The following is a 56,002-nucleotide window of genomic DNA, read 5'->3' as shown; positions in this document are numbered from 1 at the left end:
AGCGCTGGATGCCCGGGAACGCCGTCGTAGGCAGCTCGCCGCAGTGTTGCTCGCAGCTCTGCGGTGGTGGGGGCGGCTGGCTGGTGGAGGTCGAGGGCGTGCTCGTCGGGGTCGGGGTGCGGCGAGTGTGCGTTGTCGACGTGTCCCGGGGCGTCCAGCACGCGCGCGACGACCTCGGGGGTCAGGTCGGGGAGGTCGACGAGGGTGACGAGCACGGCGTCGACGCAGCCTTCGCCCTCGTGGGTGGAGCGGGTCAGAGCGGTGAGCCCGGCGCGGAGGGAGGCGCCCATGCCCTCGTCCCAGTCGGGACAGGGCACGACGTCGACGTCGCGCCCGAGGGCGGTCACGATGGCGCTGACCTCCTCGGCGGCGGCACCGACGACGACAGTGATGCCGGAGCAGCCTCCCGCGTGCAGGAGGCTCACGGCGCGCTCGACGAGGGTCGGCTCGTCGGGGCTCCGGCGGACAAGCGCCTTCGGGCCGCCCATCCGCCGGCCCGCGCCAGCTGCCAGGACGAGTCCGCGGACGTGGGCGGCCCTGCCGTGCACGGCCGCCGGGTGGGGTGCGGTGTCGCTCTCGGTCACACCCGGACCGTACCCGTCGGGCGGACGTGATCGCGGCTGCGCCGTGTGCTCAGATCGCCTCGTGAGCCGTGTTGGTCAGAAGGACCATCTCGTTGTGAAGGTGGCGCTGCTCGACGGGCTGCGCGCGGGCGTACTGCTCCGCCAGGGTCAGGATCGTGTGCCCGATGTCCGCGATCGGGAACCTGACCGGCGAGGGTGGGATGGGCACGAGGGCGGAGGCTGGATGCGGGGCCGCCAGGACGGCTAGGGCGGCGAGGACCGCCACGACCGCGCCGTGACGGAGGCGCCTCGGGGCGGGCGGCCTGTCCGCTGCTGGGCTCTTGGCTGGGGTCAAAGGCTCTGCCGCACAGGGGCTTGGGGTTCGGGTCGCGGTGGTCATCGGAGTCCACCTCCACTCCTACGAGAACGTCCGATCCCTCACTGTGGGCTGCTGGCGGAGCCATGTCTGTGCGCTTGCCGACACCCGGTGCCAGGACGGGGCAGGGCGGACGGGCACTGGTGGCGTGGACTGCTACGGGCCGGCGCCTGGTGCCGTCGCCGTCACTCGACGTGGAACTCGATCCGGTAGACGAGCGTGTCGCCGTGGATCGGCCCGGAGTGGGCCGCCCGGTCACGCAGTCCCTCGAGGTCGGTCTCGCCAGAGGCGCGCACGTCGTCATCGGACACGGCAGAGAAGGGCACGACCTCCATCGAGTCGACCTCGATGACGACTCCCGCGGTCCGGTAACGGCCACCGACCTTCACCTGGGGGCGGTCCCACCTGCGGATCGTGACGGTGACCTCGCCGCGAGCGACCGCATCTCGCAGTTCACGGCTGAACATCACGTAGAAACGCTACGACGCCTGGCGGGGCTTTGGCTCAGTCCAGGGGCAGTTCGACTCGGGAGCCGTGGACGAGAAGCACTGCGCGACCGAGGCGCGCCCTGTAGACGCGCAGAGGTGCCGGTTCTTCGACCTGTTCGAGCGACCAGGCGTTAGCGCCTGCTGTGACAGACGCATCCGAGAACACGGCACAGCCGCTGAGAGCCCGTCGGCCGGCACCCGCTCGGCGCGAGCCGCGAACTGCAGCCCCACGCCGGTGTCGGCCGGCTGGCCGCTGTCGAAGACGCTGATGGCCGCCTCTGGCCGCTGAAGAAAGTTGGTGGAGTGCTGCGACTCGGGCCTGGAGAGCCAGATCAACTCGACGTCGAACCGGTCCGGGGGCCAGTCCATCTACGGCTCGATGAGCAACGCAGCGACACCGGCGAGTACGACCTCCAGCCCGGACTCGAACTCCTTGCCGTAGTCGTAGCCCGGCTTGAGGACGTGCTCGACCGTCATCTCGAAGAGGTACGGGAACTCGGAGGCGGGAAACGTCTCCATGATCGCCCCAGTCATGGCGGACAGCTCCGACTCGTCTCGGAAGGGCAGGTTCACCTCCTGCAGGACGAAGCCGTGCACGTAGCTGTCGACCACGGAGATCGCATGGGCAGCCTGCAGGACGGAGAACCCACCCTCGCGGAAGCACCGGATCCCCGTCTCCAGGAGCCCCAGGGTGGCCGGCCCGGGGCTCGTCCTGGACGCCATCAGGCTCACGGCCCAGGGATGGCGGCGTAGGACCGCGCGGGTGCTCACGGCACGCTCACTGATCGCGGTCCGCCAGTCCTGGGAGGGCACGGGGCGCTCGATCTCGGCCGCGACGACCTCGACCAAGCCGTCCAGAATGTGATTCTTGCCGTTGACGTGGTGGTAGAGCGAGGCCGCCTCGACGCCCAGCTCGCGTGCGAGCCGGCGCATCGTGACCGCTTCCAGGCCTTCGTCGTCCGCGACGACCAGCGCCACCTGCAGCGTCCGTTCCGCGTTCAACGGCGCCTTGTCGGCGACCTCGGTCGGCCTGCGGCCCATGGGTCCTGCCTCTCCTGGTGGTCCGGCGTCCGGGCTGCCGTCGCGCGAGCCCTCGACAATCTAACGCCGTTAGAGTAGCGTGCAGAGTCCAATCTAACACCGTTAGAAACGAGTTCTCGGACCGCTCCTGACGCAATCGGAAGGGCACGCCATGACCACCATGAGCACCACCACGGCCCCGAGGTCCAGCACGAGGGGTCCACTGTCCCGGAGGCGAGCGGCGATCGCCGTCGGGATCCTGTTCGTCGTTCAGATGGTCACGGCCATGTTCGGAACGTCCTTGATCCAGGCGTTCGTCGACGGCAACCCTGATCGGGCGCCGATGGCGGTCGGCGTCGCGCTGATGTCCGTGTCTGGCCTGGCTGTCGTCGGGATCGGCCTGCTGATGTACCCGGTGCTGAAGCCGGTCCGCCCGACCCTGGCGCTCGGGTACCCAGTCCTCAGGGTTGTCGAGTGCCTCGTCTCCGCAGCCTGCGGTGTCTACCTTCTGGCCGCGTCGGAGGTCGTCCCGAACCACCTGCTGTGGGTCTACGTCCCGACCGGCATCGGCGGCATCATCCTGTGCTTCCTGCTCTTCGTCGGCCGGCTGGTTCCGCGACCCATCGCCCTGCTCGGTCTCGTGGGCTACGCCGCGCTCACCATCGGAGTCCCTCTCGACCTCCTCGGCGTCCTCGACATGAGCGCGGGAGCCGGCATGCTCCTCGTGGTTCCCGGAGGGCTGTTCGAGCTGGTGTTCTTCCCGATCTGGCTGATCGCAAAGGGATTCAGGCCGCTGCCCGCCTCTGCAGACCTCAGCTCGCCGGCCTTGGTCACGGCTGCCTGACCGTTCGCTCACGGCCGGCTCAACAGCGCGCGGCCCTGACGCATCGAGCAGCGCAGGACGATCGCGCCGGGCGACGCAGGAGGTCTTCCTGCAGAGCACCGGGTCCGACGTCCTTCGCTGCTCGGCGGACGATCCGCCACACCGCCGCCTGCACGGGCACCGTCTCGCCCACGTCAGCACGCCCGACATGCTCGGCCACGCTGGTGGGGATTCAGATCGGCCGTCCGAGGCCGTTGCCGACGTGAGGGGCTCAGCGTTTACTGGCAGGGACGAAGCCTCCGCACACTGCACGGCTTCGCGAGCCCGGGAGGCGAGAATGTCCGATGACGAGGTGAGGGCTGCCGCACGTCGCTTCTTCGAGGAAGTGTGGAACGAGGGCAACGTCGGCGAGGCCGAGGCGTTCCTCGCGCCGGGGTTCGTCAGCCACAACACCCTCGACGTGCGGATCGTCGGCCCCAGCGAGTATGGCGAGGCCGTCACCGCCTACCGGGCGGCCTTCCCGGACTTCCACACCACGCTCGAGGACGTGCTGCTCGACGGTGACCGGGTGGTGGTCCGCGGCACTGATCGGGGCACCCATCGGGGGGACTTCATGGGGTTCCCCGCCACAGGTCGCGAGGTCACGACCACGTGGATCGAGATCTTCCGCATGGAGGACGGCAAGGCCGCGGAGGGCTGGCTCGAGTCGGACTCCGCGACACTACGCAGCCAGCTCATCGCCGAGCCGGGCTGACGGTGCGACCGGCCCGGTTCTCCGAAGGGTCAGAGCCGGACCGGTCCCTCGACGAACCCGCGGCCGGCACGCGGTCGGGCGTTGACGTGTCTCGTCGCCGCGACGGGGGCGTCCGCCGACCGCTGACCGGTCCCGCGCCCTTTGGTCTCGCGTCCCCGATGCGTGCAAGGACGTTGGGTCATCTTCACGTGGTCGATGGCGCTGTCGTCGGCGCGCCGGCGCGCCAGTTCCTCGCGCCGTAACGCCGTCGAAGTGGTCAGCACGGTGGTCTCGCCGACGAGTTCCACCGAGCGGACGAACCCCTCCGCCTGCAGGTGCTTGACCTGGTTGCCGACCACGGCGACCACCTCCTCCGCCGGGGCCATCTGGATGGCTGCGTCATCAAGGGTGATGGTGAGCGGAACTGAGTACCACTGCAGGAGCTCTACGACATCGCGCTCACCGCGCGGGGCCGTGCTCCGCCGGAGCGCGATGAGCAGCTGTATCGCTCTACGTGCTGTCCAGCTGCTACGGCCACGGCGTCGGTCCAGCTCTCCTTGACCAGGCTCTCGACGAGCGGCCCGCAGAACTGTGGGTGGCCAAGCCAGGAGGCGCATCATCCGCCGTCGAGCAGGACGGGAACGGCTGGAAGACCGTAGATGAAGGAGAGCTGCTCGCCGGTGACCAGGCTCGGCTCAGCCGCGCGCAACCGGGGAAAGCGCACAGCCAACCGGGGCAACACCGCTCGCAGCTCGACGCGCGCCAGCTCGGCACCGATGCACCGATGCAGCCCATGACCGAACGCCAGATGACTCCGAGGCGCCCGATCCGGCATGAAGTGGGCGGCCGAGTCACCGAACCTGGCGTCACGGTTGGCTGCGCTGAGCGAGCAGACGACGAGGTCACCGGCGAGGATCTGCTCGCCACCGAGTTCCGCCTCGGTCAGGGCCACCCGTGGAAACGCCACCTGCACGACGGAGCTGTAGCGCAGGAGCTCCTCGACCCAGCCGTCCACACCGTCGGGGCCACCCTCTCGAAGGACGCAGGCCGCCGCGGGATCCGTCGCGAGCAGGTGACCGCCGAGGGCGATCGCGCTCGCCGTGGACTCGAGCCCTCCCGTCCACAGGCCGTCGGCCAGGCCCGCGATCTCCGTGTCGGTCAGCTCGGTGCCGTGCTCGCGCACGAGGCGACCGATGAGCCCGGGTCCCGGGTGCTCACGTTGACGGCGCACGATGTCGAGGAAGTGGTCGATCGCGTCGGAGATCGATCCGAAAGGGCCGGATCCGGATCCCATCAGGTCGAACCGTGGGGAGCTGAGTCGATGGAGCACGGCGTGGTCAGCCTCATCCAGACCCAGCATCACCGAGATGGTGCGCGAAGCGACCGGACGAGCCAGGTGTGGCACGAGATCGACCGGATCACCATCTCCCCCCCGCTCGGAGACGTCGTCCAGGGCCTGCTCGACGATCCCCTCGATGAGCGGCTGCAGGTCCACGAGGCGGCGCCCGGTGAACTCAGGGACGAGCAGGCGGCGCAACCGCGTGTGCTCGGGTGGGTCGCAGAAACCCAGTCCTCCCGGTTGGTGCTCCGCCGCGGCAGGTGCCCCGAGCCGGCCGACGAGGTCGTTGCTGTACGTCGCGGAGTCCGCGAGCACCGAGCGCACTTCTGCGTATCCGGTCACCATCAACCCACGGAAGCGGAGCGGCAGACGGAGCCGCGTCACCGCGGATCGGTCGAGCAGTGCCGGCACCGGGTCGAGCCCGTCCCGCCGCACGAGGGTGTAGGCGTCCTCCGGCAGCCGGGACCAAACTCCCGCGTGCCAGCCGCGAGCATGGATCCAGCCGAGCATCCGGACGAGCGCGCGTCCGGCGGCCCTCTGGAGCAGCGCGGTTCGCATGGCACACGGTGGCACGTGGACGCGCGACGGTCCCGCTTTTCGCAACTTTGACAGCATCTCTCCGGATGCACCGCGAGATCGACCCGGCACTGCCACGATGACACGTGAGGGACCGGCTGACGGCCGGGCCAGGGCACCTCGGGGCGATGGGGGTGAGGGTGGTGACGCGTCGTGCCGACCTCAGTGTGTCCGGCCTCACCGTGGACCTGGGGTCCGGCCCGAGCCGGGCTCGGCCACTCGAGAACCTGTCCTTCACGGGCGGCGATGGTCGGCTCGTGGTGGTGTGCGCCCCGAGCGGCAGGGGCAAGACCACCCTGCTCTCGGTGCTCGCCGGCTTGTTGACACCCACTCAGGGCTCCATCAACTTCGCGGGCCGCGAGCTCGCACTCTCGTCACGCAGGGACATGCTGCAGCACCGTCGCGACTGTGTGGGTCTGGTGTTCCAGTCGTTCAACCTGATCGCCAGCCTGGATGCAGTGGAGAACGTCATGGCGCCACTGCTGATGACGGGAGTCAGGCAGTCGGTCGCTCGTCGGCGCGCTGCCGAGCTCCTGTCCGGGATGGGCCTCGACCACCGCCTGCACCACCGACCGGGCAGCCTCTCGGGCGGCGAACAGCAGCGGGTCGCGATCGCGCGCGGCGTCGTGGGGGATCCTCCGCTGTTCCTCGCCGACGAGCCCACGGCCCACCTGGACCAGGCGCAGGTCGGCGCGGTGCTGACACTGCTGCGCTCCCTCGTGCGCCCGGGTCGGCTGGTGCTCGTCGCCACGCACGACGCCCGGGTGGTGCAGGCCGCCGACGACGTCGTGGACCTGACTGCGCCATGCTGACCATCACCTTTCGCGATCTGCAGTGGCGAGCCCGGCGCATCGTCGTGGGCGTCTGCGCGGCCATGCTCGTCTTCGCCGTGACGCTCCTGCTCCAGTCCGTCCACGACAGCTTCCTCAACGAGACCGACCGGACCATCGCCTTCTTCGGCGGTGACAGCTGGGTCGTGACTCGGGGTCTGGCAGGTCCCTTCACCACGAACTCCCCGATGAAGGCAGAGGTGGCGCAACACCTCGCGGACCCGTCCCGAGCAGTCACAGCGACCCCGGTCGCGATCTTCCGACACGTCATCGAGGGGGCCGACGCGCACGGTCTCAGCGACGTCAACGTCATCGCCTACCGCCCGGACGGTGTCGTCGAGCCTCGGCCGACCGCTGGTCGCCCTCCTCGCGCCGACGGCGAGGTCGCGGTGGACGACAGCCTGGGCGTCCCCGTCGGAGCGACCCTGACGCTCGCCGGCGTCCCGCTCACGGTGGTCGGAACCGTTGCGGGGCTGACCTACAACGGGGGCACACCGACCGTGGTCATGACACTGTCTCAAGGCCAGTCCATCGCCTACGACGGCGAGGACATGGCCAGCGCGATCGTCATGCAGGGCAACCCCGCGGCCCTCCCGCCGGATCTGGCTGTCATGACGCCGCACGAGGTGCGCGACGACCTGCGCCGCCCACTGCAGGTCGCGACTCGGACCCTCGGCCTCCTCTCCCTCCTGCTCTGGCTCGTGGCCGGCAGCATCGTGGCTTTCGTCTGCTACCTCTCGGCCCTGGACCGGGTGCGCGACGTGGCCGTTCTCAAGGCCATCGGTGCCCCCTCGTGGCGGCTGTGCGCGACCCCGCTCATCGAGGGCCTCGCCGTGTCCCTTGCTGCCGCGGCCGGTGCGATCGTCCTCGCCTGGGCACTCGTGCCCGCCTTCCCGCTGACCATCAGCCTCGGCCTGTCCGCCTGCCTCGTGCTCGCGCTGGTGGCGGTCGGCCTCGGGATCCTCGCGAGCCTTGCCGGTATCGCGCGAGTGCTCCGGGTCGACCCCGCGCTCGCCTTGGCCGGTGCCTAGGGGACGTCGCCGGGTCCGTGACCCAGCAACACGACCGCACAGCACCGAGCGGTCGGGGCCCCGCCGCCCCTCGACTCAGCGAGGCGCCAGCATCCGCAGCTGGACCATCGCGGCGAACCGCTGCTCCGGATCGTCGATGTCGAGTCCGCTGACCTCCTCGAGCCGCCGCAGCCGGTAGCGCAGCGTGTTGGGGTGGACGAACAGTGCTGCGGCGGCGGCGCGGACGTCGCCGAGCGCGTCCAGCCACGCCCCAAGGGTCCCGGTCAGGTCCGAGTCGTTGTCCTCGTCGTACGCCACCAGGCGCGCGACGGGACCCACCGGCCGCTCACCGCGCGCCGCGGCAAGGTCGCGCAGCTCGAGCAGCAGGGACTGGGCGTGGACGTCGGCGAGGCGAGCGACCCGCTGGGCGCCGTGCCCCTCGCGGAGAACCCGCAGCACCCGGGTCGCCGTCTCGCGCGAGTCAGTCACGCCGCGGACGTCTTCGCCGACGCCGCCGATGCCGACCACGACCGGCAGGCGACTGCCGACCCGCTCGCAGAACTCCTCTGCCAGGCGGGCGGCTCGTTCCTCGGGCTCGCTGCCGGCCACGACGCCCAGCAGGCCGTATGCGATACCGCCGACCACAGCGACGGCCGAGCTGGGCGAGGATGCCGACAGGTGCAGGCTGAGCGCATCGGCAACCCGCTCGAGGTCACCGGAGCCACCGCCGGCCACACCCCCGGTCGCACCGCCACGTGCACCGGCCGGCTGGGAGGCGCCGACCGCGCGGCCGTCCGGGTGCTCGGCACGCAAGGTCGCAGCGAGTACGACCACCGGCGCGCCGGCCAGGCCGAGCCGGCTCAGCGCGTCGCGCGCGCCGACACCACCCTCCAGAGCGGTGCTCACGAGGTCGGTGCGCAGCCGGCGTTGCACGTCGGCACCGGCGCGGACACGCAGCATGTGCAGGGCAACCAGCTTCGCGGAGTCCTGCAGCACGGCGCTCCGCTCGGGCGTGACCTCGCCGTCCATCGCTGCCCAGATGGAGCCCAGCACCTCGTCGCCCGCACGCACCGCGATCGCGACCCGCTGCTTGTTGACCGCGTCGGCCCCGAGGTCGGCCGGGTTCACCACGACGGGGCGGTGCTCGCGGTAGAGCTCTCTGAAGACGCCGAGCTCGGTGAGCGTCTTCGCATACTTCTCCGGCACCTGGCGTCCGATGATCGTCTCGACCCGGGACGAGTCCGCCTCGTCCTGCCGACCGGAGAAGGCCAGCACGCGCGAGCTGCGGTCCTCGATCGTGACCGGCGCGTCGAGGAGTGCACCGACAGCGTTGGCCACGGCGAAGAGGTCGCCCGACGGCAGCCCGCCGATCGACTCTTCCCCGGCCGGCCCGATGTCGTCCTGGGCGAGGAGGGAGCGGAGCAGCGCGGTGAGCTGACCCCACGTCGCGCCACGGCGCAGGCCGAGCAGGGCGAGCCCGGCTTCTCGGACCGCCGCGTCGAGCGTGGGGCTCATCACCACGGGCGCACGGACGATCAACCCGATGGCGCCCTGGCGTCCGGCGTCGCGGACCAGGTCCGGGAGAGCGACGGACGGTACGCCGACGCCGAGCACGAGCGCGCCCGGTGGCTGGACCGGCTCGTCGTCCGGGTCGTGGATGACGATGCCGCCGATCTCTCCCTCGTGCTCGGGGTCGCCCGCGACCAGCTCCAGGAAGGAGTCCCCCAGGTCCTCGAGGACCCGTCCCAGGCTCGCACGGGGGCGTTGGCTCACCGACTCAGGATAGGGCTCGCCGGTGAGCCGAAAGGCGAGGCCGCCCTCCGTCGGCCCGACGCCCGTCAGAGAGTGATCCACTCGCTGGACGTGGTGACGGCGTCGAGGAGCTCGGGGATCGGGCTGACCCCGAGACCCGGCCCGGAGGGAACGTCCATGTACCCCTCGGAGATGGTCAGCGGCGCGGTGATGTCGGTCCGGTAGAAGCGGTCCGAGGCCGAGATGTCACCGGGGAGGGTGAAGCCGGGCAGTGCGGCGAGGGCCGCGTTGGCAGCCCGGCCGAGCCCGGTCTCGACCATGCCGCCGCACCACACGGCCAGCCCGTGGGCGGCTGCCACGTCGTGGATGCGCACCGCCTCGAGATACCCCCCGACGCGTCCGGGCTTGATGTTGATGATCGAGCACGCACCGAGCGAGATGGCGGCCGCCGCGGACTGCGCGGAGACGATCGACTCGTCGAGGCAGACCGGCGTCTTGATGAGCCGAGCGAGCTCGGCGTGGCCGAGGATGTCCTCCTCCTCGAGCGGCTGCTCGATGAGGAGCAGGTCGAAGTCGTCGAGCTTGGCCAGGTGACGCGCGTCGCGCAAGGTGTATGCCGTGTTGGCGTCGACCTGCAGGGGCACGTCGTCCCCGAAGCGCTCGCGTACGGCGCGTACCGGTTCGACGTCCCAGCCCGGCTCGATCTTGAGCTTGATCCGGACGTAGCCGGCGTCGAGGTAGCTGCCGACGACGTCGAGCAGCTGCGGGATGCTGTCGAAGATGCCGACCGACACCCCTGAGGGCACGCGTTCGTGGACGGCGCCGAGCTCGCGCGCCCAGGACCGCCCGTCGGCCCGCAGCTCGGCGTCGAGCACGGCCATCTCCAGTGCCGCCTTGGCCATCCGGTGGCCCTTGAACTGGTGGAGCACCGCGTTGACCGCGTGCGCGCCGTGCCGCTGCAGCTCCTCCGTCGAGGCCGCCAGCGTCGGGAGGAAGAAGCGACGCAGTACGTCGGCTATCGCGTCGACGTACTCCGACGAGTAGAGGGGGTCCGACATCGCGACGCACTCGCCCCAGCCCTCACCGTCGGAGGTGACGGCGCGGAGCAGCAGGATGTCGCGCGCGGTCTGGGTGCCGAACGACGTCCGGAACGGCGACACCAGCGGCATCGCGATACGGCGCAGCTCGACGCCTTCGAGCTTCACGCTCACGGCAGATCTCCTTCGTGTGGCAGGACGAGGTAGCCCCGTTCCTTGTCGAAGCCGGCGACGTGTCCGCCGACGTCCAGGGCGCCCACCAGCTGGTCGCGCACCTTGGCGCGCCAGGCCCTCGCCTGCTCGGGGTCGGTGAGCCGAAGGGCCCCGATGTCCCGCGGGACTTGAACCCACGAGGCAGCGGCACCGGGGGGCACGGTCGCCCGCACGGGCGACCCCGCACACGCCTGCGCCACCTCGGGCGAGGTCAGCGACCAGTGCACGAGGATCCGGTCGCTGTCGTTCCCCCGGTTGATCGCATCGCTCATGGAGCCGTAGAAGTCGGGGAGGTACTCGGCGACACGGGCGCCGAGCTTCGCCAGGTTGAAGTAGGCGTTGCGGGAGACGAGCGGGTCATAGGTCCACTCGGTCAGGTCGATGCCGCGATCCAGGCACCAGGCCCGCTGGTGCAGCTTGAGCGCGAACCCGGCGTGGCGGCCGGCGACCGCATCCGTGACCCCGGCGATGTGGCTGTGCATCGCGCGGGCGGCGGGCGTCGAGTGGAAGCCGACGCAGACGCCGACCATGCCCGCCTCGGGGCGCTTGGCGTCGAAGGCCCCGGCGACGTAGCTCTCCGCCTTGCCCATGGCGCGCAGCAGCTCGGCGCTCATCGGCGGGTTGTCGGGAGTGCCCCAGATCCGGCCGAGGACGGCGGCCGCATCCTGGAGCTCCTCGAGGGTGAGGAGCTCGCGCACGACGACGCGGGACGCGGCGGCGGCGGCGTCATAGGACGCCCACGGCTCAGTGGTCATGATGTGGCTCCTGGTTCGGTGGCGACGGTGCGAGCAGCTCCTCGATGAGTACCCGCAGCAGCAGGGTCCGGTCACCCAGTCGGTCGACGAGCACGTGCTCGTCCTCGGCGTGCGCTCCTCCGCCGACTGCTCCGAGCCCGTCGAGGGTCGGCACCCCGAGCCCGGCCGTGAAGTTGCCGTCCGAGGCGCCACCGACGGCCGCCCGGGTCAGCTCGGGCAACCCGATTCGTGCGGCGATCGTCTGCGCCCGCTCGAAGAGCGGCAGCGACGCCGCCGCCTCCAGGGGGGGCCGGTTGATGCCTCCGTCGACCTGCACCTCGGCACCGGGCAGCACCGGCCGGAGCCCACGCAACGCAGCGTCGACGCGCTCCTGCTCCGACGCCGTCCACGCCCGTACGTCGACCGAGAACCGGGCGGAGGCCGGCACGGTGTTGACGGTGGTTCCGGACGTCGCCGCCGTGGGCGTCACCGTGGTGCCGGCACCGGGGTCGGCCAGCGCCGCGACCTCGTGCACCAGGTGGGCCAGCTCGAGGGTCGCGTTGACTCCCTTGTGCGGCTCCAGCCCGGCATGAGCGGCCCGGCCGGCGATGCAGATCTCGTAGAGCGACGTGCCCTTGCGGGCGGTCTTGAGCGCACCCCCGTCGGCCGAGGCCTCGAGCACGAGGACGGCCTCGGCACGGCGAGCCTCGTCCTCGATCAGCGCACGGGAGCTCGCGGAGCCGACCTCCTCGTCACCGGTCACCAACAGCGTCACGCCGTCGCGCTCGCCCAGGTCCGCGATGGCGTGCAGGGCCATCACCAGACCGGCGATCATGTCGAAGCACCCCGGCCCGCGCAGCACCCCGTCAGCGATCGTGAACGGTGACCGCGCCAGCGTGCCGATCGGCCACACCGTGTCGTGGTGCGCCAGCACCAGGACACGGTGTGGCGCCGTCGGCGCACCGAAGCGCCAGCGCAGGTGGTGTATGCCGTCGACGACGAGGCGCTCCGGCGCGACGCCGAGGCGTTCCGAGCCGATGCGAGCGACCAGGTCCGCCGAGCGTTCGACGGCGCCGAGGTCGTCGGACGGCGACTCGCACTCGACCAGCTCGCGCAGGTCCGCGAGCAGCTCGTCGAGAGCCGGCCCAGCCGGACGAGTGTCGCCGAGCGTCGTCATGCACGCCTCTTCGGAGTGGCGCGCGCGCCGAAGTGGATGTACTCCTCGCCGGTGGGCAGAGCGTAGAAGCGGACCGGGTAGTACGCCTCGCTCTTGTCCGGCTTGACCGCGAAGAGGGCGTCGCCGACCGGGATCAGCTCGTGCACCTCGGGCTCCGCGGCGCCGGACGCCTCGGCGACCGGCCCCGAGACGGTGGTCCGCATCCAGGTCTTGCCGTCCTCGAGGTAGACCTCCTCGACGACGGACTCGCGGGCGTACGTGCCGAGGTACGGCGTCGCGTCGACCTCGACCGGCTCGGCGGGCAACTCGAACCGCGCGGGGAGTCGCACGTCGGCGAGCGCCGAGAAGATCTCCTCGTAGAGGTCCTGGTAGAGCGTGATCGCGCTGCCGAGGTTGGTGTTGAGCGAGACGGCGATGCCCGCCTCCGGCAGCAGCCTGAGGAACGCGGCCTGGCCGATCGTGTTGCCGTCGTGGCCGATGGCTCGGTGACCGTTCCAGTCGCAGCGGAACCAGCCCAGGCCCCACGAGTCGCCGAGCAGGATCTTCTCGGGGCACTCGGTCTGGTAGTCGGCCATGGCAGCGACGCTCTCCTCCGAGAGGACCCGCGTGCCGTCCGCCGCCAGGCCACCGGTCAGGTGCATCCGCGCGAAGGCCAGCACGTCGGCAGGAGAGGAGGTGATGAGGCCGGCCGGTGCGATCGAGCGGGGCAGGCCCCAGACCGGTGCGGTCTCCGGCTCGTCGCCGCCCTTGAGGTGGCCCATCGCGTGGGCGAAGACCATGGCCTCCTCGGGCAGGGTCGTCGTGTGCGTCAGGCCGAGCGGGGCGAAGAGCCGCTCCCTCATCGCCTCGTCCCACGTCTTCCCGGTGACGACCTCGATGATCCGGCCGAGCACGGAGAAGCCCGAGTTGCAGTAGGACCACGTGGCACCGATGGGGTGGTTCTGCGCTGCATCACCGAGCTGGGCGACGTACTTCTCGAGCGCGTCGTCACCGCGGCCGGTGTCGGTGAAGACGTCACCGTCGACACCGCTGGTGTGGGTCAGCAGGTGCCAGACCGTGACCTTCTTGGTGACCTCCGTGTCGCGCAGCGCGAGCTCGGGGAGGATCTCGACCACCGGGGTGTCGAGCGCGAAGCGTCCCTCGTCCACGAGCTGCATGACGACGGTCGCCGTCCACACCTTGGAGACCGAGCCGATCTGGAAGACCGAGTCGGGCGTGGCGGGCTGCCCGGTGCCGGCGTGCAGGACACCGGTCGCGGTCGTGAAGACCTCGTCGTCGGCGCCGTCGGCACCGAGGCGCAGGATGCCGAGCTGGGCGCCGGGGACGCCGTGCTTCTTCACGAGCTCGGCGAACCGGGCTTCCCAGTGGGCGGTGTCGAGGTCGGGTCGGTTCGTGGTCATGGGGTGGTCTCCTTCGTGGGGATGTCGTGGCCGCCGGGGATGGCGGCCAGGAGCTGGCGGGTGTAGTCGTGTTGCGGGCGTCCGAGCACCTCGGCCGTGGGGCCGTGCTCGACGATCCGGCCGCCCTCCATGACGGCCACCTGGCTGGCGACGTAACGGACGACCGCGAGGTTGTGCGAGATGAAGAGCATCGAGAGGCCCAGCTCGCGCTGCATCTCCCGGACGAGGTTGAGCACCGCGCCCTGCACGGAGACGTCCAGCGCCGAGGTGATCTCGTCGGCGATGACGAGCCGGGGCCGGCCGGCGAGGGCCCTCGCGAGCGCGACGCGCTGCCGCTGGCCACCCGACAGCTCACCGGGAAGGTGCCCGGACCGGCCGGGGTCGAGGTGGACCAGCTCGAGGAGCCGGGCGATCTCGGCACGACGGCCGGCACGTGAGAGGCGTCCCGACTCGGGCCGGTAGAGCGCCTCGGCGATGCTCTCCCCGATGGTCATCCTCGGGTCGAGGGAGGAGAACGGGTCCTGGAAGACCATCTGGACGGGCCGGTGCCGACCCCGAAGACGGATCGGTTCACCGTCGAGCAGGATCCGTCCACCGTGGACCGGCGCGAGCCCGACGGCCGCCTTGGCCAGCGTGGACTTGCCCGACCCCGACTCCCCGACCAGGCCGACGATCCCGCCGTCCGGAACGGTCAGGCTCACCTCGTCGAGGACGGTGCTCGCGTCGTAGCGGACTGTCACGTGGTCGAACTCGAGCGTGCTCATGCGAGCGCCTCCTCAGCCGTCACGACGTCGGCCGGCTCGTCGGCGTGCCAGCACGCGACGCGGCTCCCGCCCGGGCCCGCCGTCAGGGTCGGGTCCTGCTCGCGGCAGCGGACGGTGGCGAGCGGGCAACGCGCGGCGTACGCGCAACCCACCGGGACCTGCGCCGGCTCGACCGGGTGGCCGGGGATCGTGGCGAGGGGGGTGTCGATGTCGGTGGTCATCGCCGGCACGGCGGCGACGAGCGCGCGGGTGTACGGGTGTCGTGCCCTGGTGCGCAGGTCGGCGGTCGGCAGGTCCTCGACGATCCGGCCGGCATACATGACGAGCACGCGGTCGCAGACGTCGGCGACGACCGAGACGTCGTGGCTGATGAGCAGGAGAGCGGCCCCCTCCTCGCGGCGTACGTCCTGGAGCAGCGCGAGCACCTGGCTCTGCACGGTGACGTCGAGTGCGGTCGTCGGCTCGTCGGCGATGATGAGCCGGGGGCTGCCCATCAGCCCCATCCCGATCATGGCGCGCTGACGCATGCCACCCGAGAACTCGAAGGGGTACTGGCGGGCCCGGCGCTCGGGGTCGCGGACGCGGACGGCGCGGAGACGGTCGACGGCACGGGCCGACGCCTTCTTGCGATCGAGTCCCTGGTGGTGACGGCCGACCTCGGCCAGCTGGGCGCCGATCCGCATCGTGGGGTTGAACGAGGTCATCGGGTCCTGGAACACGACGGCGAGCGAGGTGCCCAGCAGTGTGTCGCGGGTCTGACCGGACGCCGGCTCCTCGAGCAGGTCGGTCCCGCAGAAGGTGAGGTGCCGGGCGTCGATGCTCGCCGGCTCCTCGACGAGGCCGGCGATCGACAGCGCCGTCAGTGACTTGCCGGACCCCGACTCGCCCACGACGCCCACGGCCTCGCCTGCGGCGATGCCGAACGAGACGCCGCGGACCGGCCGGACCGGACCGTTCGCCCCCGGGAAGGTGACCGAGAGGTCGCGGACGTCGAGCACCAGGTCGCCGTCGGCGGCGTGGTCGTGGGGGATGTCGGTCACCGGCGTCTCGTCGGTCGGCACCCGCAGCGTGCCGGTGCCCGTCGGCGTGGAGATCCCGAAGACCCCGGCGATCGCCTCACCGGTGAGGTTGAAGGCCAGCCCGGCGAGGACCACCATGATGCCGGGGCCGAGTGCCGCGAGCGGGTGCACGAAGATGCCGCTCAGGCCGTCCTGCATCAGCCGGCCCCAGTCGTACTCCGGCGCCTGGACGCCGAGCCCGAGGAACGACAGCCCGGCGAAGCTCAGCAGGATGGCGCCGGCGGTGATGGTCACGTTGACGATGAGTGGCTCGGCCACGTTGGGCAGCACGTGCCGGGCCATGATCCGGAAGCGGTTGACGCCCGTGATCCGCGCCGCGGCGACGTACTCGAGCCCGGTGACTCCGGCGACGAGCGTCTGGCAGAGGCGGGCGAGCCCCGGGGCGACCGCGAGGCCGATCGCCAGGACCGCGCCCCTCGCCCCGACGCCGAAGATGACGGCGAAGACGAGGACGAGGAGCAGCCCGGGGAAAGCCACGAAGACGTTGACGAGGGCCGTGACGAGCCGGCCGAGCCGGCCGCCGAGCAGCTCCGGGGCGGTGCCGAGCACGAGGCCGATCACCGTTCCGAGCGCGGTGGCCACGAGCGTCAGCGTCAGCGAGAGTCGGGTGGCGACCAGGACCCGGAAGAACAGGTCGCGGCCCAGGTTGTCGGTGCCGAACCAGTGCTGCGCCGACGGACCGGCGAGGAGGTTCTCGGTGTCGACGACACTGGCCTTGTCGCCCCAGAGGATCGGGGCGAAGACGGCCAGGAGCACGATGAGCGAGAGCAGGCTCAGCCCGACGAGGCCGACGGGCGTCTTGACGATGCGAATCCAGCGCTGGGACATGACTAGAGCTCACCGATCGTGGAACGGGGGTCGAGCACGGCGAGCGCGACGTCGACCAGGGTGTTGATGACGAGCACACCGAGCCCGTAGACGAGGACCGTGCCCTGCACGACCGGGTAGTCCTTGGTGACGATCGACTGGACGATCGTGCTGCCCAGCCCGGGCCAGGAGAAGACGTTCTCGACGAGGACCGTGCCGGCGACCATCGAGGCCAACAACATGCCGCCGAGGGTGAGCGTCGCCGTGACCGCGTTCGGAAGCGCGTGCCTGAGGTAGATGCGTCGGGCGGGCAGTCTCTTCGCCCGAGCCGTGCGGACGTAGTCGGTCTCCAGCACCGCGAGCATCTCGACGCGGACGATGCGCGCCAGAACGGCCGCCGGACCGATGGCCAGGGCCAGCACCGGCAGGACGTACGACGAGGCGTCGGTTCGGCCTGCGACGGGGAACCACCCGAGGCCGACCGCGAACACGGCGACGAGGGCGACGCCGACGAGGAAGTCGGGGATCGCGCCGAGCACGACGCTGCCACCGGCGAACGCCAGTTCCGTGCGGCGGCGCCGGCCGCGCCTGGTCGCGACCGCGACGGTCACGCCCAGCGGGACGGCGACCGCGATGGCGACGAGGAACGCCAGGACAGCCAGGGAGGCCGTGGCGGGAAGCCGCTGGCTGATCGTCTCCGAGACGGGTAGCTGGGTCGTGATCGACTCGCCCAGGTCGCCGTGGAGCAGGTTGCCGAGGTAGTGCACGTACTGCGTCAGCAGTGGGTCGTTGAGGCCGAGCGCCTGTCGCTTGGCCTCGACCAGCTCGGTCGGGGCCGTCATCCCGAGGGCCGCTCGGACCGGGTCGCCCGGGACCAGGTGGATCATCAGGAACGACACGGTGACGAGCACCCACAGCGACACCAGCAGCCGCCCCGTACGACGGAGCGCGAAGCGTGTCCACCTCCCACCCAGCCGGCCCTGTGGTTTCGGGACGGACCGGGGCGGAGCGGCTGCCGGTGTCAGTGTTGTCATCTCGCGGTCACTTCCCGATCAGCCGAGCATCCGGATGCTGGTGGGCACGATGCTGCCGAGGACGTCCATCTCGGCGCCCTTGCTGAAGAACGGCAACAGGCTGTTGGCGAACAGGACCACGTCGTTGGCCTTGAACAGCGCGGCCTCGGCAGCCAGCCAGTCAGGACAGCTGTCGGCGCCGACCTTGCCCATCGCCTTCTGGACGCTCGCGGAGTAGTCCGCGTTGGTGATGCCCGACATGTTGTTGCCGCCATCCGTCACGGCGGGCCCGGAGAAGAAGGGCACACCCTGCTCAGGCGTGTTGAGGTTCAGCGGCTCCCAGGCGAGGTCCCAGTCGCCGGTGCCGAACATCGCGTTGACCATGCCGGTCTCGTCGAGCTGCTTGGCCTTGACGGCGACGCCGAGCTTCTTCCACGCGTCCACGGCGAGCTCGGACGCGGCGCTGCCGCCGGAGCCGAGCGAGGCGTCGTAGAGGAAGGAGAGCGACAGCGGCTTCCCGGCCTTGGCGCGCATGCCGTCGGCGCCCTTGACCCAGCCGGCGGCGTCGAGCGCCGCCCCGGCGGCGGCCACGTCCGAGCCGAGGACGTTGCCCTCGACCGACGAGCCGGTGCAGGCGGCCGGCGCGACGACGGCGAGCTGGGTCGCCGGGCCGCCACGGTCGGAGGTGATGACCTTCTGCAGCTGGGCCAGGTCCAGCGCCTGGGTCAGGGCCTGCCGAACGGCCGGGTCAGAGGTGGCGTGGGCCTTGTCGTGGTTGTACCACTGCTCGCCGACGATGGCTTGGGCGTCGTCGTGGTCGAGCTTGGCCGCCTCGAGACGGGCGGCGTCCGGCCCGTGGATCGCTGCCGCGTTGAGCGCGCCGGAGAGGAGCTGGTTGGCGGCCGTCGTCTCGTTGGGCACGACCTTGACCTGGATCGTGGCAGGCATGCCCGTCGTGGCGGTCGTCGCGCCGGCCGGGCCCCACGTGTAGCCGGTGCGGATCGCGTAGGTGTAGTGGTCCCCGGGCACGGCCTCCTTGAGCGTGTAGGGACCGGTGCCGGCCGTGCCGGCCTTGAGCGAGGCGCGGTCCTTCATGCCGGAGTCACAGACCATGGGCAGGTTGGCGAACGAGTCCAGCACGAAGGGCGACGCGGAGGCGAGGGTGACCGTGAGGGTGCTGCCACTGGCCTTGGCCGTCGCACCTGCCGGCACGAACACCCCGAGGAACGGGCTCTTGTTCTTCGGGTCCTCGACGTAGCTGATGTTGTCGGCCGCGGTCTGCGCCGTGAACGCCGCACCATCTGCGCACGTGACCTTGGGTGCGATGTCGAACGTCACCGTCTTGCCGTTGACCGACCACTTCGACGCGAGGCCGGAGGTGACCTGGCCCTTGGCATCCACGGAGACGAGGCTGTCGTAGGCGAACTTGCTGACCTGGAAGAGCGGGCTCGACGCGCTGCCCTGGGGGTCGAGCGCCCCGGGGTCTGCGGAGAGCGCCATCGTGAAGGTCTTGCCGGCGGCATACGTGCTGGCGCTCGAGCCGCCGTCGGACCCACCGCAGGCGGTGAGGCCGACAGTGGCCACGGAGAGGGAGAGCGCCAGGATGGCGCTCGAGCGGACCGGCCTCATGGGCGTTCCTCTTTCTTCGGGCTGCTTCGGGTGGGGCTGTGACATGCGGATGGGTTCAGCTGGTTCGACCGGTGCCGCGTCACTCGACGCGGGCGACCACACGGCCGTAGTGGACGTACTTCGCCTGGTCGGCGCCCGACGCGCTCGTCACCGAGCCGATGAAGGCGAAGACGACGTGGATGCCGCGGTAGTCCTCGACGGTGATGAGGCTGTCGTCGACGAGGTGCACGAGCTCGAAGCGGATCGGCTTCTCACCGATCTCGGCGTGGATGTCCTTGGGCTGCCGGTCGAGCCAGACCCGGCCGTCCTGGTCCTGGCTGACGGTGATGTCGTAGATGGTGTCGGCGTAGTGGCCCAGGTAGCGGCTGACGTCCACCTGCTGCGGGTCTGCCGGTGGGGTCGGGCGGGCCGGCAGCTCCACGCCGGTGAGCCGGGTGAGGAGCGTGGCGACCACGTCGTTGAAGAGACCGAACACGTCGCCGCCGTTGGTGAGCATCGCGATGGCGACGCCCGCCTCGGGGACGACTCGCAGGAAGGCCGCCTGGCCGATGGTGCCGCCGTCGTGGGCGACGACGGCACCCTGGGGCGCGTCGAACAGCTCCCAGCCGAGGCCCCAGGCGTCGCCCATGCCAGCGAGGCGGGGGAGGTCGATCTCGCGGGTCTGCATCGCCTGCACCGACTCGGCGCTGAGCACACGGGTGCCGTCGGGCGCGACGCCGCGGTCGAGGTGCATCCGCACGAAGCCGAGCAGGTCGGTGGGGGTCATCGCCAGCATCGACCCCGCGGGAGCGTTCGAGCGCGCCAGCGCCCAGGAGGTTGCGGGCGCCAGCTCCCCGTCCTCACCGGCGACGTGACCGGTGGCGGCACGGTGCCGGATCGCCTCGTACGGGCTCGGGCTGACGCGGTCGAGACCGAGGGGCGCCGCGATGCGCTCGAGGAGGACCTCGTCGTACGGCTTCGCCCGGAGGACCTCGATGAGGCGGCCGAGCACGACGAACCCGGTGTTGTTGTAGGAGAAGGTCTCCCCCGGCGCAAAGAGCTGGGGGAGGTCGGTGAGGGTGGCGACGTACTTCTCGATGGCGTCCTCGCCGCGGCCGGTGTCGGTGAAGATGTCGCCCTCGAAGCCGGCGGTGTGCGTCAGCAGGTGGCGCGTGGTGAGGGCCTTGGCGGCCTCCATGTCACCGATGACCAGCTCGGGCAGGTAGTCGAGCAGCGGCTGGTCGAGGTCGAGCAGCCCGTCGTCGACGAGCTGCAGGACGAGTGTCGTGGTCCAGATCTTCGTGATGGAGCCGATCTGGAAGACGGTCTCGGAGTCGACCGGCACCTGGGTGGCGAGGCTCGTGACGCCGCCGGCGGCGGTCGCGACCTCCCCTCCCGCCAGCACGGCGATCGTCGCTCCGGGGACCCCGTGCTCCGTGACGAGGTCCGCGAAGTTCTCAGCGAGCCAGGTGGCGGCAGCCTGCGGCGCGTCGGTGCCCAGTGGGCTGTCCTGTGTTGACATAACGGCACCGTAAGCGGTTCGCCGACGCGAGTGTTCGTTCGATCGGACAGCAACCGCTACGCGAGTTTGTGCGATTCGCCAGTGAGGCTGCGACGGGGACGGTGTTTGCTGAGGAGGTGCTGATTCTCCGCGGCGGGCGCGTGATCGACCCGCGCTCCGGGACCGAACGAGTAGCCGACGTGGCGGTGGACGGACGCTCGGTGGTTGCCGTCGCTCCGTCCCTCGCGACGGAGGGGGCCACCGTCGTCGACGTGACCGGACTCGTGGTCGGTCCAGGCTTCGTGGACCTGCACAGCCACGTCCACTCCATCGCGGGCCAGCGGCTGCAGGCGCTCGACGGGGTCACGACGACCCTCGACCTCGAGGCGGGGCTCATGCCGGTCAGGAGGGCCTACGCACGTGCGGCCGCCGACGGACGCCTTCTGCACTACGGCTTCTCGGCCTCCTGGGGCGACGCCCGCGCCGCGGTGCACCTGGGAGCGACGCCGGCGGCCGATCTCCACGCGTCGCTCAAGAGGCTGGGCGACCCGGCGTGGCAGCGATCGTCCTCGCCGTCCGAACGCGCCGCCTGGCTGCGGCTGCTCGAGTCCGAGCTCGAGGCCGGAGCGCTCGGCATCGGGGTCCTGATGGGCTACGCCCCGCGGACCGACCCCGACGAGTTCCTGGACGTCGCCCGCCTCGCGGCGCGGACCGGCACCGCGACCTTCACCCATGTGCGCGAGATCATCGAGGCCGACCCGACCACGCCGATCGATGGTTCGTTCGAGATCGTCCGGGCTGCGGCCGAGACCGGTGCGTCGATGCACCACTGCCACGTCAACAGCACCTCCCGCCGTCACGTCGACCGGGTGCTGGGCCTGCTCGACACGGCGCGGAGCAACGGATCCCGGGTGACCGTCGAGGCCTACCCGTACGGCGCCGGCAGCACCGCGATCGGCGCCTACTTCCTCGCCCCGGAACGGCTCGACGCCTGGGGTCTGCAGCCGGCGTCGCTCAGGCTCGTCGCGACCGGCGAGCAGATCGCCTCGGTCGCCCGGCTGGCCGAGCTGCGTGCGACCGATCCCGGCGCCGTCTGCGTCGTCTCCTTCCTCGACGAGGACAGGCCCGAGGACGCCGCGCTGCTCCAGCGAGCGCTCGCCTTCCCGGACTCGATCGTCGCCAGCGATGCCATGCACGTGGAGTGGCCGGACGGTTCGACCGACAGCCGCGAGTGGCCGCTCCCCGAGGGCGGGCAGACGCACCCGCGCACCGCCGGGACGTTCTCCCGCTCGCTTCGGCGGATGGTCGTCGAGACCGAGGCGTGGTCGTGGGCGGAGGCCTTCCGACGCTGCTCCTACCTGCCCGCGCAGGTGGTCGCCGGTTTCGCGCCCGCCGCACGGACGAAGGGCTGGCTCGACGTCGGCGCGGATGCCGACCTGGTGGTCATCGACCCAGCCACCATCAGCGACCGCGCCACCTACGTCGACCCGACGCGGCCCTCCGTGGGAGTGCGACACCTGCTGGTCGACGGGACCTTCGTGGTGCGCGACGGCGCCATGGACGTCGGCGCCTTCCCCGGCCGTCCCATCGTTGCCGCTCTCGCCTGAACGCTCCGACGCAGCGGAGCCGTGCCGTGGGCGGACATCGCGGTACACGTGGCCGGGGCGAGGCGAGCCTCGGCGAGTACACGGGAAGCGCGAGGTGCGTCTTGGCGCCCTGAAGGGCTCCCGCCCGTCAGCCGACCGTCACCGACGTCATGACCGGGGACACCTGGTCCCGAGCGGATCCACTGCGGATGTGGAGCGACCGAACCGCCGCGCGGATCGCCACCGGCTCGTGCGAGAGGGTCGTTCGACCGTCCACACCACCGACGACCGTCGCCGTCATCCCTTGCGCAGATCTTGCGCGAACCCATACGCGGAGGCTATGTCGCAACAGGCGCCTGCGCTCGTAGTGTCTTTCTTGGGCCTGAGGGCCTGAATGGCCGGGGCCGGTGGGACGGTCCGGGTCGGTTCGGTGGTCATGGGAGGCGCCGGGCCGGGGGAGGGATGGTTGTCATGAGTGCTGTCGCAACGGTGGATCTGTGGGTGGACGAGTGGGCCAGGGAGGCCAGCTGTGCCAGCCAGGACCCTGAGGCGTTGTTCGTCCGGGGCAAGGCCCAGCATGACGCGAAGGCGGTCTGCAAGACGTGTCCGGTCCTCGCGCAGTGCCTGGCAGAGGCCCTGGACAGCAGGACCGAGTTCGGTGTGTGGGGAGGCATGACCGAGCGGGAGCGCCGAGCGCTGCTCCGAAAGCGCCCGGACATCGCGTCGTGGAAGTCTGCTCTGCGCTCGGGAATGGCCTCGCAGACCCGGTAGGCACGGCGCGTGGTCGACGGCGCTCAGCGTGTGATGCCCAGCGTGGCGATCAGGTCTTCGTGCAGCTCGAACCAGACCCGGTGACAGGAGTCGAGCTCGGTGGCGGTGAGCCACCTGGGATCATCGTCGGCCCTGAAGAGCGCAACGTTGAACCGTCGGTGGTATCCGGCGAACCGGGTCAGGCGGGCGGTGAGGTCGGCCTCGAGCGCCATGAGTGCTGGCGTGACATCGGTCAGCTGCTCTCTGACGCGTTCGTAGGTCACCGACGACGGGCTGAGCTGGGCCGCCGAACACGCCGCGGTCACCGTCGCGTTGTACGGGAGGAACGCGTCGTGCACGTGAGCGAGCTCCTCTCGGCTGCCGACGCCGTCGAGCTCATGGGCGAGCTGGTCCTCGTTGACGCGGCGGCCGGCCTCGGTGAGGGACCAGCCCGACAGGTCACCGAAGGACGATGACGTGACCCAGCCCTTGGCCGCGTAGTCCTGCAACACCTCCTGGGTGGCCCCGGCGTCGAGGCCGAACCGGTCTGCGAGGACGACGGTTTCGGCAAAACCCTTGAGCCGCAAGGCATGCAGGGTCAACAAGTCCGGTGACGAAGTGTGCGCCATGGTTGCTCTCTTCTCGGTCACGAATGCACTGACGACGCTGAACAAGGGCGTCCAGGCGGGGTCGGTCGTGCGGCACACGAGGACGTCACCGGGCCGCACCCGCGTGAACTCGTCGAGGCCGTGCACGACACGGGCGACGCCGTTCACCCGGCCCGGACTGCACCCGACGCCGCTGACGAGGACGATGCTGGCCGGCCGGGCCGCAGGCGACCCGGGTGGTGAAGACGCCGTGGTGATGGGACGGCCCTGGAGGAGCCACAGGGTGTCGCCGGAGATGGCCCACTCGATGTCCAGCGGACAACCCAAGGCGCCGTGCGCCTCCCGAGCGGTCCGGGCGATCTCGCGGATCTGGGCGTCGGTCAGTGCCGCTCGGCGCCGCTCCCGCGGGGGGACGGCGCTGCGGATCAGCTCGCCGTCGCGCCAGTCCAGGCGGGTCGCCTTCGACCCCACGGACCCCTCGACCGCTCCCAGCGCAGAGACGGTGAAGCGGTCCGGCACGACCTGGCCGTCGACCACCGACCCACCCAGACCCCACGCCGCCTCGATCACGACGTCGTCGAGGCCGGTGCGAGGGTCCTGGGTGACCACCACCCCCGCGACCTCAGCGGCCACGAGCCGTTGGACGACGACGGGGACCCGTGGAGGGGTGGCCGCCCCGGCCCGCGCCGCATACGCGCGGACACGGTCGGCGGTACCTGACCGACCACACGCCAGGATCGCCGCAGCAGCCTCGGCGCTGCCCACGACGCCCAGCACGGTCTGAAGCTGTCCGGCGAACGAGGCAGTCGCCGAGTCCTCCAGCAGCCCGGAGGAGCGCACCGCCATGGGCGCATCCAGCCGATCGACGACAGCACCCAGGGCCAGCGCGTCCAGGTCGCCCACGACGACGAACCCGTTCGGGACGTTGAAACCCGAACGGGACAGGAGCCCCAGACCCAGTGCTTTTCCACCGCAGGTCGCGTCCGCCTCGTCCAGCGCGATGATCGGCACGGGACCCACGGTACAAACCGTCGGGTCATCCTGGCTGGCCGACTCCCCCGCAGGTCGGCGCTCTGGCGACGTCCAGCAGAATCCGGAGGGCTGTGACTAGGCGGGCTCGCCGACGAGAAGGTCGCGCACGGCGTCCAGAGTGCGCTCGGGGTCCTCGAGCCAGAAGTCGTGACCCACTCCCGGCAACCGGCGCACCTCCCAGCCGAGGGCGGCCAGACGCTCGCTCGTCGCGTCGGCCAGCACGGTCGGGGCGTCGTCGGACAGCAGGATCGTGGAGGGGACCGCCGGTGCCGCGACGGGAGCCGGATGATGGGCGACATCGCGGAACACGTCGATGGTCATCCGCCGGTCGAACCGGGCGAGGGCCGCATCCCGCAGGCTGGCATCCGACGGCGACAGGGGCGGCCGACGACGGCTGCGACGCTTCTGCGCCAGCGCCGCGACGGTGAGCGTCACCGGAGCGAGGAACCACAACAGTCGCCCGGCGAGCCCGCGCGTGGGGAGCGCCAGACGGAATCCGGGGTCGAGGTAGAGGGCGTGGACCGGGGCGAGCCGGCCCACGGCCCGCTCGAGCACCGAGCCACCGAGGGAGTGGCCGACGACGAGGTCGAGGCCTGTCGGAAGGGTCTCGACCAGGTCGTCGGCGAAGGCGTCGAGGGTGTAGAGGTCGGACCGGTCGCTCAGGCCGTGCCCGCGCAGGTCGACCGTGGTCACCGTGGTGCCCCCTGCCGCGACCAGTCGTTCGGTCAGCCCGCCCCAGAGCCCACCGTCGGCACTGAGGCCGTGGACGAGCGCGACCTGTCGTGGGCCGTCGCCGTGCCGCTGCGTCGCGAGCCTCACCGGGCGTCCGTGGCCTCGTGCGCGGGGGAGGGCACCACGGAGGTGGTGGCGTCGACCTCTCTGAGGAAGTCGAGCAGTGCCTCGTTGAACCGGTCGGGCTGGTCGAAGCTGATGGCGTGCCCAGCATCCTCGATGACCAGGGCGCGCCCGCGCGGAGCGTCGGCGATGGCGGCTGCTGCGTGCTCGCACGGCCAGATCTGGCTCTCCCGCCCGGCGAGCATCAACAGCGGGAGGGGAAAGCGCCGCACGACGTCGCGCCAGTCCTGCCGCGCGTGGTCGGCGAGCAGCGGCAGGGTCTCGGGGGCTGAGGGGTCGCGGAACGCCGGCGGTGCGCCGAGCCGTTCCACGAGGCGGAGCATCTGCGAAGCAGACCGGTCCACGGTGCGACCTCGTCCGGTGTCGGGCACGCCTCCGGCGAAGAGCGTCCCGGCGTTGGCGGGCTCGTAGCCGTAGAAGCCGTGGTGCCATCCGTCGTCGTTGAGCATCTTCGGCGTCTGGTCGACGATGACGGCCGCACTGAGCCGGGCCGGGCCGAACTGGTCGACGTAGGCCCACACGGTGTTGCCGCCCATGGAGGCTCCGACGAGAACCACGTCGTCGAGCTGGAGGTGGTCCAGCAGCTCGCCCAGGTCGCGCCCGTGACGGGCCATCCGCTGGCCGTGCGCGGGCGTCTCGGACTCGCCGTGGGCGCGCCGGTCGAAGGCGATCGTGCGGTAGCCCGCGTCGAGCAGGGCGTCGACGGTGAGCGCCCACGACGTGGCGGGCGCCGTGTAGCCGTGCACGAGGACGACCGGAGGTCCCTCTCCGTCATCGGTGTACGAGAGTGTGACGTCATCGGTGGTGCGGAAGGTCGGCATACCGTCTTGGCTCCTGTCGGGTGCGGTGACCCGACGCTAGCCGGGGAGCAACCCTGCAACCATGGAGATCTCCTCCGTGCCGCACGGTCGAAGGTGGAGATGTGGACCAGGCGGAAGCGACGACGTCAACCCGCAGGGCCGGCCAGGAGGCGGTGCAGGCGCAAGGCGACCTGGAGCTCGAGGGCCTGGTCCGGCTCCTTCCAGCGCGGGCCGAGCACCTCGGTGACACGCTCGAGCCGCTGGTACAGGGTGTTGGGATGGATGTGCAGGGCCGCGCAGGTGCGGGCGTGGTGACGGGCCTGCTCGAGGTAGGTCTCGAGGGTCAGGGCGAGGTCGCGCTGGTGCTCGAGGTCGTAGGCGAGGAGCGGGCCCACCGTGGACTGCACGAACGTCGTGAGCCCCGCTCGCCCTGAGCTGCTGAAGAGCGAGCGGTAGAGCCCGAGCTCGTCGCTGGCGGCGCAGGATCCGGCACGGCCGAGGGCGATGAGCAGGGCCGCGGCCTGCCGCGCCTCCTCGTGGGCCGACCGGACCCCCTGCGGGCCGCCCACTCCGGCGGCGAGGCCCGTCGTGGGGGTCGCGGCGTCCTGACCGGCCAGTCGCGTGGCCGTCTCACGGGCGCGGTCGACGGTGGTGGGGAGGAGGACGACGACCTGGCCGGCATGGGCAGCCGACCATCCACCCAGCTCGGAGGCGAGCCGTGTGGCGAACGCGGTGGCTGCCGCGGAGCCCACGGGCTCCGCGTCCACGACGGCCACGGCGATCACGGCCTGAAGGTCGATGCCGAGGGCCCGGGCCCGGCGCAGCAGGCTCGTCTCGTCGGCGTGGGTGGAGAGCAGGGCGTGGATGAACTCGCCGCGGGTACGCAGCTCGGCCTCGGCCACCGACCGCTCGGAGGCGAGCAGCACCGCCACGGTTGTGGCGCCGATGCGCAGCAGGCGCAGTGCCTCCTCGTCGTCCTCGGCCGTCGGCGCGGCCACGAGGTCGCCGCCGTGGCCGTTCGGCAGGTCGACCGGCACGACGAGGCCGCCGTCGGCAGGGGTGGCACCGGCGAGGGCGCGCCCCTCGGCGTCGCGGACCTGCACGACCAGACCGGCCGACCGCTCGAGCGCCGTGACGACCGCGGCGACCCCTTCTCCCCGGATCACGATGTCGTTGAGGACGTCGCGCAGGTCGCTCGCGCGCTGGCGGCTCTCGCTCACCGCCCTCAGTGTCTCGTTCGTCGACCGCAGCTCGGCCGCGGCGGCGCGCTCCCGGTCGAAGAGGTCGGCGGTGCGCAGGGCGAGGGCGGCGTGGGCCGCCAGTCCGGCGAGGAGCTCCACGTCACGGTCGCCGAACGAGCGTGGTCGACGATCTGCGGCGAGCAGGACCCCGAGGGTGTCGTCACCGACGACGAGCGGAACCCCCAGGATGCCGCCCAGCTGCTCGCTCAGTGCCGCCGCATCGGTGCCCTCGCCGTGGGGGAACCGGGTGTCCTCGAGGTAGCGCTCGCTCGCCACCGGGCGCCCCGTCGCCAGGACCTGACCCCCGAGACCCTGCCCCGACTCGAGCTCGATGCCGCGCATCGCCGCGCCCATCGCACCGTCGACGACCTCGATCCTCAGCAGCTGGGCGCGGAGCAGCATGATGTAGGCCACGTCGACGCCGAGCAGCCGTCGCGCCTGCCGTGCCACCTCGTCGAGCACCTCGCGGGTGTCGTGCAAGGCCGCGAGTCGACGGGCGAGGTCGTTGAGGACGGCGAGCTCGTCGGCGCGACGGCGGAGCTCGGCCACCGACTGCGCGACGTCGTCGTCTCCTCCGCCCACAGGCCCATCCTGACCCATGGCAGGTCGGGGCACCCGTCAGGCGATGACCTTTCCCGGGTTGAGCAGCCCCCGGGGGTCGAGGGCCCGACGGATCGAGCGGTGCATCTCCACGACGACCGGGGACAGCTCGGCCTGGAGCCCATCGCGCTTGAGCAGGCCCACGCCGTGCTCTCCGGTCACCGTGCCGCCGCAGGCCAGGGCCTCGGCGATGATCTCCGCGAACGCGGCCTGCGCCCGCACCTGCGCGGCCTCGTCACCCGGTGTGGTGATGATGAGCGGGTGCAGGTTGCCGTCCCCGGCATGGGCGATGTTGGCGATGAGGACGTCGTGTCGCTCCCCGATCGCCTGCACCCGAGCGAGCATGTCCGGGACCCGCCCCACGGGGACGCAGACGTCCTCGGTGAGGACCGGCCCGAGCCGCTCGAGCGCCGGGTAGGCGAGTCGCCGCGCCGCGAACATCGCGTCGGCCTCGGCGTCGTCCTCCGACCGGGCGGCCCACGTGGCCCCCGAGCCCTCGAAGCAGGCCAGCACCGACTCGGCCTCGGCGATGCCGGCAGCACCGGGACCGTCGACCCGGGCGAGCAGGATGGCCTCGCAGTCGGCCTCGATGCCGAGGTTCTTCCAGTCGTTGACGGCGGTGAGACAGTGACGGTCGAGCAGTTCCAGTGCCGACGGGACCGCACCGGCACGGGCCACGGCGGCGACAGCCTCACCGGCCGCCACGAGCGAGTCGAAGAAGCCGACGATCGTGTGTTCCGGTGGGCGAGCCGGACGCAGCCGCACGGTGACCTCCGTGACCAGCCCCAGCGTGCCTTCGGAGCCGACGAGCAGCGACACGAGGTCATAGCCCGCAACCCCCTTGGCCGTCTCGCGGCCGAGGCGGACCAGCTCGCCGGTGCCGGTGACCACCTCGAGGGCCAGGACGTAGTCGCCGGTGACGCCGTACTTGACGCAGCACACTCCGCCGGCGTTGGTCGCGACGTTGCCGCCGATGGTCGACCAGGGCGAGCTGGCCGGGTCCGGCGGGTACCAGAGGCCGTGCTCGGCACAGGCCGCACGCAGGTCGTCGTTGACGACGCCCGGCTGGACCACCGCGAGGCGTTCGACGGGGTCGATCCGCAGCACCGCCGTCATCCTCTCGAAGCTGACGACGATCCCGCCGGCCACGGCATTGGCGCCGCCGGACAAGCCCGTGCCGGCCCCCCGAGGCACGATGGGGACCTCGTGCACGAGGCACCACCGGACGATCGCGCGCACCTGCTCCGCATCGGCCGGGCGGGCGACCGCCAGGGGGGCCGCCCACGGCGCCCACTCGGCCTCGTCATGGCAGTACCGCTGCACCGACATCGGGTCGGTGATGAGCGTGCCTGCCGGCAGCTGGTGCGCCAGCACACGAAGGTCGGGAGCCCCGGGGGTGCCCGGGTGGCCCGCCACGTCGGGCAGGGACGCGACGGTCATCGCACTGCCTTGATCGGCCGCACGGCCAGCGCCCCGAGCATCACGAACACGATGCCGGCGACGAACAGCACGGGGTAGCCGCCGGTGAGGGTCACCAGGCCCGCGGCGATGGAGGGACTCATCGCCTGCGGGAGTGTCGTGGCCAGGCCCAGGATGGCCAGGTCGCGGCCTGCGCTGCTCGCGCCCTGGAGTCGAGCCGGCAGCACCTCGGTCATGAGGGCGAGGTCGATCGAGACGTAGGCACCGAACCCGAGCCCGAGCAGGAACGCGTAGGCCAGGACGCCCTGCGTCGTCGGCACGAAGAGCGGGATGGCGAGCGCGATCGACATGACGACCGACGACCACACGATGAAGGGCTTGCGTCGTCCCACCCGGTCGGACAGCCAGCCGCTGACGACCGCCGAGAGGAGGACGCCGAAGAGGAGGACGACACCCATCGTCGCGGCGAAGGAGTTGGACTCGGCGTCGCTGAGCCCGATGTAGTCGCGCAGGATGTACAGGCCGTAGGTCTGTGCGCCGTAGAAGCCGATGACCATGAGGAAGCGCGACCCGAACGCCCACGCGAAGTCAGGGTGCTGGCGGGGGTCGACCCAGAACCCACGCAGGAACTCCGTGGCGGTCGTCCGCTGCCGCGGCAGGTCGGTGCTCGACTCCTCGCGGTTCACCAGGACGAAGACCGCGATGATGACGAGGACCAACGCCGAGAGGATCGCGTAGGGAAGCCTCCCGCTGGAAGCGGTGCCGCCGGCGACGACGGCGCCCACGGCGTTGCCGATCGTGATCCCGACTCCGATCATCGCCGAGACACCGCCGCGACGGGAGGCGGGGTAGCGGTCGGGCACGAGAGCCGTCGCCGCGGCCTGGATGGCGTTGACGCCGACCTGGACGGCGAGCCACACGAGGGCCACGCCCAGGACCGACTGCGCCAGAGGAAGACCGATGAGGAAGCCGCTCGTGACCAGCGCGCCACCGACCATCCACGGCGTGCGGCGCCCGAAACGCGACCGGGTCGCGTCGGACAGGGCACCCGCGACGGGCTGGGCGAAGATGTTGGCGATGAAGGCCACCGTGGTGACGATGGCGAGGTTCCCGATCTTGCTCGCCTCGTCGAGCCGCGCCACGATGTTCGGCAGCAGGATGCCGGCGCCCCCCGAGTTCACCGCGAGGATCGCGACGTAGACGAGCAGGAGGCCGAACGACATCCGGCGCAGCTTGGGGGCCGCGGCAGCAGGAGCGTCGGCGGCCGGTGGGGTGTCGGGGGCCTCGGAGAGGACGGGGACAGGGGTCTCGCTCAGCGCCATGGGAAGCTCCTGGCTCGGTGGGCGGCCTCGTCGCCGCTCGATCGAGGCCGACGCTACGCAGCCCGGGGGTGCGCCACGATGGACAGTTCCTCCATCGATGGCGCAGCTGCACAGGTGAAACCTCTAGTACGCAAGCGCGCACCGTGAACGCCGATACCGCCGCGAACGGCGCTCGCATCCTCGGATCGCGCCTTCACACGCCGTTGCTCGAGAGCAGGTCGAGGAAGCGTTCTGCGTCGCCGGTGCGGGGCAGGTTGTTGAACATGACGTACGGCCTCGGGCGGCCGTCGACCAGGTCTCGTAACCGGCGGAGCTCGTCATCGGTATGGACGTGGCGCGAGCCCGTGGTGCCGTGCAGGCGGTAGTACGTGTGCTCCGGTGTCACCGTCTCGGTCTGCATCGGGTCCACCACGTGCACCAGCTCCAGCTCGGCGCAGAGCTCCTTGAGCAGTTCCGTGGGCCACTCACCACGGGGCTCCCACAGCAGCCGACCGGCCGGCCGCTTCACCTGAGAGAGGAAGCTCCGCAGCCGACCGATGTTCTCGACTGTCGGGCGAAAGCTCTTCGGGCACTGGAGCAGCACCGCGGTGGCCCGCAGGAGGCGGGCGCACTCGAGAGTCCGTCCCCAACCCGCCAGGACCTCAGGCGTCGTCCGGAACCCTCCCACCCGTCCGTTGGCACTCTCCGGCAGAGGCTGTTTCAGACGGCGGTAGGTAGGGCTGTTGGACTCATGGGTGACGATCTGCCACGCCTTCATCGTGAACTCGAAGTCGTCGGGCACCTGGGTGCGCCAGCGCGTCAGCACGGCGTCCGCCGGCGGGTCGTAGAAGGTGTTCTGCACCTCGAGGACGTCGAAGCGTCGTACGTACGACGCCTGAGAGACCGTCCAACCGCAGAGCCCAACCCGAACGTCCACGGACCTACCCATACCCGGTGCGTCGGATGTCGAGGCTCATGACGGCCGGTCGAGGCACAGGTGGTGGGGTCGAGTTCCGGGCAGTGACGCGAGGACGACAATGGCAGGCGTCCGTCCATGCTGCATCGAGGAGGTCAGACCGTGCCGTTGAGCGAGTTTCCCCTGAGAGCGTCGGTGGCGGTGTCCGACATCGGCCGTGCGGTCGCGTTCTACGAAGGCAAGCTGGGTCTCGAGCCGCTGGGATCCGGGCCCAGCGCCCAGATCGCCGACGGCGGCCGTGTCTACGGCTCCGGCGGCGCGCTGGCCCTCAACGTCTACCAGTCAGCGACAGCGGGGGCGACCTCGGCGACACTCGCCACCTGGTACGTGGATGACCTCGACGACGTCGTCGACGAGCTGGCCGCGGCCGGTGTCGAGCTCGTCCACTACGACGGATTCGGGCAGGACGTGAGGGGGATCGCCCCGCGAGCCGGTGGCGGTCGCATCGCATGGATCCAGGACCCGGACGGCAACACGTTCGCCCTCGAGAGCGACACCTGACGTCCACCGGCCCCACGACAGAGCCAGGCATTCCGTACGCGGAGACCGCGCCCGCGTGTTCCCGGTCGACCTGCCCGATCGCCCCAGCCCTCCGGGGGCAGCGGCGACATCAGAGACTGATGACGGTCATGCCCGTGGTTCCCGAGGTGTCCATCGCGGCGAGGGCGGCGGCGCCTTCGTCGAGGCCGATGACCTGGCCGACGAGGTCAGCCGGGCGGAGCGTGCCGTCCTCGATCAGGCTGAGCATCGCCGGGTAGTCGCGCGCGGGCATGCCGTGCAATCCGTAGATCTCGAGCTCCTGGGAGATGACGAGGTCCATCGGGAGGGCCGGAGTCGACGACGCACCGAGCAGGAGCCCGGCCTGCACGTGCCGGCCTCGCCGCCTCAGGCTGCGCACCGACGCCACCGCCAGCTCGGGCGACCCGAAGGCGTCAAGGGAGACGTGCGCGCCGCCACCCGTGACCTCGCGGATCGCGGCCGCCGCGTCCGCAACGCTGCCGGCGTCGACCACCACCGCAGCCCCGAGCGACGAAGCCCGTTCCAGCGCAGCCGGATTCACGTCAATGGCGACCACGCGTGCACCGAGCGCCACCGCGATCATCACCGCCGACAACCCGACCCCACCGCACCCGTGCACTGCCAGCCACTCACCAGGACCCAGCCGCCCGTGCGTCGTCAGAGCCCGGAAGGCCGTCGCGAACCGGCACCCCAGCGACGCCGCCGTCACGAAGTCCACCGAGTCCGGCAGCCGCACGAGGTTGGTGTCGGCGCCGTGGATCGCCACGAGCTCGGCGAACGACCCCGGCCCCGTGAACCCCGGCTGCGTCTGGTCCGGACACACCTGCGCCTCCCCGGCCAGACACCACGAGCACCGGCCGCACCCGCACACGAACGGCACCGTCACCCGGTCCCCGACCACCCAGTCATGCACGCCGGCGCCGACCGAGTCCACGACACCGGCCAGCTCGTGACCGGGGGTGTGCGGCAACGACACCGGGTCGTGCCCCTTCCACGCGTGCCAGTCCGAACGGCATACGCCCGTCGCCTTCACGGCGACGACGACCCCGTCAGACGGACACTCAGGCGAGGGCACATCGGCCAGATACGGCAGACGCCCGTAGTCGTCGTAGACGACGGCCTTCACGACGCGTGCGGGTCCGTCAGGACGTCGCGCCACGAGTGCTGCGGCGAGTAGCCGAGCAGGTCGCGCGCCTTGTCGATGGAGTAGAAGGTCTCGTTGCGCCCCATCGGCCGCCGCAGCTCCACCCCGTCGTAGAAGCGCTCGCGCACCTCGTCGGTCGTCGCCGCGACGGACATGTCGGCGTTGGCGACGTTGAAGACCTCGTAGCCCAGCCCGTCGACCTCGAGGCAGCGCGCCACCATCTGGCCCAGGTCGCGGGTGTCGATGTAGGCGAAGATGTTGCGCCGGCGCAGGGCCGGGTCCGTCAGGAACGGCGGGAACATCTCGGCGTACTCGTGCGGCTCGATGACGTTGTTGATCCGCAGCCCGTAGATGTCGAAACCGGTCCGCGCCTGGAAGGAACGCGCCGTCACCTCGTTGGCCACCTTCGACATCGCGTACGAGTCCTCCGGCACCGTCGGGTGCTCCTCGTCGACCGGCACGTACAGCGGCCGCCGCTCACCCTGCGCGAAGCACACACCGTACGTCGTCTCCGACGACGCGAAGATGACCTTGCGCACGCCGAGCCGGGTCGCGGCCTCGAGCACGTTGTACGTGCTGAGCACGTTCGTCGCGTACGTCTTCGCCTCCGACGTGAGCAGGATCGCCGGCACCGCGGCGAAGTGCACGACGGCGTCGTAGACCGGCTTGGCCGGCAGGTCGAGCTCGTCGAAGCGCGCCAGACCCGCGAGCGCCGAGTAGACCTCGCCGGCGTCCGTGAGGTCGACCCTGAGGTCGTGGACGGCCGTATGCCGTAGCGGCACGAGGTCGGCGTTCGTGACCTGGTGCCCCTGCTCGGCGAGGAACGTTGCAACGTGCTTGCCGGCCTTGCCGCTGCCGCCGGTGAAGAAGATGCGCATACCCCGATCCAATCACCGATGCCGGACCACCGTTTGGGCGCGCCGGTCACGCAGCAGGTGGCAGCAGCAAGGGGAGCAGCATCTCGCGGAGCGCTTCCTCGGTCTGCCGGGCGGTGAGCCCGCCGTCGAACCGCAGGATCCGCCACGTCGTGGCGTCACAGACGGCGACGACCTGGGCCAGCCGGCGTCTTCGCGTCGCCCTGTCGTGAATGCCGTCGAGGCGCTCGGCGAAAGCCTCCCGGCACCAGCTCACGTGGTAGCTGCGGCTGCGGGCGGCGAGCTCAGGCACACCGGGCGCCTGCCCCGCCTCGGCGTAGAGCTTGAGGATCAGGGCGCCATGGTTCTCGTAGTAGCGGACCAGCGAGTGCAGCGTGGCTTCGGGACTCTCCCCAACGGCGGCCGCACGGTCGGCGGCAAGGCGAGAGAGCTCGCGCTCGACCGTGGCGGCGAGCAGTCCGTGCTTCGTGCCGAAGCGCCGGATCACCGTCTGCACCGTGACGTCCGCCTCCGACGCGACGTCCTCGAGCCGGATGCGGTCGTACGGGACGTCGGCGTAGAGGCAGAGCATCGCGTCGATGATCCGCTGGCCGGTCCGCTCGGCCGCTTCCGCCCGGGCCGTCATCCGGTACGCACGAGCCGCCCCATCTTTCATGCGAGCAATGCTAACCTCAATATATTCATGTCAGTCTCACTAAAATCAACTCAACCAAGGAGCACTCGATGGACCAGCACACCCCCGCCTCAGGCAGCGAAGGCACGCTCGACGAGAGCACCGCCCTCGTGCCCACCCGGCTCGGCCGGCTTCACGTCCGTCTCGTCGGCGACGGACCCACGACGGTGCTGTGGTCGTCGATGTTCGTCGACAGCCACACCTGGGATCCGGTGCTGCCGCTGCTGCCTCAGGGGCGCCGGTACGCCCTCGTCGACCCGCCCGGACTGGGACTCAGCGAGCCCCTGCGCGAGGCCAGCGACATCGCTGGCGCCGCCGACGCGGCCAGCGACCTGCTCGTCGGACTCGGCGTGGACGGGCCGGTCGACTGGGTCGGCAACGCGTTCGGCGGGCACGTCGGATTCAAGCTCGCCGCGCGACCCGGGCTGCTCCGCAGTCTCGTGGCCGTCAGCTCACCGGCCCAGCCGGTCGACGCCCCACTGCGCCGACAGATCACGCTCCTGCTCCCGATCCTTCGCACCGCAGGACCCGTGGGACCGGTGCGCACGGCAATCCTCCAGGCCATGCTCACCGACGCCTCTCGCGACCGTGCGCCTCTGCGCCAGGTCGTGGAGGAGTCCCTGGCGCGCCCCACCCGCCGCAGCATGGCCCTGGCCGTCCGGTCCTTCATCCTCAACCGGGTCGATGTCACTGCTGAGCTCGCAGACCTCACGGTCCCGAGCCTCTTCGTGGCGTCCGACGACCGCGGCGACTGGAGTCCGCAGGATTCCGAGACTGCCGCCGCCGTGGCACCCGACGCCATGGCAGTGACGGTCGAGCGAGCTCGCACCCTGGTCCCGCTGGAGCAGCCGGCGGCCCTGTCCTGCCACATCCGCGGGTTCTGGGAGCGGCTCGCGTGATCGCACACCGACCGCTGACGGCATGCGAAGCGGCGGCTCGGGTCCGAGGGTCCGGATCCGAGCCGCCGCTGTCGATCACTTGGTGAGGAGCCGGCCTCTCAGCAGAGAGACTTTGCGACTGCGTTCTTGGCCTGGCCCCCGCCGACGGCCTGAACGAGCTGCCCCACGTTCTCGAATCCCGGGACGCCGCCGCTGTTCACCGTCTTGTGCACCTGACCGAAGCAAGCCGAAGTGGACGGTGCTGCGGAGGCGCTGCCGGCGAAGCCGACCATGGCGAGAACGGCGATGGACCCCGTGGCGAGAATGCGCTTCATGAGACATCCCTTTCTGTTGGTGGGTGCGAGTCACCCATCAACCCTTCTTCCGCACGGGGGATGCGTCCGGATGCAGCCCGGGGCGACATTCTTGCAAGCGGCCCACTCGTCCTGCCGCGGCAACGACCGCACGACGACGGCGGTGCGTCGGTGTCCGCCGTCGTCAGTACGCTCAGTCGCAGATCGGAGGCGCAGGCGGACGCCGTCCCGCGCCCCACGTCGACCGAGCCATGAGGAGAGCCGTGCTGGCCCAGTACCCGGGGCGTTGCGCCCAGTGCCAGACGCCCATTCGACCAGGGGATGCGATCGTCAGCGCCGACCGTGACGCCACCGCGTGGACGCACGCCGACTGCGGCGCGGAGCTGGCCCTTCCCGGCTTGGCGCCGACACCGACGCGTACGTCGGCGGCACCTACCCGCGGCACGGTCACCAAGCCTCGAGCTCCCAAGGCGCCCATGACGATCCCGGCCGGGGCCACCTTCGTCTACACCGACGGCGCCTGCTCAGGGAACCCCGGACCCGGTGGCTGGGCGTGGGCGATCGACCGGGAACGGTTCGCGTCGGGATCCGAGAGACCGAGCACGAACCAGCGCATGGAGATCCGTGCCGCACTCGAAGCCGTCACGGCCCTCCCGGGACCGCTGGTCGTGGTGAGCGACTCGACGTATGTCGTCAACTGCTTCCGCGACCAGTGGTGGGCCGGGTGGCTGGAGCGCGGCTGGACCAACTCGCAGAAGAAGCCGGTCGCCAACCGTGACCTGTGGGAGCCACTCGTCGACACGGTCAGACAGCGCGAAGACGTCGCCTTCCAGTGGGTGAAGGGACACTCCCGTCACGAGATGAACGACCTCGTCGACGAGCTCGCCGTCGCCGCCAGCCTCGGCGCCTGACCCACGGGCCCGGTCAGCGCCGCCGCTGAACCTCGTGGAGGTGGCGGCGCACCTCGGTCGGGAAGTCACGCACGCTGATCGGCTTCTCCAGGTAGCCGTCGAACCCGGACGACGTCGGCGACGGTCACCGTGAAGCCGGCGAACTCGAGGACGTCCCGGGCGAGCTTGAGGTTGATCATGGGTCGTCCTCGATGACCACGACGGTCGGTCCGGCACCTGCCAGGTCGTCGGCGGCCCACCGCTCCTCCCGCGCCTCGGCGGTCATCGGCGCCTGCGGGATCCGGAGGCCGAACGTGCTGCCTTCCCCGAGGGTGCTCCGCACCCACATCGCGCCCCCGTGCAGCTCGACGATCTGCTTGCTCAGCGTGAGCCCGAGGCCGGTTCCTTCCGTCGTCGATGCGGACCTGCTGCCCTGCTGGAACGAGTCGAAGATGCGGGCCTGGTCCTCTCGCGCGATACCGATGCCCGTGTCGGTGACGGTCACGACGAGGGCGCCCCCGTCGCGACGGGCGTGAACCGCGACGGAGCCCCCGTCGGGCGTGAACTTGACGGCGTTGCTGAGCAGGTTGAGCAGCACCTGCTTGAGGCGCAGCTCGTCCGCCGTGACGAGCCCGAGGCCCTGCTCCGCCTCGAGCGTGAGCTCGATGCCGTGCACGGTCGCCCGCTCGCGCACGAGCGCGAGGGCCTGACCGATGACGTCGTCCACGAGGAACGTCGTGAGGTCGAGCTCCATCCGCCCCGCCTCGATCTTCGACAGGTCGAGGATGTCGCCGAGCAGCGCGAGCAGGTGGCGGCCGGCGGAGTGGATGTCCTTGAGGTAGTCCTCCTGCCGCTCGTTGAGGTCGCCGAACATCCGCTCGAGGAGCACCTCGGAGAAGCCGATGACGGCGTTGAGCGGGGTGCGCAGCTCGTGCGACATGCTCGCGAGGAACTCCGACTTGTGCCTGCTCGCCTCTGCCAGGTCGGCGCTCTGCAGCTCGAGCTGCTGGTAGAGGCGGGCGTTCGTCAGTGCCACCGCGGACTGGCTCGCGAACGTGTCGAGCAGGTCGCACGTCTCGCCACTGAAGGAACCCGTCCTCTTCCGCCGGACGACGAGGACCCCGACGACCCGGTCGGGGCTGGCGAGCGGGACGGCGACGAGCGACTTCCAGCCGGCCGCGTGCAGGACCGCCAGGTGCTCGTCGAGCTGCGCCTCGTCCAGGTCGGGGATCTGCAGCACCCGGCGGGTGCGAGCAGCCTTGCCGACCCATGTCCGGTCGATGTGGATCTCGGCCGCTCGAAGGGCAGCGACCGTGACGTCACTCGTCCCGTACACCGTTCGCACCTTGAAGAGCCCGGTCGCCTCGTCGTACTCCATCAGCGAACCGCCGTCGGTGCCGGACAGCTCGACGGCGTGCGACACGATCGTGGCGAGCATCTCGTCCGGGACGAGGGTCGAGCTGATCGCGGCACCGACGTCCGCGAGACCCTCCAGCTGCTCGACCTTGCGTGCCAGCTCGGCCGACCGGCTCTCGAGCGCCGCGGACCTGCTCTCGAGAGCAGCGAACAGGTCGACGTGTCGCAGCGCGAGAGCCGCCTGTTCGGCGAACGTCGCGAGCACGCGCTCGTCGACGTCGTCGAAGGGAGCCACCCGGTTCCGCATCACGTTGAGCGCACCGACCACCTCGTCGCCGACGATGAGCGGCGCGCCGATCATCGAGCGGAAGCCGGCCATCCGTTGGAGGTCGGAGCGGCTGTACTCCGGGTCGGCGAGGGCGTCGGTGATGTGGTGGATCTGGCGGTCGATGGTCACGCGGCCGACGAGGGTGCCGCGATCGCGCTTGATCGGGTGCTCCTCGAGGAGTCGACGGTGTTCGTCCGACATGCCGCTCTGGCGCGCGATGACGTAGGTCTCGCCCTTGACGAGGTAGATCTGCGCGACGGCCGAGTTGAGGAGGGTCCGGGCGTTCTCGACGACGGCGTCGAAGACCTTGTCGGGGTCTCCCGACGAGCTCGTCAACACCTTGAGGATGTCGCTCGTCGCCCGGAACTGCTCCTTGACCTGCGCAAGACGCCCGACGAGTGCCTGGCGCGACATCACGGCGATGCTGTCCTCCGCCGCCTCTCCGGACTTGACCATGCGCCGCTCCCCGCCCTGTGCCTCGATGCGCTGCACCCTGCAGTTTCCTCCTGTCGGACAGCGCGCGGTCGAGAAAGTCGCAACCTCACGGAGGGTGAGGAGCCGGACCCGGACGACGCCTCCCGGCGGGCGATCCGCTGACATGATGGCGACCATGCAGGACGACGCGGACCGGCAGACCGAGACCCGCGCCCTGCTGGCCGAGCTCGGCACCGCGATGATCGCCACCGGGCAGCCGGTGCAGGAGATCGAGGAGGAGCTCGCCGAGGTGAGCGTCCGCCTCGGCTACCCCGACGTCCAGACCGCGGTCGGGCCCACCGGCCTCATGGTCAGCCTCACCCCGGGCGGCGCAGCGACCTTCCGCTCGGCGCCACCGGGCCTCCGCCTGCACCAGTCGGCGAGCGTCCGCCTCATCCGCCACCAGCTCGTGCACGGCGAGCTCGGCCCAGCGGCTGCACGCGACGAGCTCGCGGCCACGTCCAAGCGCCCCGTCCAACAGCCGGCCTGGCTCGTCGCCCTCGCCTGGCCCGTCCTCGCCGTCGGCATCGCGCTCATCCTGCAGCCCGGCTGGGCCAACATCGCCGCGGCGGCAGTCGGGGCCCTCATCGTCCTGGCCCTCGTCCAGCTCGCCGAGCGGTACGAGGTCGTCAAGGCCCTGCTGCCCACCCTCGCCGCCTTCACCGTCTCGCTCGTCGTCTTCGGCGCCGCGAACGCCGGACTCCTCGAGGGCCCGCTGCGCACCGTCCTGCCCCCGCTCGCGGTCCTGCTCCCCGGCGCGCTCGTCGTCAACGGCATGTCAGAGCTCGCCTCCGGGCACATGCAGGCCGGCTCGGCCCGCCTCACCTACGGGCTGGCCCAGCTCGGCCTCTTCGCACTCGGGCTGCTCATGGCCACAGCCGTGCTCCGGGTGCCGACGCCGACCCTCGTCAACCTCCGCGTCGACGAGATCGGCTGGGTCGGGGCCGCCGTCGGCCTGATCCTCATCGGGGCGAGCATCTGCCTCATGGAGGGCGTACCGCTGCGCATGCAGGGGTGGGTCCTGCTCGTGCTCAGCCTCGCCTTCGGTGCCCAGCTCGCCGGGCAGGAGCTCGGCGGGGTCGCCCTCGGCGGCTTCCTCGGCGCCATCGCGGCCAGCCTCGGCGCGAGCATCGTCGAGCTGCGCCGCCCGCAGCTGCCGCGCCTCGTGCTCTTCCTCCCGGCCTTCTGGCTGCTCGTCCCGGGCAGCCTCGGCCTCGTCGGGGTGACCGAGCTCGCCGCCGGGCGCGAGTCGGCCACCGACGTCGCCCTCGGCCTGCTCGGCGTCGCCATCGCGATCGCGCTCGGCCTGCTCGTCGGCTCCTCCGTCGGCCGCGCCCTGCGCGGCCGGCTCGCCGCAGACCCCGCCCCCACCCCGCCCCCGCCTCCCGCACCGACCGCCTCGGCGCACCCGGCGCCCGCGGACTAGAGTCGGAGACGCAACACCCTGTCCTCTCGCCAGGACGGGGTGTTGTTCGGTGCCCGCGGGTGCGCGTACCCCCGGCATGGGTACGGAACGTAGGCTCTAGGGTCAACTGGCCCCAGACCAGCACGCCGAGGAGGCACCGTGTCTCAGACCTCATCCCGGATCAGGACGATCCTGCCGACGTCGAGTCGCACCGCATTGGGAGCGACCGTCGCCACCGGTCTGCTGACCGCTCTCGCCTCCGCACCCGAACGGCTGAGCCGGCTGCTCCGCGACCGCTACCCCATGGTCGCCGTGACCGGCATGACCGGCGTGGGCAAGAGCCAGCTCATCGACCGGCTGACCCGCCGCTCCACCGACGACGCCGCCGCCGAGGTCGGCTCCGCCGTCATGGAGCGTCGCACCCGCAAGGGCGCCAAGCTGCACGGCTTCCGCTTCCTCGTCGTCCCGGGCGACAACGCCGCCACCCGCCTCGCGGCCCTCGACGAGGTCTTCCACGACGAGCCGGTCGACGGCCTCATCCACGTCGTCGCCAACGGCTACGCCACCCCGCGCCGCGCGGGCGGCACGAGCGGCATCGCCACCGCGACCCGTGAGGAGCAGCTCGCCGCCGAGCTCGAGGACTGGACCATCACCTCGCACCGCATCGCCTCGCTGGCCGTGCGCCGCACCAAGCCGATCTGGCTCATCATCGCCGTGACGAAGACCGACCTCTACCCCGACACCGTCGACGAGGCCGTCCACCACTACTCCCCCGGCAGCGGCACGCCCTTCGGCGACAAGGTCGACGCCCTGCGCGCCCTCGCCGGCGGCGCCAAGCTCTCGATCGACGTGCTCCCCGTCTCCAGCCAGGGCGGCGACCGCAAGTCACCCCTGCCCGAGAAGCGCGCCGGCGCGATGGTCGACGCCCTCGCCACGCGCCTCGGTCAGCTCAGCGGCCACGCCTGACCCGTCGCCGGCCCCGACCGGCAGCAGGAACGGCCGACGTCAGTACCGGTCGGCCTTCCGCAGCGCCGTCGGCCTGCCGTCCGGGTCGTGGACGAGGTCGAGCGGCACCGCTGCCCACGCGCGCTGGTGGGCCGTGAGATGCGGCATCGGCAGGATGCGCAACCGGCCCGGCGGCCGCTCCCCACCCCTGCCGCCCGCGTGCCAGGCCTCGAGCTCCGCAGCGTGACGCGCATAGGCCTCGTACATCCCTGCCGCGTCCAGGCAGTCGGCCATCGTCGCCTCGAGGCCGTGCTCGCCGACCTCCTCCAGTCGGTCGAGGTGCTCGGCCGCGAGCGTGAGCCGCAGGTCTCGGGCATACGCCTCGTCGAGCACGACGGCCGACAGCTCCGAGTCGTGGGTCCACGAGCGGCGGCTGAAGTTGTCCGAGCCGATACCGGCCCACGTGTCGTCGATGACGCAGACCTTCGCGTGGACGTAGACGGGCACGCCGGCCCGGTTCTCGAGGCCGTATGCCGCCACGCGGCCGGGAGCGACCGCCCTGAGCCGGGCGAGGGCGCGTTCACGACCGAGCAGCTGCGGCACCCGGTTGATCCCGCCGAGGTCGGGCACGAGCGGGATGACGACGACGAGGTGCAGCCCCGGCTGCGTCCGCAGCCGGTCCTCGAAGACGCGTGCCACGTCGTGGCCCCAGAAGTACTGGTCCTCGACGTAGACGAGACGCTCCGCCCGCTGCACAGCCTTGGCATAGCCGCGGGCCACGCTGCGCTCCCCGCCCCGCGCGAAGGGGTAGTCGCGGCCGTGCCGAAGGTCGGGATAGGTCCTGAGGAGCTGCACCGTGTGGTCCCCGGCGGGTGGGGGCGCCGGCCGCTGCTCCGGGAGGGGAGCCGGCGCGGTGGCGAGACCGCGGGCCTTGTCGGCCGCGCGGCGCCACGGAGCGCGCGACAACGGCGTCGGGTCCTCCCACCGCTCCCGGAAGACCGTCTCGACGTCGTGGACCGCCGGCCCCTGGATCGCCGTCTGGACGTCGTGCCACGGCGGGTGCGCGCCGTACTCGTCGGTGAGGCGCTGGGACTGTCGGTCTCCCTCGTGGCTCGCGTCGTCCCGACGGTTGTGCGCGAGGTCGATCCCGCCGACGAACGCCACGTCGCGGGTCGGGTCGTCCCGGTGCCGGATGACGACGAACTTCTGGTGGTGCGAGCCGCCGGTGCGCACCCGCATGTCGAGCAGCACCTTGGCGCCCCGCTTCTCCAGCTGCTCCCCGAGGTGCCGGTTCTCCGTGGCGAAGAAGCCGGTCTGGTCGAGGTGCGATCGCCACACCAGCCCGTAGACGACGACGCCGCGCCGGTCCGCACGGGACAGGACCTCGACCACCTCGCTGCCGGGCTCGCCGGTCAGCCGCTCGTCGCCGTCGCCCTGCCAGTCGGTGAAGAGCACGAGGTCTCCCGGGCCGGTCGCCTCGAGCGCGTCGTGCAGCGCGCGGAAGTACGTCGCGCCGTGGATGAGCGGACGCACGTGGTTGCCTTCGGACCACGCCCGGTCACCGTGGAGCGCGTCGACCCGGGTCGTCGGGTTGCCGCGCTCGACCCGGGTCAGCAACCAGTCAGCAGGCTCGACCATGCGTCGAGCATGCCGCATCCGGGACAGCGGCGAGCGCTTGCGACGGCACACGCGCCCGAGACCGATCGCGTATGCCGTGAGGCGGGTCAGCGGCTGAGCTCGGCCTCCTGCCCCAGCCGCTCGAGCTTGGCCGGGTTGCGCATCGCGTAGACGTGGGTGATCCGGCCGTCCTCGACGGCCACGCTCACGACCGTCGTGCCGAAGTCGGGCAGGTCGATCCGCACCGCCCGGCCGCCGTTGAGCGACAGGTGCGCGATCTGCGCCCCGTCACTGACGCGCGGGAAGTTCGACAGGAAGGCGGCGACCCGCCTCGCCCCCGCGACGGGACGGCGCGCAGCCTGCGCCAGCCCGCCACCGTCGGCGACGAGGACGACGTCCGGGGCGAGCACGTCCATCAGCCCCTGCACGTCGCCCGTCGTGACCGCTGCCATGAAGCGCTCGAGCACCTGCTCCTGCTCGGACCGGTCGACCGCCACCCGGGGACGACGGGCCGCCACGTGCTCGCGGGCGCGGTGGGCCACCTGGCGCACCGTCGCCGTCCCCTTCCCCACGGCCTCGGCGATCTCGTCGTAGGGCACGTCGAAGACCTCGCGCAGCACGAAGACCGCCCGCTCGGTCGGGGTCAGGGTCTCGAGCACCGTGAGCATCGCGATCGACACGCTCTCGGCGAGCTCGACGTCCTCGGCGACGTCCGGGCTCGTGAGGAGCGGCTCCGGCAGCCACTCGCCGACGTAGTCCTCGCGGCGGCGGGCGAGGGTCCGCAGCCGGTTGAGCGCCTGCCGGGTGACGATCCGCACGAGGTAGGCCCGGGGGTCGCGCACGTCGGCGCGCGCGTCGTCACCGAGGTCGGCCCACCGCAGCCACGTCTCCTGCACGACGTCCTCGCCGTCAGCGGCCGAGCCGAGCATCTCGTAGGCGACCGTGAAGAGCAGGCTGCGGTGGTCGAGGAACGGGTCCCGGCTCATGCCGTCGAGCGTACGGCGGAGCGCTCCGCCATCGGCCGCAGACCGCACGCCGCCGCGAAGCCCTCCGACTCGATCCCGAGCGCGACGTTCGAGCGCGTCGTGAGGTTGGCGTAGCCGATGACCGTCGTCAGCTCGACGAGCGCGGCCTCACCGAGCTGGCCCGCGAGGCTCTCGACCATCTCGTCGGTGACGGTGGGCGGCGTCTGGCTCATCGCCTCGGCGTACGCCATGACCTCTCGCTCGAGCGGGAGGAAGACGTCGGACTCGCGCCACCTCGGGATCTCGCGTGCCCGCTCCACGTCGAGCCCGTGGTTCTTGGCCATGAAGTAGTTGAAGTCGAGGCACCACGTGCAGCCGATGAGCGAGGCCACGGCCATGTGCGCGAAGGACTTGAGGCCCTCGTCGCACGCGTCCCACTTCTGCAGCTGCTGGCCGAAGCGCATGCCGGCCTTGAGCGCCGGGACGTGGTGCCACATGACGCCGAGGGACTCCGGCACCTGGCCGAACATCCTGCGGCTGAAGACTTTCACGACAGCGCCGTACGCGCCGGTGATCGGCTTCGGCTGGATCCTGGTGGTCATGGTTCCTCCTCGGGAGAACGTCTGGGTTGCGTCGACATGAAGACACCGGCCGCCGCCTGGATGTGACACCCCGTCGCGACAAAGTTCGAGAACGGAGGGCCGCACCGGCTGCCGCCGGCTCGCCTCCGTGGAAAACTGCGAAGGATGCAGACCGGTGACTTCGAGCTGACGACGGACGACCTGCGAGCCGTGGTGGCGTATGCCGTGTCGTGCGCCGAGCCCTCCCTCGTCCTCTTCGGGCGGGCTGAGCCCGACGACCCGCGCCCGGCGGCCGCGCTCGACGCAGCGCGAGTCTTCGCCGAGGGTGCTCCGCGCTCGCGCCTCCAGAGGACGGCCGCCGCCGACGCCCACCGTGCCGCGAAGGAGGCGTCGACCGAGCCCGCCCGGTACGCGGCGACCGCTGCCGGCGATGCGGCCGCGGCTGCATACCTCCACCCGCTCGCCAAGGCGACGCAGGTGCGCCACATCCTCGGGGCGGCGGCCCACGCCGCCCGAGCGGCCGAGCTCGCCCGGGGCGATGACCCCGTCGTCGCGGAGTACGTCGTCACGGCTGCCGCGAAGCGGGCCACGCCAGAGCTGCTCGACGTGCTCGGTCGCTACCCGCGAGCGCCGCGCGGGCGCACCCGGGTCGCGGCCCTCATGACCCGGCTCGACAGCCTGCTCCGCGACCCGCCGCCCACGCCCCGCGTCGTCGACGACCCGGGCCCCTTCTTCCACGGGACGCGGGCCGACGTCGCCGTCGGCGAGCTGCTCACCCCGGGGTGGCGCTCCAACTACGGCTCGGGCCGGCAGTCGAAGCACATCTACCTCACGGCCAGCCGCGAGGGGGCACCTCTGGCCGCGGAGCTCGCCCGCGGCGACGGGCCGCCGCGGGTCTACCGGGTCGAGCCGGTCGGCACGATCGAGGACGACCCGAACGTCACCGACAAGCGCTTCCCCGGCAATCCGACCCGCTCCTACCGCACGACCGAGCCGCTGCGTGTCGTCGAGGAGGTCGTCGGCTGGGAACCGCCGCCGGCGGCGATGGTCGAGCACATCCGCTCCCGGATGGGCGAGCTCGCCGAGCTCGGCATCGAGGCCATGGACGACTAGGGACCGACCGAGGAGGGGACGATGACGGACTACGAGGTCAAGGCGCTGACACCCGAGACGTGGGACGCGTACGCCGCGATGATCGAGCGGCACGGTGGCGTCTTCGGTGGCTGCTGGTGCACGTGGTTCCACACGATGAGCTGGGAGAAGGAGCGCGAGTACGAGGCCAACCGGGACCTCAAGAAGCGCCTCGTCGAGGAGGGCCGGGCGCACGCCGCGCTCGCCTTCGACGCAGACGAGGCCGTGGCCTGGGCTCAGTTCGGCTCTCCCGCGGAGCTGCCCAACATCTACCACCGCAAGCAGTACGAGGAGGAGCTCGACCTCCTGCCCGACTACCGGATCACGTGCATCTTCGTCGACAAGTGCCACCGCCGGCAGCACGTGTCGGACCTCGTGCTGCAGGGCGTCCTCGACCTCGTGGCCGCGTCCGGTGGCGGGGTCGTCGAGGGCTATCCGCACGACAACGACGGCAAGAAGAAGTCGGTCCTCTACGACGGGACCCGCGCCCTCTACGAGCGGGCCGGCTTCGCCTACGTCCGGGCCAAGGGCCAGGGCAACTGCGTCATGCGCCGGACCGTGCCGTGACGGCGATCTTGCCGCGGACCCGGCCGGCCTCGAGGTGCCTCATCGCGTCCACGGTCTCGGCCATGGGGTAGGCCCGCTCAAGACTGGGCACGACCTTTCCCGACTCGAGGAGCGCGGCCAGCCGCACGTAGTCGGCGCCCCGCTCCTGTGCGATGACGCTCGTCAGGCGCTGCCCGCTGAAGACCGACGACAGCCGCGCCCGGAGCTGTCGGCCCATCGTGCCGCCCGTCCAGTCGCCGCCGCCCTCGCCACCGACGAGCACGAGGGTGCCCCTCGGCGTGAGCGCGCGCCGCAGCCGGGAGAGCTCGGACAGGCCTGCGATGTCGATGATGAGGTCGTAGTGGCGCGTCCCGTCCGCGGCGTCGTCGACGGCGTAGTCGAGCACGTGGTCGGCACCCAGGGCACGGACGAGGTCGGCCTTGGCCGCGCTGGCCACCCCGGTGACCTCGGCGCCGGCCGCCTGTGCGAGCTGGACGGCATACGACCCGACTCCGCCGGAGGCGCCGGTGACGAGCACCTTCTGCCCCTCGGCCACCCGGCCCGCGTCGACGACGGCCTGCAGGGCGGTGCCCCCGGAGACGGGGACGACCGCGGCCTGCTCCCACGTCACGGTGGCCGGACGGTGGGCGAGCTTGTCCTCGCGGGCGACGGCGTACTCGGCGACCGAGCCCGGGGCGACGCCGAAGACCTCGTCCCCGACGGCGAACGCCGTCACCTCGGAGCCGACCTCGGCGACGACGCCGGCGACGTCGCGGCCGATGACGGGCTGCTTCGGCGCCCGGAGGCCGAAGACGAGGCGCAGCAGCCGCGGCTTGCCCTGCATGAGGTGCCACGTGCCGCGGTCGAGACCGGCGGCGCGGACCTCGACGAGCACCTCGCGCGGCCCGATGACGGGACGGGCGACCTCGGCGACGCGCAGGACGTCTGACGTGCCATAGCCGTCCTGGACGACGGCCTGCATCGTGCTCGCGACCCGGTGCGACTGACCTGACGCGCTCCCACCGATGACGGTGGGCGGTTGGTCCTTCATGACTGCTTCTCCATCGTCAGCGGCGCGTCGGTCGCGTCGTACTTAGTACGATAACGATAGCGTACTTAGTACGACGCTGGCTAGGACCAGCGAGACGAGCGACGAGAGGCACGACGTGGCGACGAGCAAAGGCGGCAGCCCCGCGCCCACGACCCGCGCGGCGCTGAGCCGGGACCGGGTGCTCGACGGGGCCATGCGCGTCGCCGACGAGGGCGGGCTCGGCGCGCTGACGATCCGTGCCGTCGCCGAGCAGCTCGGCACCAAGCCGATGTCGATATACCACTACGTCGGGGGCAAGGACGAGATCATCGACGGCATCGTCGACCGCGTCTTCGGCGAGATGGACCTGCCTGCAGCAGAAGGGGATTGGCGTGCGGATATGCACGGCCGCTGCGCGTCCGCGCGCACGGTCCTGCGCCGCCACTCGTGGGCCATCCCGCTGCTGCAGTCACGCACGAGCCCGGGCCCGGCGACCCTGCGTCACCTCGACGCCGTCATCGGCTGCCTCCGCGGCGCCGGCTTCTCGCTCGAGCTGACGGCACACGCGTACGCCCTCATCGACTCCTACGTCTACGGCTTCGCCATGTCCGAGGCCTCGTTGCCGATCAACGGCCCGGAGACGGTCGGCGAGGTGGCCGAGTCGATGATGCTGGAGTACCTCGCCGCCGACTACCCCAACCTGCTCGAGTTCACGACCGGCCACGTCCTGCAGCCGGGCTACGCCTTCGGCCTGGAGTTCGACTACGGCCTCGACCTCGTCCTCGACGCGCTCGAGGCCCGAGTGACCCGCCCGAAGGCTTCCCGACCGACCACGCGACCGACCTCGCGCCCGACCTCCCGCACCAGGTCTTCCGAGACGCACTGAGTCGGCCGACCACCACACCGTTCCGTGCTCTACTGGCCTGAGGATCGCCGCGCGGCGAATGAGGGGCGATGCCGAACCCGCTGGTACTGACCAAGCTGCACATCCCCGAGGTACGCCGGGGGCTCGTCCCCCGGCCACGGCTCGTCGACGGCCGGGCGCGGACGTCACCCCCGCGGCTGACCCTGGTCTCCGCACCTCCCGGCTTCGGCAAGACCACCCTGCTGGCCTCGTGGGCCGACGCAGCCCGGACGGCCGGACGCGCCGTCGCCTGGGTGTCCCTCGAGGGGACCGAACAGCAGCCCACGGCGTTCTGGAGCTACGTCGTGTCCGCCCTGGACGGTGCCGCCCCCGGCGTCGGTGCCGGCGCGCTGGCCCTCCTGCGCAGCGCGAACCCGCCCGTCGAGGCCGTTCTCACGCTCGTGCTCAACGAGCTCAGCGCCCGGCTCGAGGAGGTCGACCTCGTCCTCGACGACTACCACCTGGCCGACGGCCCGGCGATTGCCGACGACGTCGCCTTCCTGTTGCTGCACCTGCCTCCCCACGTGCACCTCGTCATCAGCACCCGAGCCGACCCGGCCCTCCCGCTGGCGCGGCTGCGAGCGCGCGGTGAGCTCGCCGAGGTGCGCGCAGCGGGTCTGCGCTTCACCATCGAGGAGGTCGCGGCATACCTCAACGGCGTCGCCGGCCTGGACCTGACGACCAGCGACATCGCGGCCCTCGAGGCGCGCACGGAGGGCTGGATCGCGGCGCTGCAGCTGGCCGCCCTCTCGCTCACCGACCGCGAGGACGTGGCCGGTTTCATCGGAGGCTTCGCCGGTGACGACCGCTACCTCGTCGACTACCTCGTCGAGGAGGTCATCGGCCGACAGTCCGCCGACGTCCGGCGCTTCCTGCTCGAGACCTCGATCCTCGAAGGGCTCAGCGGCTCCCTCTGCGACGCCGTGACCCAGCAGGACGACGGGCGCGCCATGCTCGAGCACCTGGACCGGTCGAACCTCTTCGTCGTGCCGCTCGACGGCACCCGTCACTGGTACCGCTACCACCACCTCTTCGCCGAGGTCCTGCGCACCCACCTCGCCACCGAGGCTCCCGACCGGGTCGCCGACCTGCACCGCCGGGCCGCCCGGTGGTATGCCGTCGACGCCGAGCCGGTGCTCGCGGTCCGGCACGCCGTCGCCGCCGGTGACGTCGAGCTCGCCGCCGACATCATGGAACGGTCGGCCATCGGCCTGCTGCGCCAGCGGCAGGAGGCGACGGTGCGCGGCTGGGTCGACGTCCTCCCGGCCGATCTGGTGCGCCGCCGACCCGTCCTCGCGGTCGGCTTCATCGGGTCGCTGATGTCGCTGGGCGATCTCCGGACGGTCCCGGGGCGGCTGGACGAGCTCGAGCAGGTGCTGGCCGAGCCACCCGCCGACCTCGTCGTGCTCGAGGAGCACGAGCTGGCCCGCGTGCCCGGGGCGATGGAGACCTACCGCGCAGCCCTCGCGCTCGTCGGCGGCGACGCGGCCGGCACCGTCGCCCACGCCGATCTCGCGATCGCGCGAGCCGCCCCCGGCGACGACCTCACCGTCGCGGCGGCGGCCGCCCTGTCCGGCCTCGCCTCCTGGGCCGGCGGGGACCTCGAGTCGGCGCACCGGGCGTATTCGCTCGCCGTCACCGGCCTCGAGCGCGCCGGCAACATCTCCGACGTGCTCGGCTGCTCCATCACGCTCGGCGACCTGCGCGTCACCCAGGGGCGGCTGGACGACGCGGAGCGCACCTACCGGGAGGCGCTCCGGCTCGCCTCGGTCCACGAGGTCGACGGCCCCCTGCGCGGCGAGGCCGACATGCTCACCGGCCTGAGCCAGGTCGCGCTGGAGCGAGGCGAGATCGCCGCGGCCACGGCCTACCTCGATCAGGTCGCCGCGCTCGGTGAGGGCCTCGGTCTGCCGCAGCACCCCTACCGGTGGCGAGTCGCCCGGGCACGGCTCGCCGAGGCCGACGGGGACCTCTCCGGCGCGGTGACCCTGCTCGAGGAGGCCGAGCGGGTCTACGTCGGCGACTTCTCGCCGGACGTGTGCCCGGTCGCGGCGCAGCGGGCGCGGGTGCTCGTGCGGCAGGGCCGCGTCGACGAGGCCCGTGACTGGGCTCGCGCCCGGCAGCTGACGGCGGACGACGACCTGACCTACGTGCGCGAGTTCGAGCACCTCACGCTCGCCCGGATCCTGTTGCACCAGAAGGACGGCGACGGGACGGCGCGCGCTGCGGCAGTCGGGCTCCTCGACCGGCTGCGGGTCGCAGCCGAGGAGGGTGGGCGCACCGGGACCCTGATCGAGATCCTTGCGGTGCAGGCACTCGCCCTCCACGTCCCCGGGCGGCGCCACCTCCAGCCGGCGCTCGACACCCTCTCGCGCGCGCTGCGGCAGGCCGAGCCGCGAGGCTACGCCCGGGTCTTCGTCGGTGAGGGCGCGCCGATGGCCGACCTGCTCGCCGCCATCGTCGAGCGCGACCCGACGTGGCGCTATCCCCGACGCCTCCTCGACGCGCTCACCGGCGCCGGCCCGGAGCCGCGGCGGGAGGGCCTCGTCGACCGGCTGAGCTCCCGCGAGCTCGACGTGCTCCGGCTGCTGGCCAGCGACCTCAGCGGGCCGGCGATCGCGAGCGAGCTCTACGTCTCGCTCAACACCATGCGCACGCACACGAAGAACGTCTACGCCAAGCTCGGCGTCAACGAGCGGCGGGCGGCGGTGACGAGGGCGCGCGAGCTCGGACTGCTCTGAGCCCCCGTGGTCCGCGCGCTCGCCGACAGGTGCCGGCGGGTCTGGCGAGTCGGGCGGGAGATCACCACGTCGCTCACCACATGAGGTGATCCGCGCTCACCACGTCGGCTCCTAGCGTGCGGGACATGAACACCGCAGCCACCGACCCGGACGGAGCCGGGTGGTACGAGATCCGCCTCCAGGGCCGGCTCGACGAGCGATGGGCCGCCACCTTCGAGGGCATGACCCTGACCACCGGTCACGGCCTCACCCGACTCGTGGGTCCCGTCGTCGACCAGGCAGCCCTGCACGGACTGCTGCTCCGGATGCGCGACATCGGCCTGCCGCTCGTCTCCGTCCGACAGGTCGAGGCCGCCGAGCCGTGCCCACCCCGCCACCCCGACACCACACCCACAGGAGCCTGACATGACCACCACCGCACCCACCCGAGCCATCCACCCGTCCGGGGCCGCCCCGGACCCGACCCGCAAGCACGCCCGAGCGGCAGGCATCTTCTACCTGCTCACCTTCCTCTCCTCGATCCCCGCCCTCATCCTCATCGGGCCGGTGCTCAGCGACGCCGCCTACGTCACCGGCGCCGGCCAGGACACCCGCGTGCTGTGGGGCTGCCTGCTCGACGCCGTCAACGCCCTCACGGCGATCGGCTCGGCGGTGGCGGTCTACTCGGTGGTCAAGCGCCAGAACGGGTCGATGGCCCTCGGCTTCGTGACCTCCCGGCTCGTCGAGGCCGCCGTCGTCATGATCGGCGTCGTCAGCCTGCTCGCCGTCGTCACGATGCGCCAGGACTTCGCCACCTCCGGTGCCGACCCGGCCGCGCTGACCGTCACGGCCAACGCCCTCGTCGAGGTCCGCAACTGGACCTTCCTCTTCGGCCCCGGCCTGATGCCGGTCTTCAACGCCCTGCTCTTCGGCACCCTGCTCTACCGCTCGCGCCTCGTGCCCCGCATCATCCCGACCATCGGCCTCGTCGGTGCGCCCCTGCTGTTCGCCGCGTTCGTCGCGAACCTCTTCGGCATCTTCGACCAGGTCTCGACGGCCTCGTTCCTGCTCACCCTGCCCATCGCGGCCTGGGAGCTCAGCGTCGGCATCTGGATGACGTTCAAGGGCTTCCGCCCCGAGGCGGTCGCGGCGCTCCAGGCTCGGGACGCCGGCTGACCCCCGGTGCACGGCCACGACAGCACGGCACGAAGGTGGCCCCGCTCTTGCAGGGCCACCTTCGTGCTGTGCGAGCTCGCCGCATCAGGCCCGGAGGACCTTCTCCATCGCCCTGCCCTTGGCGAGCTCGTCGACGAGCTTGTCGAGGTAGCGGATCTTCTGCATGAGCGGGTCCTCGACCTCCTCGACGCGGATGCCGCAGACGGCGCCGGTGATCGCGGACGCGTTCGGGTTGAGGTGCGCCTGGTCGAAGAAGTCCTCGAAGGTCGTCTCGGCGGCGAGGTGCTGGTTAAGCTCAGCGTCGTCGAAGCCGGTCAGCCACTCGATCACCTCGTCGAGCTCGGCCTTGCTCCGACCCTTGCGCTCGAGCTTCGTGACATAGAGCGGGTAGACCGACGCGACGGAGGTGGTGAAGATGCGGTGCCCCATGCTCCGAGGGTAGCGAGGTCCGCCGACGCCGGACCGCCACGGGGACGGGAAAGGAGCCACGGCATACGGACGCCTTCCGTCCGGGAGAGGTCGTAGCGTTCTCGCCATGGCCATCGCTCGCTACCCCAGCTTCGTCATCGACTGCCCCGACGCAGAGGCACTCGCCACCTTCTACGGCACCCTGCTCGGCTGGACGGTCAAGGCGTCCGACGGGTGGGGCGAGATCCGCGACACGGAGACGGGACAGTGCATCTGCTTCCAGCAGGTCGAGGACTTCAGCTCGCCCCGGTGGCCCGGCCAGGTCGTGCCGCAGCAGATGCACCTCGACGTCATGGTCGAGGACCTCGACGCGGCCGAGCCGGAGGTGCTCGCGCTCGGTGCGACCAAGCACGAGAACCAGCCGGGCACCTCGTTCCGCGTCTTCCTCGACCCTGCCGGCCACCCCTTCTGTCTCTGCGTCGACTGACGCGTCAGCGCCGGCCCAGGGCCGCGCCCGGGTGCCTCAGCCGACGAGGTGCTCGAGCGCGAGCTGGTTGAGCCGGACGAAGCCGTAGTCGCGCTCGGCGGCCTTCTCCGCGTCGAAGCCGTCGTCCGTCGCGAGGAAGTCCTCGAGCGACTCCCCCGCAGCCAGGGTCGGCTCGGCGAGGCCGAGCACGCCGGCATACGCCCACGCCTCCGCGGTGCGCGGGTCGGCGCGGAAGGCGGCGGCCTTCTCGGCGAGCAGGAGGTACATCGCCATGCACGCGCTGGCCGACTCCCACACGCCGTCCATGTACTCGGTGCGCGACGGTTTGTAGTCGAAGTGCCTCGGCCCCGTGTAGCGCGGCCCGTCGGGCACGCCCGGGAAGCCGTTCTCGATGAGGTCGACCGTGAAGAACGCCGAGACGAGGTCACCGTGCCCGAAGACGAGGTCCTGGTCGTACTTGATGCCGCGCTGGCCGTTGAGGTCGATGTGGAAGAGCTTGTCGCTCCACAACGCCTGGCCGAGCGCGTGCGTGTAGTTGAGGCCCGCCATCTGCTCGTGCCCCGTCTCGGGGTTGAGGCCGACGATGTCGCCGTGGTCGAGCTCGGCGATGAGGGCCAGCGCGTGCCCCACGGTCGGGAGGAAGATGTCGCCTCGCGGCTCGTTCGGCTTGGGCTCCAAGGCGATCCGCAGGTCGTAGCCCTGGGACTTGATGTAGCCGGCAACGGTGTCGAGGCCCTCCTTGTACCGGTCGAAGGCGGCGTGGAGGTCCTTCGACCCGTCGTACTCGCTGCCCTCGCGACCGCCCCACATGACGAAGGTCGAGGCGCCCATCTCGGCGGCCAGGTCGACGGCGCGGAGCACCTTGCGCAGGCCGAAGCGGCGCACGCCGCGGTCGTTGGCCGTGAGACCACCGTCCTTGAAGACGGGGTGGCTGAAGGTGTTCGTCGTGACCATCTCGATGGTGAGGCCGGCGCGGTCGGTCGCGTCCTTGAGCTGGCCGGTGATGCGGGCGCGGGTCGCGTCGTCGGCGTCGAAGGGGAAGACGTCGTTGTCGTGGAAGGTGATGCCCCAGGCGCCGAGCTCGGCGAGCTTGTCGGAGTACTCCCACGGGTCGAGGACGGGACGCGTCGGCCCGCCGAAGGGGTCGGTGCCGGTCCAACCGACGGTCCACAGACCGAAGGAGAACTTGTCGTCGGGGGTGGGCTGGCGCGTCATTGCGACTCCTTGACGAGATTAGTTTTGTCATGCAACTTACGTCGTGGACCGGCTAGGGTCAAGGCATGGCCAACCTGCGCCAGGCGAGCCTGCGCCACGCGAACCTCGCCCTCGTCGCGCGCACCGTCCTCGCCGCCGACACCGCGCCGTCGCGCGCGGCCGTCGCGGCCGCCAGCTCCCTGACCCGCTCGACGGTCTCGCGCCTCGTCGACGAGCTCGTCGCCGGCGGGATCCTCGACGAGGTCGAGTCGGTCGTGGGCGGGCCCGGGCGTCCGGGTCGGCCGGCCACCCCACTGACGGCATCGAGCGGTCGATTCGCCGCGCTCGGCATGCAGGTCGGGGTCGGCCACCTCGCGGTACGCCTCGTCGACCTGACGGGGGCGGTGCTCGCCGAGCGGCTCGTGACCGCCGACCTCGCCGGCTCACGACCCGGGGGCGCCCTCCGCCGTCTGCGGACGATGGCCGCCCGGGTCCTCGGGACGGCTCCCCCGGGCTGCCGCGTCGTCGGCGCCGGCTTGGCGCTGCCCGGCATCGTCGATGGCGAGTCCGGTCGCCTGCTCAGCGCCCCGAACCTCGGCTGGGAGGACGTCGTTCCCGGCGCTGCGCTCGAGGCCGCCCTCGGAGGCCTGCCGCTGCGCATCGGCAACGAGGCCGACCTCGCCGCGCACGCATACGCCCATCCGGCGCCGGGGCGCGCCAGCCGGCCTCAGGACTTCGTCTACCTCAGCGGCGAGGTCGGCATCGGCGGCGCGGTCGTCGTCGACGGCGTGGTCATGAGCGGCCGCCACGGCTGGGCCGGGGAGATCGGCCACGTCTGCGTCGACCCGGACGGACCCCCCTGCCGCTGTGGCTCAACCGGCTGCCTCGAGCAGTATGCCGGCAGGCTCGCCATGCTCTGTGCCGCGGGGCTCGACGCGTCCACCACGCCGTCCGAGCTGGCGGCGCGGACCCGGGCCGGCGACGCGAAGGCGCGGGCGGCCACGCGATCGGCGGCCCGGGCTCTCGGAGTCGCCCTCGCGGGTGTCGTCAACGTCCTCGACATCCCCACCGTCGTCCTCGGCGGACACCTGGCGCAGGTGGGTGACCTGCTCACCCCGGAGGTCGAGGAGATCCTCGGCCGGCGGGTGCTGGCGGGGCGCTGGGTCAGTCCCCGCGTCGTCATCGCCTCGGACGACCCCGCGCCCGGCGCGACGGGCGCGGCCCTGCTCGCCCTCGACGAGCTCGTCCGCGACCCGGCTGGAGTGCTCGGACACTGACAGAGCGCCTTTCCGTCGGGAGAGGCGCTCTGGTGGCGTGAATGGATGCGGACATGCGACAACCCCGCCAGGTGTGCTGGCGGGGTTGTCGTGAATGGTTGTCCGGCTGCGTCCTACTCTCCCACACCGTCACCAGTGCAGTACCATCGGCGCT

Annotated in this window: 53 protein-coding genes (1 of these 53 cut by a window edge); 19 read left to right on the top strand and 34 right to left on the bottom strand. The window is 71.5% G+C overall.

From position 1 onward, the window contains the following. The 4 genes from NR112_RS10045 to NR112_RS10030 all read right to left on the bottom strand — a co-directional run. Nucleotides 1-584, bottom strand: the 5' portion of a protein-coding gene (locus tag NR112_RS10045; protein ID WP_256793977.1) for a nucleotidyltransferase family protein. 160 nt of this gene lie to the left of the window's left edge; the window shows 584 of its 744 coding nt (coding positions 1-584); it begins with the start codon at nt 582-584; the stop codon falls past the left edge of the window. A 49-nt stretch (nt 585-633) separates the two neighbouring features. Beyond that, complete coding sequence (locus NR112_RS10040) at nt 634-792, bottom strand: hypothetical protein (protein WP_256793976.1); 159 nt, start codon at nt 790-792, stop codon at nt 634-636. A gap of 332 nt (nt 793-1,124) precedes the next feature. Then, nucleotides 1,125-1,406 (bottom strand): ASCH domain-containing protein, encoded by a 282-nt coding sequence (locus tag NR112_RS10035; protein WP_256794500.1) that lies wholly within the window; start codon nt 1,404-1,406, stop codon nt 1,125-1,127. Nucleotides 1,407-1,796: 390 nt separating this feature from the next. Next, nucleotides 1,797-2,468, bottom strand: a complete 672-nt coding sequence (locus tag NR112_RS10030) for a TetR/AcrR family transcriptional regulator (RefSeq protein ID WP_256793975.1) — start codon at nt 2,466-2,468, stop codon at nt 1,797-1,799. A 151-nt stretch (nt 2,469-2,619) separates the two neighbouring features. On the opposite strand from NR112_RS10030, the gene NR112_RS10025 reads away from it, so the two are divergent. Next, nucleotides 2,620-3,291, top strand: a complete 672-nt coding sequence (locus NR112_RS10025; protein ID WP_306217035.1) for a DUF4386 domain-containing protein — start codon at nt 2,620-2,622, stop codon at nt 3,289-3,291. A 316-nt stretch (nt 3,292-3,607) separates the two neighbouring features. Continuing rightward, nucleotides 3,608-4,024: an ester cyclase gene (locus NR112_RS10020; RefSeq protein ID WP_256793973.1), complete on the top strand. Its 417-nt coding sequence runs from the start codon at nt 3,608-3,610 to the stop codon at nt 4,022-4,024. A gap of 29 nt (nt 4,025-4,053) precedes the next feature. On the opposite strand, the gene NR112_RS23190 is transcribed toward NR112_RS10020, so the two are convergent. Beyond that, a complete protein-coding gene (locus NR112_RS23190) occupies nt 4,054-4,620 on the bottom strand; it encodes a hypothetical protein (RefSeq protein ID WP_374512230.1) in 567 nt (188 codons plus the stop codon). Further along, entirely contained in the window at nt 4,620-5,900 is a 1,281-nt protein-coding gene (locus tag NR112_RS10010) for a cytochrome P450 (protein WP_256793970.1), read from the bottom strand. Before NR112_RS10010 ends, NR112_RS23190 begins: the two co-directional genes overlap by 1 nt. Before the next feature lie 185 nt (nt 5,901-6,085). Here NR112_RS10010 and NR112_RS10005 point away from each other — a divergent pair, with 185 nt between their 5' ends. Together NR112_RS10005 and NR112_RS10000 are read left to right on the top strand one after the other, a co-directional pair. Then, nucleotides 6,086-6,730 carry an ABC transporter ATP-binding protein gene (locus NR112_RS10005; RefSeq protein WP_256793968.1) on the top strand — a complete coding sequence of 215 codons (645 nt, stop codon included), beginning with the start codon at nt 6,086-6,088 and terminating at the stop codon, nt 6,728-6,730. Further along, a complete protein-coding gene (locus tag NR112_RS10000) occupies nt 6,724-7,779 on the top strand; it encodes an ABC transporter permease (protein WP_256793967.1) in 1,056 nt (351 codons plus the stop codon). The genes NR112_RS10005 and NR112_RS10000 overlap by 7 nt, the downstream gene beginning before the upstream one ends. A gap of 75 nt (nt 7,780-7,854) precedes the next feature. Here the strand turns inward: NR112_RS10000 and NR112_RS22890 are convergent, their stop codons facing one another. The 10 genes from NR112_RS22890 to NR112_RS09950 form a co-directional block, all read right to left on the bottom strand. Beyond that, nucleotides 7,855-9,531: a PucR family transcriptional regulator gene (locus tag NR112_RS22890; RefSeq protein ID WP_256793966.1), complete on the bottom strand. Its 1,677-nt coding sequence runs from the start codon at nt 9,529-9,531 to the stop codon at nt 7,855-7,857. 65 nt (nt 9,532-9,596) lie between these two features. Further along, complete coding sequence (menC, locus tag NR112_RS09990; RefSeq protein ID WP_256794499.1) at nt 9,597-10,715, bottom strand: o-succinylbenzoate synthase; 1,119 nt, start codon at nt 10,713-10,715, stop codon at nt 9,597-9,599. Nucleotides 10,716-10,717: 2 nt separating this feature from the next. Beyond that, the gene (locus tag NR112_RS09985; RefSeq protein ID WP_256793965.1) at nt 10,718-11,515 is read right to left on the bottom strand and encodes a GNAT family N-acetyltransferase; all 798 of its coding nucleotides are present in this window, start codon (nt 11,513-11,515) and stop codon (nt 10,718-10,720) included. Further along, nucleotides 11,505-12,671: a M20 family metallopeptidase gene (locus tag NR112_RS09980; RefSeq protein WP_256793964.1), complete on the bottom strand. Its 1,167-nt coding sequence runs from the start codon at nt 12,669-12,671 to the stop codon at nt 11,505-11,507. The genes NR112_RS09985 and NR112_RS09980 overlap by 11 nt, the downstream gene beginning before the upstream one ends. Then, nucleotides 12,668-14,071: a serine hydrolase gene (locus NR112_RS09975; RefSeq protein ID WP_256793962.1), complete on the bottom strand. Its 1,404-nt coding sequence runs from the start codon at nt 14,069-14,071 to the stop codon at nt 12,668-12,670. The genes NR112_RS09980 and NR112_RS09975 overlap by 4 nt, the downstream gene beginning before the upstream one ends. Then, the gene (locus NR112_RS09970) at nt 14,068-14,835 is read right to left on the bottom strand and encodes an ABC transporter ATP-binding protein (RefSeq protein WP_256793961.1); all 768 of its coding nucleotides are present in this window, start codon (nt 14,833-14,835) and stop codon (nt 14,068-14,070) included. Before NR112_RS09970 ends, NR112_RS09975 begins: the two co-directional genes overlap by 4 nt. Next, complete coding sequence (locus NR112_RS09965; RefSeq protein ID WP_256793960.1) at nt 14,832-16,742, bottom strand: dipeptide/oligopeptide/nickel ABC transporter permease/ATP-binding protein; 1,911 nt, start codon at nt 16,740-16,742, stop codon at nt 14,832-14,834. The genes NR112_RS09970 and NR112_RS09965 overlap by 4 nt, the downstream gene beginning before the upstream one ends. 2 nt (nt 16,743-16,744) lie before the next feature. After that, on the bottom strand, nt 16,745-17,755 hold the full coding sequence (locus tag NR112_RS09960) for an ABC transporter permease (protein ID WP_256793958.1): 1,011 nt from the start codon (nt 17,753-17,755) through the stop codon (nt 16,745-16,747). Nucleotides 17,756-17,773: 18 nt separating this feature from the next. Beyond that, a complete protein-coding gene (locus tag NR112_RS09955) occupies nt 17,774-19,363 on the bottom strand; it encodes an ABC transporter substrate-binding protein (protein WP_256793957.1) in 1,590 nt (529 codons plus the stop codon). A 79-nt stretch (nt 19,364-19,442) separates the two neighbouring features. Further along, nucleotides 19,443-20,864 (bottom strand): serine hydrolase, encoded by a 1,422-nt coding sequence (locus tag NR112_RS09950; RefSeq protein WP_256793954.1) that lies wholly within the window; start codon nt 20,862-20,864, stop codon nt 19,443-19,445. A 68-nt stretch (nt 20,865-20,932) separates the two neighbouring features. Here NR112_RS09950 and NR112_RS09945 point away from each other — a divergent pair, with 68 nt between their 5' ends. Together NR112_RS09945 and NR112_RS09940 are read left to right on the top strand one after the other, a co-directional pair. Then, nucleotides 20,933-22,450, top strand: coding sequence for an amidohydrolase family protein (locus NR112_RS09945; RefSeq protein WP_308336779.1), 1,518 nt, complete (start codon nt 20,933-20,935; stop codon nt 22,448-22,450). 450 nt (nt 22,451-22,900) lie between these two features. Beyond that, nucleotides 22,901-23,200 carry a WhiB family transcriptional regulator gene (locus NR112_RS09940; protein ID WP_256793949.1) on the top strand — a complete coding sequence of 100 codons (300 nt, stop codon included), beginning with the start codon at nt 22,901-22,903 and terminating at the stop codon, nt 23,198-23,200. A gap of 23 nt (nt 23,201-23,223) precedes the next feature. Here NR112_RS09940 and NR112_RS09935 read toward each other — a convergent pair whose 3' ends face one another. From NR112_RS09935 to NR112_RS09905, 7 genes are all read right to left on the bottom strand, one after another. Then, entirely contained in the window at nt 23,224-24,798 is a 1,575-nt protein-coding gene (locus tag NR112_RS09935; protein WP_256793947.1) for a PEP/pyruvate-binding domain-containing protein, read from the bottom strand. Between the two features lie 96 nt (nt 24,799-24,894). Next, the gene (locus tag NR112_RS09930; protein ID WP_256793945.1) at nt 24,895-25,638 is read right to left on the bottom strand and encodes an alpha/beta fold hydrolase; all 744 of its coding nucleotides are present in this window, start codon (nt 25,636-25,638) and stop codon (nt 24,895-24,897) included. Beyond that, nucleotides 25,635-26,495, bottom strand: a complete 861-nt coding sequence (locus NR112_RS09925; RefSeq protein ID WP_256793943.1) for an alpha/beta fold hydrolase — start codon at nt 26,493-26,495, stop codon at nt 25,635-25,637. The genes NR112_RS09930 and NR112_RS09925 overlap by 4 nt, the downstream gene beginning before the upstream one ends. Before the next feature lie 125 nt (nt 26,496-26,620). Continuing rightward, entirely contained in the window at nt 26,621-28,297 is a 1,677-nt protein-coding gene (locus NR112_RS09920) for a GAF domain-containing protein (protein ID WP_256793941.1), read from the bottom strand. Between the two features lie 36 nt (nt 28,298-28,333). After that, entirely contained in the window at nt 28,334-29,755 is a 1,422-nt protein-coding gene (locus NR112_RS09915; RefSeq protein ID WP_256793939.1) for an FAD-binding oxidoreductase, read from the bottom strand. After that, nucleotides 29,752-31,056, bottom strand: a complete 1,305-nt coding sequence (locus tag NR112_RS09910; RefSeq protein WP_256793937.1) for an MFS transporter — start codon at nt 31,054-31,056, stop codon at nt 29,752-29,754. The genes NR112_RS09915 and NR112_RS09910 overlap by 4 nt, the downstream gene beginning before the upstream one ends. A 193-nt stretch (nt 31,057-31,249) precedes the next feature. Beyond that, nucleotides 31,250-31,972, bottom strand: coding sequence for a DUF72 domain-containing protein (locus NR112_RS09905; protein ID WP_256793936.1), 723 nt, complete (start codon nt 31,970-31,972; stop codon nt 31,250-31,252). Between the two features lie 147 nt (nt 31,973-32,119). Here NR112_RS09905 and NR112_RS09900 point away from each other — a divergent pair, with 147 nt between their 5' ends. Further along, a complete protein-coding gene (locus tag NR112_RS09900; protein WP_256793935.1) occupies nt 32,120-32,512 on the top strand; it encodes a VOC family protein in 393 nt (130 codons plus the stop codon). A 109-nt stretch (nt 32,513-32,621) separates the two neighbouring features. Here NR112_RS09900 and NR112_RS09895 read toward each other — a convergent pair whose 3' ends face one another. From NR112_RS09895 to NR112_RS09885, 3 genes are read right to left on the bottom strand one after another with little or no spacing between them, the layout of a single operon-like run. Further along, nucleotides 32,622-33,656, bottom strand: coding sequence for a zinc-dependent alcohol dehydrogenase family protein (locus NR112_RS09895; RefSeq protein WP_256793933.1), 1,035 nt, complete (start codon nt 33,654-33,656; stop codon nt 32,622-32,624). Then, entirely contained in the window at nt 33,653-34,552 is a 900-nt protein-coding gene (locus tag NR112_RS09890; protein WP_256793931.1) for an NAD(P)-dependent oxidoreductase, read from the bottom strand. The genes NR112_RS09895 and NR112_RS09890 overlap by 4 nt, the downstream gene beginning before the upstream one ends. A 46-nt stretch (nt 34,553-34,598) precedes the next feature. After that, a complete protein-coding gene (locus tag NR112_RS09885; protein ID WP_256793930.1) occupies nt 34,599-35,204 on the bottom strand; it encodes a TetR/AcrR family transcriptional regulator in 606 nt (201 codons plus the stop codon). Between the two features lie 68 nt (nt 35,205-35,272). Between NR112_RS09885 and NR112_RS09880 the strand changes: the two genes are divergently transcribed. Then, nucleotides 35,273-36,121 (top strand): alpha/beta fold hydrolase, encoded by an 849-nt coding sequence (locus tag NR112_RS09880; RefSeq protein ID WP_256793929.1) that lies wholly within the window; start codon nt 35,273-35,275, stop codon nt 36,119-36,121. Between the two features lie 98 nt (nt 36,122-36,219). Here NR112_RS09880 and NR112_RS09875 read toward each other — a convergent pair whose 3' ends face one another. After that, complete coding sequence (locus NR112_RS09875) at nt 36,220-36,435, bottom strand: hypothetical protein (protein WP_256793928.1); 216 nt, start codon at nt 36,433-36,435, stop codon at nt 36,220-36,222. Nucleotides 36,436-36,890: 455 nt separating this feature from the next. On the opposite strand from NR112_RS09875, the gene NR112_RS09870 reads away from it, so the two are divergent. Beyond that, on the top strand, nt 36,891-37,325 hold the full coding sequence (locus tag NR112_RS09870; protein ID WP_256793927.1) for a ribonuclease H: 435 nt from the start codon (nt 36,891-36,893) through the stop codon (nt 37,323-37,325). Nucleotides 37,326-37,500: 175 nt separating this feature from the next. Here the strand turns inward: NR112_RS09870 and NR112_RS09865 are convergent, their stop codons facing one another. After that, nucleotides 37,501-39,480 (bottom strand): GAF domain-containing protein, encoded by a 1,980-nt coding sequence (locus NR112_RS09865; RefSeq protein ID WP_256793925.1) that lies wholly within the window; start codon nt 39,478-39,480, stop codon nt 37,501-37,503. 118 nt (nt 39,481-39,598) lie between these two features. On the opposite strand from NR112_RS09865, the gene NR112_RS09860 reads away from it, so the two are divergent. Beyond that, nucleotides 39,599-40,888 (top strand): threonine/serine exporter ThrE family protein, encoded by a 1,290-nt coding sequence (locus NR112_RS09860; protein WP_256793923.1) that lies wholly within the window; start codon nt 39,599-39,601, stop codon nt 40,886-40,888. A 138-nt stretch (nt 40,889-41,026) separates the two neighbouring features. Continuing rightward, nucleotides 41,027-41,833 (top strand): GTPase, encoded by an 807-nt coding sequence (locus NR112_RS09855; RefSeq protein WP_256793922.1) that lies wholly within the window; start codon nt 41,027-41,029, stop codon nt 41,831-41,833. A gap of 39 nt (nt 41,834-41,872) precedes the next feature. On the opposite strand, the gene NR112_RS09850 is transcribed toward NR112_RS09855, so the two are convergent. The 3 genes from NR112_RS09850 to NR112_RS09840 all read right to left on the bottom strand — a co-directional run bounded on the left by NR112_RS09850 (nt 41,873) and on the right by NR112_RS09840 (nt 44,996). Further along, nucleotides 41,873-43,450, bottom strand: a complete 1,578-nt coding sequence (locus tag NR112_RS09850) for a phosphatidylserine/phosphatidylglycerophosphate/cardiolipin synthase family protein (protein WP_256793921.1) — start codon at nt 43,448-43,450, stop codon at nt 41,873-41,875. A gap of 86 nt (nt 43,451-43,536) precedes the next feature. Then, nucleotides 43,537-44,415, bottom strand: a complete 879-nt coding sequence (locus NR112_RS09845; RefSeq protein ID WP_256793920.1) for an RNA polymerase sigma-70 factor — start codon at nt 44,413-44,415, stop codon at nt 43,537-43,539. Next, nucleotides 44,412-44,996 carry a carboxymuconolactone decarboxylase family protein gene (locus NR112_RS09840; protein ID WP_256793919.1) on the bottom strand — a complete coding sequence of 195 codons (585 nt, stop codon included), beginning with the start codon at nt 44,994-44,996 and terminating at the stop codon, nt 44,412-44,414. The genes NR112_RS09845 and NR112_RS09840 overlap by 4 nt, the downstream gene beginning before the upstream one ends. 144 nt (nt 44,997-45,140) lie before the next feature. Here NR112_RS09840 and arr point away from each other — a divergent pair, with 144 nt between their 5' ends. Next, nucleotides 45,141-46,088, top strand: coding sequence for an NAD(+)--rifampin ADP-ribosyltransferase (arr, locus tag NR112_RS22495; protein ID WP_306217032.1), 948 nt, complete (start codon nt 45,141-45,143; stop codon nt 46,086-46,088). 21 nt (nt 46,089-46,109) lie between these two features. Beyond that, nucleotides 46,110-46,673 carry a GNAT family N-acetyltransferase gene (locus tag NR112_RS09830; RefSeq protein WP_256793918.1) on the top strand — a complete coding sequence of 188 codons (564 nt, stop codon included), beginning with the start codon at nt 46,110-46,112 and terminating at the stop codon, nt 46,671-46,673. Here NR112_RS09830 and NR112_RS09825 read toward each other — a convergent pair. Then, nucleotides 46,651-47,703 carry an NAD(P)-dependent alcohol dehydrogenase gene (locus tag NR112_RS09825; RefSeq protein ID WP_256793916.1) on the bottom strand — a complete coding sequence of 351 codons (1,053 nt, stop codon included), beginning with the start codon at nt 47,701-47,703 and terminating at the stop codon, nt 46,651-46,653. The genes NR112_RS09830 and NR112_RS09825 overlap by 23 nt on opposite strands. 115 nt (nt 47,704-47,818) lie before the next feature. Here NR112_RS09825 and NR112_RS09820 point away from each other — a divergent pair, with 115 nt between their 5' ends. From NR112_RS09820 to NR112_RS09805, 4 genes are all read left to right on the top strand, one after another. After that, nucleotides 47,819-48,568: a TetR/AcrR family transcriptional regulator gene (locus NR112_RS09820; RefSeq protein WP_256793915.1), complete on the top strand. Its 750-nt coding sequence runs from the start codon at nt 47,819-47,821 to the stop codon at nt 48,566-48,568. A 68-nt stretch (nt 48,569-48,636) separates the two neighbouring features. Next, nucleotides 48,637-51,327, top strand: coding sequence for a LuxR C-terminal-related transcriptional regulator (locus tag NR112_RS09815; protein WP_256793912.1), 2,691 nt, complete (start codon nt 48,637-48,639; stop codon nt 51,325-51,327). 125 nt (nt 51,328-51,452) lie between these two features. Next, a complete protein-coding gene (locus NR112_RS09810) occupies nt 51,453-51,731 on the top strand; it encodes a hypothetical protein (protein ID WP_256793910.1) in 279 nt (92 codons plus the stop codon). Between the two features lies 1 nt (nt 51,732). Further along, nucleotides 51,733-52,482: a DUF4386 domain-containing protein gene (locus NR112_RS09805; RefSeq protein WP_256793903.1), complete on the top strand. Its 750-nt coding sequence runs from the start codon at nt 51,733-51,735 to the stop codon at nt 52,480-52,482. Between the two features lie 84 nt (nt 52,483-52,566). On the opposite strand, the gene NR112_RS09800 is transcribed toward NR112_RS09805, so the two are convergent. Beyond that, nucleotides 52,567-52,911, bottom strand: coding sequence for a DUF2200 domain-containing protein (locus NR112_RS09800; protein WP_256793902.1), 345 nt, complete (start codon nt 52,909-52,911; stop codon nt 52,567-52,569). A 106-nt stretch (nt 52,912-53,017) separates the two neighbouring features. Here NR112_RS09800 and NR112_RS09795 point away from each other — a divergent pair, with 106 nt between their 5' ends. Beyond that, nucleotides 53,018-53,377 carry a VOC family protein gene (locus NR112_RS09795; protein WP_256793901.1) on the top strand — a complete coding sequence of 120 codons (360 nt, stop codon included), beginning with the start codon at nt 53,018-53,020 and terminating at the stop codon, nt 53,375-53,377. A gap of 36 nt (nt 53,378-53,413) precedes the next feature. Here the strand turns inward: NR112_RS09795 and xylA are convergent, their stop codons facing one another. Then, nucleotides 53,414-54,592, bottom strand: coding sequence for a xylose isomerase (xylA, locus tag NR112_RS09790; protein ID WP_256793900.1), 1,179 nt, complete (start codon nt 54,590-54,592; stop codon nt 53,414-53,416). Between the two features lie 65 nt (nt 54,593-54,657). Between xylA and NR112_RS09785 the strand changes: the two genes are divergently transcribed. Further along, nucleotides 54,658-55,848, top strand: coding sequence for an ROK family protein (locus NR112_RS09785; RefSeq protein ID WP_256793898.1), 1,191 nt, complete (start codon nt 54,658-54,660; stop codon nt 55,846-55,848). The last annotated feature ends 154 nt before the right edge of the window (nt 55,849-56,002 follow it).

Source organism: Terrabacter sp. Ter38 (assembly GCF_024519435.1).
GTDB lineage: Bacteria > Actinomycetota > Actinomycetes > Actinomycetales > Dermatophilaceae > Terrabacter.
This window is presented reverse-complemented; position numbering and strand designations above follow the sequence as displayed.

Bases quoted from the DNA above. Each gene is read 5' to 3' on its own strand.
- NR112_RS09890 (WP_256793931.1), bottom strand. From the start codon at position 34,552: ATGCGCATCTTCTTCACCGGCGGCAGCGGCAAGGCCGGCAAGCACGTT.
- NR112_RS23190 (WP_374512230.1), bottom strand. From the start codon at position 4,620: ATGCGCCTCCTGGCTTGGCCACCCACAGTTCTGCGGGCCGCTCGTCGA.
- NR112_RS09985 (WP_256793965.1), bottom strand. From the start codon at position 11,515: ATGACCACTGAGCCGTGGGCGTCCTATGACGCCGCCGCCGCCGCGTCC.
- NR112_RS10030 (WP_256793975.1), bottom strand. From the start codon at position 2,468: ATGGGCCGCAGGCCGACCGAGGTCGCCGACAAGGCGCCGTTGAACGCG.
- NR112_RS09840 (WP_256793919.1), bottom strand. From the start codon at position 44,996: ATGACCACCAGGATCCAGCCGAAGCCGATCACCGGCGCGTACGGCGCT.
- NR112_RS09860 (WP_256793923.1), top strand. From the start codon at position 39,599: ATGCAGGACGACGCGGACCGGCAGACCGAGACCCGCGCCCTGCTGGCC.
- NR112_RS09950 (WP_256793954.1), bottom strand. From the start codon at position 20,864: ATGTCAACACAGGACAGCCCACTGGGCACCGACGCGCCGCAGGCTGCC.
- NR112_RS09880 (WP_256793929.1), top strand. From the start codon at position 35,273: ATGGACCAGCACACCCCCGCCTCAGGCAGCGAAGGCACGCTCGACGAG.
- NR112_RS10035 (WP_256794500.1), bottom strand. From the start codon at position 1,406: ATGTTCAGCCGTGAACTGCGAGATGCGGTCGCTCGCGGCGAGGTCACC.
- NR112_RS09970 (WP_256793961.1), bottom strand. From the start codon at position 14,835: ATGAGCACGCTCGAGTTCGACCACGTGACAGTCCGCTACGACGCGAGC.
- NR112_RS09925 (WP_256793943.1), bottom strand. From the start codon at position 26,495: ATGCCGACCTTCCGCACCACCGATGACGTCACACTCTCGTACACCGAT.
- NR112_RS10000 (WP_256793967.1), top strand. From the start codon at position 6,724: ATGCTGACCATCACCTTTCGCGATCTGCAGTGGCGAGCCCGGCGCATC.
- NR112_RS09975 (WP_256793962.1), bottom strand. From the start codon at position 14,071: ATGACCACGAACCGACCCGACCTCGACACCGCCCACTGGGAAGCCCGG.
- NR112_RS09955 (WP_256793957.1), bottom strand. From the start codon at position 19,363: ATGAGGCCGGTCCGCTCGAGCGCCATCCTGGCGCTCTCCCTCTCCGTG.
- NR112_RS09910 (WP_256793937.1), bottom strand. From the start codon at position 31,056: ATGGCGCTGAGCGAGACCCCTGTCCCCGTCCTCTCCGAGGCCCCCGAC.
- NR112_RS09940 (WP_256793949.1), top strand. From the start codon at position 22,901: ATGAGTGCTGTCGCAACGGTGGATCTGTGGGTGGACGAGTGGGCCAGG.
- NR112_RS09845 (WP_256793920.1), bottom strand. From the start codon at position 44,415: ATGAGCCGGGACCCGTTCCTCGACCACCGCAGCCTGCTCTTCACGGTC.
- NR112_RS09800 (WP_256793902.1), bottom strand. From the start codon at position 52,911: ATGGGGCACCGCATCTTCACCACCTCCGTCGCGTCGGTCTACCCGCTC.
- NR112_RS09810 (WP_256793910.1), top strand. From the start codon at position 51,453: ATGAACACCGCAGCCACCGACCCGGACGGAGCCGGGTGGTACGAGATC.
- NR112_RS09785 (WP_256793898.1), top strand. From the start codon at position 54,658: ATGGCCAACCTGCGCCAGGCGAGCCTGCGCCACGCGAACCTCGCCCTC.
- NR112_RS09960 (WP_256793958.1), bottom strand. From the start codon at position 17,755: ATGACAACACTGACACCGGCAGCCGCTCCGCCCCGGTCCGTCCCGAAA.
- NR112_RS10025 (WP_306217035.1), top strand. From the start codon at position 2,620: ATGACCACCATGAGCACCACCACGGCCCCGAGGTCCAGCACGAGGGGT.
- NR112_RS09850 (WP_256793921.1), bottom strand. From the start codon at position 43,450: ATGGTCGAGCCTGCTGACTGGTTGCTGACCCGGGTCGAGCGCGGCAAC.
- NR112_RS09815 (WP_256793912.1), top strand. From the start codon at position 48,637: ATGCCGAACCCGCTGGTACTGACCAAGCTGCACATCCCCGAGGTACGC.
- NR112_RS09830 (WP_256793918.1), top strand. From the start codon at position 46,110: ATGACGGACTACGAGGTCAAGGCGCTGACACCCGAGACGTGGGACGCG.
- NR112_RS09965 (WP_256793960.1), bottom strand. From the start codon at position 16,742: ATGTCCCAGCGCTGGATTCGCATCGTCAAGACGCCCGTCGGCCTCGTC.
- NR112_RS09825 (WP_256793916.1), bottom strand. From the start codon at position 47,703: ATGAAGGACCAACCGCCCACCGTCATCGGTGGGAGCGCGTCAGGTCAG.
- NR112_RS09875 (WP_256793928.1), bottom strand. From the start codon at position 36,435: ATGAAGCGCATTCTCGCCACGGGGTCCATCGCCGTTCTCGCCATGGTC.
- NR112_RS09795 (WP_256793901.1), top strand. From the start codon at position 53,018: ATGGCCATCGCTCGCTACCCCAGCTTCGTCATCGACTGCCCCGACGCA.
- xylA (WP_256793900.1), bottom strand. From the start codon at position 54,592: ATGACGCGCCAGCCCACCCCCGACGACAAGTTCTCCTTCGGTCTGTGG.
- NR112_RS10020 (WP_256793973.1), top strand. From the start codon at position 3,608: ATGTCCGATGACGAGGTGAGGGCTGCCGCACGTCGCTTCTTCGAGGAA.
- NR112_RS09805 (WP_256793903.1), top strand. From the start codon at position 51,733: ATGACCACCACCGCACCCACCCGAGCCATCCACCCGTCCGGGGCCGCC.
- NR112_RS10010 (WP_256793970.1), bottom strand. From the start codon at position 5,900: ATGCGAACCGCGCTGCTCCAGAGGGCCGCCGGACGCGCGCTCGTCCGG.
- NR112_RS09980 (WP_256793964.1), bottom strand. From the start codon at position 12,671: ATGACGACGCTCGGCGACACTCGTCCGGCTGGGCCGGCTCTCGACGAG.
- NR112_RS09870 (WP_256793927.1), top strand. From the start codon at position 36,891: ATGACGATCCCGGCCGGGGCCACCTTCGTCTACACCGACGGCGCCTGC.
- NR112_RS09885 (WP_256793930.1), bottom strand. From the start codon at position 35,204: ATGAAAGATGGGGCGGCTCGTGCGTACCGGATGACGGCCCGGGCGGAA.
- arr (WP_306217032.1), top strand. From the start codon at position 45,141: ATGCAGACCGGTGACTTCGAGCTGACGACGGACGACCTGCGAGCCGTG.
- NR112_RS09915 (WP_256793939.1), bottom strand. From the start codon at position 29,755: ATGACCGTCGCGTCCCTGCCCGACGTGGCGGGCCACCCGGGCACCCCC.